This is a genomic window from Bremerella sp. P1 (genome assembly GCF_028748185.1).
Classification (GTDB): Bacteria; Planctomycetota; Planctomycetia; order Pirellulales; family Pirellulaceae; genus Bremerella.
Genome location: NZ_CP118164.1, coordinates 1,210,334 through 1,267,381, shown reverse-complemented (window position 1 = coordinate 1,267,381; position 57,048 = coordinate 1,210,334). Strand labels below are relative to the sequence as shown.

Here is a 57,048-nt window from a genome sequence, read left to right as displayed (position 1 = left end):
AGCCCATCGGAGAAGTCAAAATCAGAAATATCCATCAGAACCTCGGCAACTCAATAGTGAATGCTAGTAGATGGTTCCAATATAGCTAACAATTAGTCGGGTTCGTAGCGGATGTTACCGGGATGCTCGGCGAGTAGGGAGAGAGGCAAGTGCTAAGCTTAGAACAAAGAATCGAACTCATTGAACTTGAATCAATCCGCCAATTTGCCGGTAGTGTAGGCGTCTCGATGGAAGACTTTGCTACACAGGTCCTAGAAGAACACCGTCGTCAGGCGAAACGGCGACTGTCCGTTCTGGAAAGCACTGAAGGCATTCCGAAAGTCCTTAGGGATTGGGAGACTCAGCACTATCGTAGCGTAATTGAATCCGATAGCCTGCTTGATTGGACACGAAGCGGCACTGCCGGTAAACGAATCCTAATTGATAGTACGTTGAACGGATTCTTCACCGAACTAGGTGAGGATTATTGGAGCAGTATATTTGATCCGCCACCTGTCGAAGACGGGGAGCCGCCAACTACCGTAGTAGGCGGTCTTCTTGAACTTATTTCGAAAGTAAGATCCGTCAACCTATTTGAGAGGCAGATGAATGCTTTTTTCAGTCCGAGTCTAGGCATCTTAGGAGTGCCTGTCGTCTGTGTGTACCCGCAGTTAGAAAAGACCATCGATCTAGTTGCCAATCTTCTGTGCTACTGCTTCGTACAGTTAGAGGACTATGCTACAGAACCGGACAGGATTGAGGATAAACTAAAAAGGATTGCGCGGCGGGATGATATAAGATTCGTGACTCGTGAAGTTGTTAGATTGGCGCGTTGTGAGACGATAGGCGGCATTGTATACCCGACCTGTACCGCGTCAGGGGAAACTGCCGACTTTCGATCCCTACTTGAGTACCGCTTACTTGCTTTGGCGGCGATACAGTTCGTGTGGTTTCATGAATTTGGTCACGTGCTCTTGGGCCATACAGGGCAAGGTCCTTCTAAAGAGTTTGAACTGCAGGCTGATGCTTTTGCTCTAGCAGTCCTGATGTTTCAAAGTGGAGGCCTAGATGAAACTCGCCCGATTGTGGGCGTCACACTTTGTTTGCTGATCATTGCATTGACAGAAGACAGCATTACAGAGCAGGATTCTCACCCACCGGCGAGGTATCGCTTGAGACAACTTTTCAACGGGATGTCCGTGAGAAACCAATTCAAGGTGGAGTCGATGATTCGTGTTTGGAAACACCTTTTCAGGAATGCCTTAGAGCAGCGAGGAATGAATATCGATCAATTAATCCCTGACGAGGTTGCATGAGAAAGATATCTCAGTTCGCGTGCAATATTTGCGTCGGATTAGCAAGGCCAGCCATAGCTCAAATTTATCGATAGCTCTGGGCACACCTCCTACACCACGATCAGCCTCTTCAAGAAGAAGTAGTAATATCGAAGTCTCTTCGGCCGTATTTAATCCAAATTGGATTTCTATTTCACCATTTCTCATGTCCTTGGAGGGGTCACCAATGGAAGTTCAAAGCTTCACCTTTCTCTACTCGGAGTTAGTCTCTGATGAAACCAGCAACGAAGAATTAATTCTTGCCATACAGCAGGCAATCGACGACACGGAATAATTGCATGCAGCACAGGGCGCTGGTTTCTCCTGGTTTGTTTCTCAGCGCCCAATATCGAAGAGCCCAGGTGATGGAATGCCTGGGCTCTTTCTGTTTCTGAGGGGACGCTGTTCGTCCGTGTTGCCTAGCAAAGTACATCGAGCGAAGATTCCCGGCAAACATACCTAGAGAAGTGATCCCGCACGCAAGTTTTCCGGAGAGGTATGACTGATGAAAAAGGTAAAGGGTTTCCCTGTTGAAGTACCGCAAATCAAGCTTACTGAGAAAGACTGGGCCAAGCTCCTAAGTGGTGGCTACTTCCAGTTCGACTTTGATGAAGTGGGTGACAACCTGAAGTTCTTTCGCAGCAAAGTTTACAACCGTGCGGTTGCTGTAGGTATGACAGCATCAACACGCAAGTATCCCGATGGCGTTGACCTGCCCCCGCGAATGAAACCAGTCTTTAAGTGATAGTCTTCAAGGGTTCTTCCAGGGGAAGGTGCTGTAGCGTAGCGGAAGCACCTTCCCCTGGAAGAATTGCCTCCGGTGCCGGTGGGCGGTACCCCAGCGAACTGTGCGGGCGTACCGTGTTGTACTCGACTCGCCACCGTTCGATCAACACTTTTGCCTCCAGTAGCGTGTCGAAGATCTCTCGATCGAGTAGTTCATCTCGCAGCTTCCCGTTGAATGATTCGATGTAGCCATTCTCCCAGGGACTGCCTGGCTCGATGTACAAGGTGTTCACCTCGACTCGCTCTAACCAGTCACGGACCTTTGTAGCTGTGAACTCGGAGCCATTATCGCTCCGGATGAAGTCAGGCACGCCGCGTCGAACGAACAGGTCACTGAGGCGTTCCAAGACTTCCTCGCTGGTTAACTGACGGGCGACGTCGATCGCCAGGCACTCGCGTGTATATTCATCGATCAGCGTCAGCATCCGGAAGGCTCGGCCATCGTGCGTACGGTGATGTACGAAGTCATAGCTCCAGACCTCATCGCGACGACTTGGCCGCAGGCGAACACACGAACCATCGTTCAACCACAGGCGACGTCGTTTAGGCTGCCTTTGCGGTACTTTCAGCCCTTCACGACGCCATAGTCGCTCGATGCGTTTATGGTTCACCTGCCAACCTTTCCGTCGCAACATCTCGGTAATTCGCCGATAGCCGTAGCGACCGTACTGTTCGGCCAGCTCAATCATCTCCCGGACCAGGCGAGGTTCGTCATCGGGAATCCAGCGAGCACGGCGCTGCGTGGAACGCGGCTGCCCAAGCACGCGACAAGCCCGCCGTTCCGAGACTCGCGCGCGTCCCAAGGCGTCTCGCACGTGCTCGACGATTCGCCGTCGCTTGTCCGGGCTCAGAAGTTTCCCGAAGCGGCCTCCTTAAGGATCGCCTTGTCAAGCTCGGCATCCGCCAGGAGTCTCTTCAGTCGAGCGTTCTCTTTCTCCAGATCTTTTAACCGCTTGGCTTGGTCCGTACGAATGCCACCGTACTCCTTCCGCCAACGGTAGTACGTCTGCTCCGTGACGCCGATCGCCTTGCAGGCCTGGGCAATCGTCTTGTCCTGAGAAAGAAGCACCTCTGCTTCGCGGAGATGCTGGATAATCTGCTCCGGCGTGAATCGTCTTCTAGGCATTAGAAATCTCCCTTCAAATGGGCATTCACTCAGCAAATAACTAATTTACCGAATGGACGCGGTTGAAGGGGGCAGGTCAGAAGATTCACGCCCGAGCAGATCATTCAGCATCTCCGCGAAGCGGAGGTGCTTCTTTCGCAGGACAAGACAATTGCCCAGGCCTGCAAGGCCATCGGCGTCACAGAGCAGACGTACTACCGCTGGCGGAAGGAGTATGGTGGTGTTCGTACCGATCAGGCCAAGCGTTTGAAAGAGCTCGAGAAAGAGAACGCTCGCCTGAAGCGACTGCTGGCTGATGCCGAACTCGACAAGGCGATCCTGAAGGAGGCCGCTTCGGGAAACTTCTGAGCCCGGACAAGCGACGGCGATTCGTCGAGCACGTGCGAGATACCTTGGGACGCGAGCGAGTCTCAGAACGGAGGGCCTGCCGGGTGCTGGGACAGCCTCGTTCCACGCAGCGCCGTGTTCGCTGGGTTCCCGATGACGAGCCTCGCCTGGTCCGGGAGATGATTGAACTTGCTGAACAGTACGGCCGTTATGGCTATCGGCGAATTACCGAGATGCTACGACGGAAAGGTTGGCAGGTGAACCATAAACGCATTGAACGCCTGTGGCGTCGTGAAGGCCTGAAAGTGCCGAAAAGGCAGCCTAAACGACGTCGCCTGTGGCTTAATGATGGTTCGTGTGTTCGCTTGCGGCCGAGTCAACGCGATGAGGTCTGGAGCTATGACTTCGTGCATCACCGAACGCACGATGGTCGAGCCTTCCGGATGCTGACACTGATCGATGAATACACACGTGAGTGCCTGGCGATCGACGTGGCCCGACAACTAACCAGTGAGGACGTCTTGGAGCGGCTTAGTGACCTGTTTGTTCGCCGAGGCGTGCCGGACTTCATCCGGAGCGACAACGGCTCAGAGTTCACCGCCACAAAGGTGCGTGACTGGCTGGAACGAGTCGAGGTGAACACCTTGTACATTGAACCAGGCAGCCCGTGGGAGAATGGCTATATCGAATCCTTCAACGGGAAGTTACGCGATGAACTGCTCGATCGAGAGCTCTTAGACACGCTCCTGGAGGCAAAAGTGTTGATCGAACGATGGCGCGTCGAGTACAACACGGTACGCCCGCACAGTTCGCTGGGGTACCGTCCACCGGCACCGGAGGCAATTCTTCCAGGGGAAGCTGCTTCCGCTACGCTCCAGCACCTTCCCCTGGAAGAATCCTTGAAAACTACAACTTAAAGACTGGTTTCATTCGTGGGGGCAGGTCATGCCGAAAGTTTCTTGACGGCATGCACATGCTGAAGGTGATCGAGGAGCAGGTTCTCCCGTTTTTGCAGGCCAAGATCGACGAGCAGCTTAACGGTCAGGAGGAAGGCTAATGCAAAAGCGTTACGCAGAGATGTCCTATGTAGCTGACTGGATGGGTTGGGAGCACCTGACTTATCACAGCCCTCCAGGCAGTCTCCCTCTTCAGGAAGAGGCGTATTTCGTGATCGATGGTAATAAATTATTGCATTGCGATTCCTGCCGTCACGAGCAGGGCCGTTTTGATGTGGATTTCGGTGTCGCTTGTTATGTCTTGCTCTATGACGGCCTACTCATCCGATGCCTGTTTGATTCTCCGCATCACCAGAGCCAACCCCTGTCGTTCCAGCGTGTCATTACTGCTGCTCTGACTCGCAGCAATCTGCGACCGACAGATGATGTTTTGGAATCGCTTGGGTGCTGCTTAGGTGCTGAGGTTCGGACGTTTTGGTTTGACGATGAGCCTGTGTCCTACTTCCTGTACCGAGGGCATTATTTGCAGGTCCAACTAATCGATTCTGAACTCCACATTTTCCTCGGGGAATGGAAGGCTTTTCGGTTCGATACGGAGAAGCATTTCGGCACCATCAAACGCTACCTGGGCCAGCGTGCGCGTCGGCTGAAGGAGAAGGAGTATGTACGTGCCGATTAAGCGACGCTGTGAGCCTCCCCAGGATTTTCCTGACCGCGAAATCCTGATGGATTCTGAGCAGGTAGCTGCTGTGCTTGGTGTCTCGATCAAGACGGTTAGACGGATGCGTAAGGATGGGCGGCTCCCTCCGTTCAAGCGTATCGGTCGCCTGTACCGCTGGCGGAAGGCCGACATCCTCGACTACCTCGAATCCCTGTAAACCATAACCGCTTCGATCTCGATCCGAGCAGTTAACCAACCACCACAACCTTGCAACACACGGCAAAAACTGTACCTGTAAGGAACCAAACCCAATGGCTGATTTTCTCTGGATGGCACCCCGCAAGAACGAACTCCCCATCCCCGAAGGCTTCCCAAAAGGCAAACGCTTACTCGACACCAAAGGCGTCGCAGCTGTACTCGGCGTGTCGATCCGAGAAATCGACCGAATGATCGAACGAGGCCAGCTGCCCGTGCCGAAGAAGCTCGGAACACAACGACGCTGGCTCGAAAAGGACATCATTGCCTTCATCGACAAGCTCTAGATTCGCCATCCCAAAACTTGTTCTTGAGCCTCCTCAATGGTCCGCTGGTGTCGGACCATTTTTCATTTCTGAACGACAAGTAGACAGCGATGGCGACCGTCACGCTCTACCAACCAACCGTTACCAAAAGCGGCAAGAAGACCAAAAGCAAAACCTGGGTCATGAAGTGGAAACAGCCAAACGGCAAATACGCCTACGAAACCACAAAGACCCGCGATAAGTCCGTGGCAAATCAAATCCGCCGTGAGAAGGAACGACAACTCGCCCTGGCACCCTGGGGCATCAGCACAGCCAAGCCAACCCGCATCAAATGGTCGGAATTCAGCAAAGCGTTCCTCGACGGCAAGAAAGGCAGAACACGACCGCTAACCATAGCAGCCTATAAGCAGAGCCTCGACAACTTCCAGAAAGCCATGGGCGACCTTTGGCTTGACGAGGTGACCATCCCGGTCCTTCAGGGCTTCATCGGCAAGCGACTCGAATCTGTGGTACCCCCAACCGTCAACAAGGATCTTCGCTCGATCAGAACTGCCATCAACTGGGCCGTCGAGCAGAACCATCAGGTCGGAACCACGAAGTTCAAAGGGCTGATCGTCCGCGAAGACCTCAAGAATCCAACCGTCATCGATCCCAGTATCCGACAAGCGATGCTCGCAGCATTGGACAAGGACGATCTCGTCCTGAAGCAACGCAGCAAATCCTGGTGGCGGCTGTATCTCCTCCTGTTGGAAGAACTCGGAGCACGACGCTGCGAAATCATGGCTATCCCCTGGAAGAACTGGAACCGCAGAAAGCAGACCCTGACGATCCCAAGCGATGGTAGCGGCAACAAAGCACGACGAGAACGCGAACTCCCTGCTGTCGCCCTTCACGAATTGTTGGACAGCTGGTTCGTGGAATCCGGGAAACCTAAGGGATCAGAGCCGATCTTGCCTTGGACTGGGAAGGATATTCGTGCTTTTTATTTCGACTGGGACGCGATTGCTGATGCTGCGGGGATTCCAGTAGATCAGCGGCCAACTCCCCAGGAGTATCGTTCGACCTGCGGCACAGAGCTTGTTGCCGCTGGTGTGCCGACTGCGGAGGCGAGCCGTTACCTTGGCCACTCCACCTCGGTGACGACGGAGCGATACTATCTGAACGCGGCTCAGTCGCTGGCCGGTGCTGCGGAGAAGCGGCGAAAGTTTTTCGGTGAGGCGGAGGAGCCGAAGGCTGGCCAGGGCGAGTTGGCTGAGCGACTGGCCAAGGCGGAGGCTCTGAATGAGCGTCTTCTGGGGGTGCTTGAGAACCTTGGAGGCTCCACGAAGGAGGGGTAGGGGGTGTTGCTTTGGTTCGCACAGTGGTTTGCACAACCTCGTGCCGTTTGGTGGCGTTCCTTGGCGTCTCCTGGCGTTCTGGCTCGTGGGAGATCTGCGGAGCCTGGAAATGCGTAAAGCCCGTCAGGAAAGGCTTTTGGGCGTTTCTTGACGGGCTTTGACGTAGTGGCCGAGGCGGGGATCGAACCCGCACGAGGGTTACCCCTCGCAGGATTTTAAGTCCTGTGCGTCTGCCAGTTCCGCCACTCGGCCTAATGGGAGAGTAACCGCCGCCATGTTGGTTTTCTGGTAAAAAGTGAGAATTTATTGCTCACCTAGTAACCCAAACCGGTGGTGCGGTGCTATATTGCTGGGCGTTGGCAACGAGTCGCATTGTGACACCCCCGGCAGGGAATCACAAGTGGATTGATGCCAAACAGTTGGGCGGCACACACTTATCGATGTTCTGTGTCCCGCAGCCCATAGGTCTGGATTGACTTTTTGACCAAGATCGAAACGATTCTCGCGAAGTAGCATCAGAACTTCACGTATCGCTGATTAGGGATTCAAGAAAGTAATCTAGAACCATGAACTACCGACAGCCCAGCGTCGTAGAGACCATGATTTGGCTCATTGCCGCCGCTATTTCCGCATTTGTGGCAATAGGTGTGACCTTACTGATGGCAGCGGTAGGGGCGGTAATGCTACTGGCCAGGATGGCAAGTGAGGCGGCTCGATCGTTCTTCCAAGGCATTTTTGGCAGATCGACGATTCACAAACAACATTCCAAGGAACAAGGAGTTCGTCCGACAATCATTGAGGGTCAGGTTCTCAGCCGTAGCTAGTTTCATTGGCACATAAAGTGCACTAACGGCTGAATCTCGAAGTGAGGAAGTAGCTTTTTGGCAGACGCCAAGTGAACTTCTCAGGCAAACTTCGGGTCCTAAACACATTGGTAACTTGACCCTTGGGGATTGGCGAACGAGAGAGATGATCGCACCTCGACATTTTCATTTGGCGGGCACATCGGCTTCAGATCGACTCGATGTGGTGTTATCGCCGACGGGCAAAACGTTCGTCGACGGCAAGATGATCGCACTGACCGAGTTGCTCGCAAAGCTGTGTGGTAACGATCGTTGCGAGCAAACGCATGTGCGTATTTTTGCGGCATCTGCTTGCCGCTTTGATCATCTGGCCGACGTTTTTCGCCTGTGCAAACTGCACGGCATTGCCAATGTTGAGCTGGTTGCATAGAAGATTTTCTACTTTTTGCGGCAAAGATCTCGGCGGCAATCTGTCTATCGACTTGCCGCTGATGCTGCTTGCTTCTGAAGTGGTCGATTGACCGTACTTGCTGGCGCGACCTAAAATGAGACCCGACCTAAGAAACTCTATCGGGAATCGATCATGACCGGCGATTTGACGGGCGACCCTGTACGACTGGCAATTGCCATCTGCCCGCTGGCGGCCTATCTCGCGCTGATTGGCTTTATCAATTTGCGCAGGGGACCGTTCATCACTTCAGGTGGCCGAGATGCATTGGCCTTGTCGATTGGTCTAAGTGGTCTCGCGTTGATCGGACCGCTGGCTCTGATGATGCCAAGTTGGTCGATTAGCGTCTATGGTCCGTACGCCTGGCTGATGATGCTGACGCTTTATTTTCTGATGGTGGCCTTCTTCATATTGACGCGGCGACCACGGATCGTGGCTTATAACACAACGATTAAGCATCTGCGGCCCCTTTTGCGAGAAGTGGCGGATGGCCTTGATCCTTCTGCTCGCTGGGCAGGCGAATCGCTATTTCTGCCAACGCTCCAGTTGCATTTGATCATGGAAGAAGACTACGGGACGCGTAACGTCTTGATCAAATCGGTTGGCCCCCGGCAAGACTTCTCGGGCTGGCGTCAATTGGAATTGGCCCTGACTCAAGTCGTTCGCCGGCACGAAAAACTTTCGGTCAATCCCTACGGTATCTTCCTGGTCGTTGTGGGGATCTTCATGCTGGTCTCCGTATGTGTCCAGGTTTACCTGCACGGCGACTTTGTGGGCCAGTTCCTGCACGAGTTCTACTTAGACGTGTAGCTGCCAGTTAAACTTCCAACGGCTCGCCGAGTTCGTAGAGATATTCATACCGGTAGATGCCGGAATCGTGGCCGTCACTAAACACGATTTGGTATGCGTAGTGACCGACCGGATTCATGCCTTTGATGGTAAGGGGTGCCATCTCGGCTGGGCTCAAGATGGTCAGTTGGCTGGCCGGTTTCTCGGCTTCGTGCGATTTCTTCTCACGCGTCAGCGCGTCTGGGCTCGCTTCTCGCAATTCGCGTGGCTTGTAAACGCGGACGGTATCGTCACTCCAATCGATCCGCAGACGTCCATCAGGCAGCAAGGCAAGAGCAGTGGGTTGGGCTGTCATTCAGGCTACCCCTTTCGTGAATCGATAAAGCGGCGGCCTTTTCCTTCAAAGCGGGGCAAGGTGCCTGCTTCGACCAATTGAACTTCGACCTTCAGGCCGAGTCGCAGTTGCAACTCCTGAGCGATCCGCTCCGGCTCTTGTTTACGGTCTTCGACTTCCACGGAAATTGCGTCCATTTCGCCTCGCTTTACAGCCGTCAGGCGATACTCAATCACTTCGGGAAAGCCACGGAGGATCTGTTCGATCGAGGTCGGAAAGACATTCACGCCGCGGATGATCATCATGTCATCGGTGCGACCGAGCACGCCTCCTTCCAGCAGCACAAAATTGCAGCGGCCGGCGGTGTTCCAGCGTGGCTTCACAAGGTCGCCGGTGCGATAGCGGATCACTGGCGAACCGTTTCTACCCAGCGTAGTGATAATCAGTTCTGAAAGTTCCCCTTCGGCGGCCGCTGTCCCGGTATCGACCGAAATGAACTCCGGTAGGAAGTAAGCTTCGTTGACGTAGACGCCCGTTTGGTCGGCGTCAGAAAACCCCCATGGACCGACTTCCGTGGCACCGCTATGGTCGATTACCTTGGCATTCCAGGCGGACTGGATGCGATCGCGAATTTCCGGAATCGAACCACCCGGCTCGCCTGCGAGGATCAGGCATCGCACGCCGAGTTCGTCGAGGTGAATGTGATTTTGCTGAGCGACCTCTGCCATGTGCAGGGCATACGTCGGCGTGCAGAAGACGACGGTGGCACGGCTATGTTGAATCAGTTCCAGCCGGCTTGCTGTGCTCAGGCCACCGCTGGGAATCGCCAGACACCCCCGGTGGGTTGCCGCGTCAAAGGCACTCCAGAACCCGACGAAGGGGCCAAAGCTGAACGCAAAGAAGCAGCGGTCCGTACTGTTGACCTCGGCCACGTCGAGTACGTACTGCCAGGCCTCGATCCACCACTGCCAGTCGGTCTCGGTATCGAGCACCACCATCGGGCGTCCGCGTGTTCCGCTGGTACGATGAAAGCGGACGTACTGGTCGACGTCGTAGGTGCGATTATTGGCCAGATCTCCACTTTCGTGGCTACCGATCAACTCTTCTTTGAACGTGAAAGGTAGTTGGCTGAGCTCATCTAAGGATGTCAGAGGCAGCTTCACGTCCGCGAATTTCTCGGCGTAAAACTTATTCTGCGGGAGAATCTCGGCCAGCATCGCGTTCAGCTGTGACAACTGATACTCGGCCAGATGCTCAGGGCTGTGGCAACGATACGTTTCGCGCTGTTGGGGGGTAGTCGGTTCCATGGTTGAATCATAAAACGTCCGACATGCCGAGACCAGTCGGGTCGGCGAATGCCCGCTGCCCCTCCTAACGCAGTACGGGGGATTCCGATTAAGATGGAAGCTTTATCCCACCGCCCCATACCCAGCCGGAGAAGTACATGTCAGATGCCCAAGTTGAAACAGAAGGTCCGCAAGGCAATCGAGCGGCCCGGGGCATTGTGTTCCTGACGGTTTTCATCGACCTGTTGGGCTTCGGCATGGTTCTGCCTTTGCTGCCGATTTATGCCGATCAGTTCGTCGTGGATGAAGCTGGCTGGCTGATCGGTTTGCTGATGGCCAGTTTCTCGGCCATGCAGTTTATTTTCGCCCCACTATGGGGAAGGCTTTCCGACCGGATCGGTCGTCGCCCGGTGTTGATGATCGGTCTGCTGGGAAGTGTTGTCTTCTACTCGCTGTTCGGCGTAGCCACGATCATGCAGTCGCTGACGCTCTTGTTTGTGTCGCGAATTGGTGCTGGTATCGCTGGGGCGACTATCTCCACAGCTCAGGCCTATATTGCCGACACAACGACCTTAACCGAGCGTCCCAAGGGGATGGCGTTGATCGGGATGGCATTCGGTCTTGGTTTTACGTTCGGCCCACTCTTTGGCTATCTGGCCGTGCCCAGTGGCACAGGCGACCCAGGGCCGGCTCCAGGGTTTGCCGCGGCGGGACTTTCCCTGGCTGCGTTGCTGTTGGCCTATTTCAAGTTGCCTGAAAGCCTTTCGGTGAATAGCCCTTCGGCGGCGAAGCAGAATCTTTCGATGTCCGGTCTGCGTGATGCTCTTTCAATCCCGTCGATTGTGTTGCTGTTGGTCGCCTTGTTTGTCGTGGTGTTCTCGTTTGCGAATTTCGAGACAACGCTCTCGATGTTGCTTAAAGGTCGTAAAGGACAAGAGCAACCGTTCTCGTTTACTTTCGGCCAGGTTTGTTTGACTTATGCCTATATCGGTTTCACGTTGGCGCTGGTCCAAGGGGGAATCGTGCGTCGAGTGGCCGGCAAGATAAGCGAAGGGGTCTTGGCATCTTTCGGCTGTATCTTGATGACCGTTGGTATGCTGCTGATTCTGAAGGCCACACAAGATCAATCCGTTGGGCTTCTGATGGGCTCGCTGGCGATCGTCGTTGCCGGCTTTGGTTTCATGATGCCGTCACTCAACTCGTTCATTTCTCGTCGCAGCGATCCGGACAAGCAGGGCGGTATTCTGGGGATTGGTCAAAGTGTGAACTCTCTGGCCCGCATCATCGGCTCAGGCCTGGGGATTCCGCTGTTGAAGCTCAACATCATTGCCCCATTTGTGATCTCAGCGATCATCATGGGGATCGGCCTACTGCTGGTGATTGTCGCTTCGAGAAGTGGAAAAGACTTCGCATCGAGCGAAGCTTAGCGATCTTCGAGCCCTGAGATGCTGCCCAACGCACGATCAGGGTTCTCGAGAAACGCGGTCAATAAGATCTGCGCCGACAGCATATCGAGACGGGCCTTGCGGCGTTTCTTGGTAAGGCCTGCCTCTTGCAGCATGTCTTTGGCCATGCTCGTGGTGAAGCGTTCGTCGTAGAACGTTACCGGCACGTTGGTGGTCTCGTAGAGCCACTTGCCGAACTGGCGTGCTTCGAAAGACTTCTGGCTCTCGTCGCCGCTCATGTGAACCGGCAGCCCAACAACAAAGAGAACAATTCGCTCTAGTTCTGCCAGTTCCTTGAAATACTGGGCATCTTTCGAAGGGCTGCGGCGGTTATAGTTTTCCAAAGGGCTGCACAGCACCCGGTCGGGGTCGGTGATCGCGACGCCGATACGCACCGTGCCATAATCGACGGCTGCGATGCGCCCTTTTTCCGGAATCTCAGGGACTTGGCTGCTCATGATCGCGGGCCATTACAGAAGGTGCCGCAGTCCTCCCTCTTCCAGCTTTTTAACCACCTTGCGGATGTCTTCTTCCCGCGACTTATCCGCCACTAACGTTGCATCTGGCGTGTGGACAATAATCAATTCCTGCGTGCCCAGAGTGACGATCAAATGCCCCTCTTCTCCGCGAACGATACAACCGTTTGAGTCGATCGCAAGAACCTCGCCCAGGTGGGTGTTGCCACATTCGTCCTGCCCATGCAGCCGAGCCATGCTTTGCCAGTTGCCGACATCATCCCAGTTGAAGGGTGCCTCAACGACGACGATCTCTTCGTGGTGCTCCATCACGGCGTAGTCGATCGACTTGCCTTGGATGGCGCCGAATTCCTCGTCGAACACTGCGTCTTGCTGATCCGTTCCCCAAGCGTCCGCGATCTTTTCAAGATGAGCGAACATCTCTGGCTCGTTCTTCTTTAATGCGTCGAGAACGGTCTTGGCCTTCCAAATGAAGATCCCGGCGTTCCAGTAAAAATTACCAGAATCGAAGTACTCTTCGGCGACCTTGCCTTTGGGCTTTTCGCGGAAGCGAACCACTTCATAGGCTTTGATCGACGTCGATGGGAGCGGGGTACCGCGTTCGATGTAGCCGAACGTCTCGGCCGCGTAGGTTGGCGGAATACCAAACGTCACGATTCGCTCTGGCTGGGCATCGACCAGGGCGACGGCAGCTTCAATCGATTCGCGAAAGACCGACTCGGGCGAGATCACATGATCCGACGGCATGACCACCATCGTGCCGTCGGGATCGTTCTTCTGCACGAGCAGAGCTGCCAAGCCGATACACGGAGCCGTGTCTCTCTTGTGGGGTTCGCCCACGATCGAGTTTCTTGGCACCTTGGGAAGTTGCTCGGCGATCGGATCGACCAAGTGCTTCGCCGTGAAGATGTAAAGCTGCTCGCTCGGTACCAGGTCGCCCAAGCGATTGCAGGTTGCCTGGATCATGGAAGCTTCGCCGGTCATCCGCAGCAATTGCTTCGGCTGTTGATTTCGACTGGCAGGCCAGAAACGCGTGCCGGATCCTCCGGCCATAATGATCGCGTGTAACATGGTGCTCTCCTTAGTCGTTGATGTAGTCGGCCTTGGCCAGTTCTGGCTGGGATTCCAGCTTTTCCTTGAGTTGATCGGCATCGAGGGCGGTCAGCGGGCTGATCTCTATCTTACGGTCTTCAGCACACTCGACGCCACATTGCTTCAGCCATGAGCGGTGAACCGCACACAGCGCATCCTTGGCGGCTTGAGGTGTATCGGACGGAGCACCGTCGGCATTCTTTACCGGTGCGAATCGCAAAGCGGGATCGACTTCCACCACCATCGGGTTCTGGGCTTGGGGTAGTAGGTCGAAGATGAATCGCTCGAACTTAATGGCGTTCGGTGATTCTGGGGCGATGGTATCTCCGGCTGCGCTGACGTAAGGGACCTTCTTGATCGCTTTGTGCCATGGCAAGCTGCCTGCTTGGGTGGACATGCGCTGCAGGAACGATTTCTTCACACCGTGCACCGCGATGTTACCGGCCCAGTGCTTCAACGTTCCGTCTTCGATCGTTTCGGCGGCCTGCTCGGCAGGAAGCTCGCTATATTCGACCAGTTGCAGTTGTCCGTCGAGTTCGGCCAGGATGCCAAGCTTCTCTTCGGGCAGCTTCTTGGCAACAACCTGCGTTGACATTTCGCTGTCGGCCTGATGGTGCAAGCCGAGGAACTCTGGTTCGCACACGTCGGCGAGTGGGTTATCGACCTGGAAGTAATAGATCTGCTCGATGCCGCGCTGATTCATGTCTTCCAGGCAGCCGCTTTTAACCAGGGCAGCCAGCATCCCGCCGTGTCCATCAGGGCTGAGGGCTAATTGATCGGGCTCAGCGAGCAGCAGTTGATTGGTTTCCTTGTCAATCGCTGGCATGGTGCCCTGGCAGAAGATGTATAGGTCTTCCTTTGCCATGCCGAAGCGATCGTGCTTGTCGAGGAACTCAATCGTCTCATCGTGCGTGGCTGGGCTGGTCATCAAGTAGAGCGGGATGGCTTTGCCGTAGCGACGACTGCGAGCAACGATCTTTTCCAGGTGGATCTGAAAGAGCGTATTCCCAGTGACCGGACCAACGGGGAACATGCCTTTGGGGTGATCGAATCCTAGACGCGAGCCTTGGCCGCCGGCGACCAGTAGTGCGGCGACTTTTCCTTCTTTGAGAAGTTGCTCACCAACCTCGCGAGCCGCTGCGATTTTGCTCGGATCGTCTTGGTCTTTTAGACGGACGGCTTTGGGGGGCTGCAGCTTGGTGTAATCTCGAGGGCTTTCTTCTGACGTTTGTTCCCCTGCGATTTCAGCCAGCTCTTCTAAGTCGATTTGCTCGAGTTGAGCGGCCAGCTTCTGAGCGATTCCTGCTTCACAAACGGCAAGATATTGGGCCATTTCTGTTTGGCCGGCGTCGTTGAGTTGTTTCACAAGTTCCTGCTGCGACGACATCGTACTCTCCGATTTCACGTTAGTTTTCTAGCGTGGTTGTTGTGGCTGCACGTCATTATTGGAAACGTGCAAAGACTTACAAGCCAAGCAGGGCATTCACCGCGCCGAAACCGCCAAGGGAACGCATCTTCGGCGAAAATTCTTAAAAAATTCCCACATTGCACGTGCGAACTAGCAAATATGGCCACTCATCAAGCGAAGTGATAAAATCCCTGCCAACCCTGACACTTTGATTTGGGTGCTAATCGCACAATTCGAAGGACGCTTTCGTGTCACATTTTGAAGATGATCCATTTCGCTCTCCGCCGCCGACTCAAACGCCTGGATATCGTCCGCCATCAGGTGAGGCGAATACCGGCTTAATCATCGCGGTTGCGATCATTAATTATGTGTTCGGTGGACTTCAGGTTGGTTGTGGGGCCTGCTTGGCAATTTTCGGAGCGACGTTCACCCAGATGATGGGTGGAATTATCGAGCAAGATCAGCAGTTAACCGCAGAAGACGAAGCGGCGTTAGGGATCATGACCGCCGTGTTCATTGGCATGGGGGTCGTCTTCGCACTCACCGGACTACCGACGGTCCTGGCTGGCTACGGTGTGCAGTGCCAAAAAGAGTGGGGACGGATTCTGACCATCGTCCTGGCAGGCATCTCGGCGCTGATGGCGGTTTTGTTTCTGTTGGGACTGAATCCGCTGGGGCTGTTCTTCGCCGGCTACTCGATCTTCACGCTGATCGTGTTGCTGAACTCAGACAACGCCAGAGCGTTTAAGTGATGTCGAGCTTGTGCCGAAGAGCTTCGTGCTTAACAGGCTGCTCGGAGGCCTTCGTTGTCCGAAGTCGGGCAAGTCGCCATAAACTCGAACACTGGCGAGGCATCGACGGTCGGAGCTTCGCGGAGCTTTAAGTCAAAGCGAACGCCGCTGGTCAGTACCTGGCCAGGCTTAATTTGAACGTCCGGGCCTTCTAACTGATGGAGTTCCACCTGCGGCACGCTGGGCAGGGGAGGGCAGAAGCCGACATGCAGGTACACATGACGCTGCCCGCTGACGAACTTCGCGCGGACCAGGCCATGAATGTGTTCCTGGCCGTCCTCGGTGGCTCGGGTCAGTTGCTGAGTGACACCGGGCGGTAGATCGAACGACTCTTCTTCGATCGGTTCCTCGTTTGAAGCAGGGGCTTCTTCGGTTTCCATCGGAATGGACGCTGCAAGCGTTGGCGTGGCTGGTTGTGTTTGCGAACGATTCAGTGCTTCGCCGATCCGATCGCCAAAGATTGTTGTTACGAACAGAGAAAGGGTTGTCGCTTCCTGCGCCAGAACTGCAAACCAAAGTAGGAAGGTAGAGAACTCCGTCAGCGGGGCGAAGGTCACGGCTCGGGCAATCAGTATCGCCGAGACGAGCGGTAGGATGGCAATCACGCCGTGCAATCTGGGGCTCAACGCTTTGGGTGAAGCAGCCAGCCAGGCAGCACGAATCGAGGCGCACCAGGCAGCGGCCAACAAAGTGATCGCCAGCGAAGAACCAGCCGAAAGGACGTTGAATTCAACGAGCGAGAGGCGCACGCCACAAGCAATCACAGCCGCAGTCGCTAGCAGTCCGGTTCCTCCGACTGCCAGAGAGAGGCAAATTCCACGGAGTTCAGGCGAAACGGAAGGGCTTTGGCGATCCATGCCAACACATCCTGCAAGCGGGGCGCAAACAAAAGGGTTCCTGCCACGAAGTGTGACAGGAACCCTAAATTCTCGCAATGCGGATATGAACAGGGGCGAACTTACGCCGAAACGGTCACGCCGGCCAGCTTAGCCAGTTCTTCCGCTTTGTCGGTGGCTTCCCATGGGAATTCATCGCGACCGAAGTGACCACCTGCCGCGGTTGCGCGGAAGATCGGACGACGCAGGTCCAAGTAATCGATGATTCCGCCAGGGCTCAGCGGGAAGATTTCTTTAACGATCTCGGCGATCTTTTCATCGTCGACTTTGCCGGTGCCGAACGTGTCGATATGAACCGAAACAGGATCGGTCACGCCGATAGCGTAAGCCAACTGAACTTCGCAGCGATCGGCCAGGCCGGCGGCGACAATGTTCTTGGCAACGTAGCGGCCCATGTAAGCAGCACTACGGTCGACCTTGGTCGAGTCCTTGCCGCTGAATGCACCACCACCATGACGACCCCAGCCACCGTAGGTGTCGACGATGATCTTACGACCGGTCAGGCCGCAGTCACCCATCGGTCCACCGACGACAAACTTGCCGGTTGGGTTGATGTGGAAGATGATGTCGTCGTCGACGAACTCTTCCGGCAGAACCGGCTTGATCACTTCGTCGATGACAAACTTGCGGATCGTTTCGTTGTCGACCCCGTCAGCGTGCTGGGTCGAAACAACGACCGTGTGAATACCCACAGGACGATCGCCATCGAATTCAACGGTCACCTGGCTCTTGCTGTCGGGACGCAGCCAATTGACTTCACCGTTCTGGCGAGCTTCGGTCAATCGGTTGAGGATGCGGTGCGACAGAGCAACTGGCAGCGGCATCAGTTCCGGGGTGTGGTTACATGCGTAGCCAAACATCAGACCCTGGTCACCGGCACCGATTTCCTTGCCCTTGGCCGAGTCGTCGTTGACGCCTTGAGCGATATCTGGGCTTTGACGGTCCAAAGTCACCATGACGGCACACGTGTCGGCGTTGAAGCCCATGTCGTCATTGGTGTAACCGATGTCGCGAATCACCTGGCGAATCACGTCTTGGTAGTCGATCGTTGCCTTCGTGGTGATCTCACCAGCGACGATGGCAACGCCGGTGGTAACCATCGTTTCGCAGGCAACGCGGCTGTGAGGGTCTTGAGCGAGCAATGCGTCCAAGATGCCGTCCGAAATTTGGTCGGCCATCTTGTCGGGGTGACCCATGCTGACCGATTCGCTAGTGAACAAATACTTTCCAGAAGCCACCGATAGATTCTCCTGAGATACGATGCTGCGCTGGTGCGCGGGGAGGAATGGTTGCACCAACACATGGCCCCAGCCTGTTGGCGAATAGGGCATTATAGGGATAAGAGAAGAAGACGAACAACCGGGTAAATAAGCCGAAAATGACTTTACAAGGCGGAATTCTGTCGGTGCGGGTTCAGATTTGCGTGACGCATGGGGTTACAGTCCATCTCAGTGAACGTAACGTTATGCGGCTGTGCGGAATTTGACGATCTTGGGCGGATCCAAAAGAGGCTTCAGACCCTCGATCGTACGTGACGTGGCACCCTGTTGAGCCAAGACAACATCCTTGGCCCGCTCTCCCTGGTGTTGCCGCCAAGTAGTGTCGAGGGAAGCCTTTACGACGAACGTTGTGAGGCTTTCCCCGTCGCGAACAACCGTCAGGGCCTCGGCCGCTCGAAGGCGTTCGACCACGTCTTTGAAGTTCCACGTGTTGGGCCCCACGGCAACGGCGGCACCGTATGCAGACGGTTCGATCATGTTTTGTCCGCCACGATTACCCAAACTACCTCCCACGAATGCGATGTCTGCGGTTCCCCACCAGGCTGAAAGTTCGCCGACACTGTCAATCAACAGGATGTTGGAATCGCAAGGACTTCCCGCCGTGAGCTGACTACGGCGCTGAAAGGCTATGTTCTGAGCTTCGAGGTAGTGCGCGACTTCGTCGAAACGATGGGGGTGCCGTGGAACGAGCAACAGCTTCAGGGTCGGAACCTGCTGCTGGGCAGCATGGAAAGCTTCCAGGATGACCGGTTCCTCGCCATTTTGCGTACTGCCGGCCAGCCAGACGATGTCCTTTTCGGCCAGGCCTGCTAGTTGGCGGAAAGATTGGGTTTGTGCGTTCTGCCGATCAGGTGTGATCCCGTCAAACTTGATCGAGCCGGTCACTTCAACTTGGTCCGGGTTTGCTCCCAGATCGGTGAATCGGTCTGCGTAGGTCTGGTCTTGGGCGCCGATCCAGTCGAGTTTCTTCAGCAGAGGGGCTACGAGAAAACGAATGCGGGAGTAACCCCGATGACTCTTCTCGCTCAAACGGCCATTTACCACGGCAATCTTGGCGTCGTGGCGATCGGCAAATCGAATCAGGTTCGGCCACAACTCCAGTTCTGCCAGGAGTACCGCATCCGGTTGGATACGTTGGTAGGCACGGTTAACGGCCCACGAGAAATCAAGCGGCGCGTAGCTGACCGTATGCTGGGCGTACTTAGTCTTTGCTAGTTCGTGACCAGCCTTCGTCGTCGTCGTGATATGAAAGGTGATGCCAGGATAGGTTTGCTCAAGCTCTTGGATGAGAGGAGCAAGCAGATTGACCTCGCCTACGCTAACCGCGTGCAGCCAGAGATGCTGCGATGTTGTTTCGAGGCGGCGAGGTACACGTCCGAGGAACTTCTCCGCGAAGCCTTCGCGGTACTTTCCTTTGGTCACGGCGGCCCACAGCAAGAACGGACTGGCAGCAAGGACCAGGGCCAGATAGACGAAGTTGAGTAGCCAAGTGAACATGGGATCCGTCCCGGTGTTGCAACTAGCCAGCAGCATCCTCGCGCCCTGTGCAGCGCGAGGGGAACTTGCGAGTCTAGTTCGCTTGTTCCTGCTTCATGCAGCAGGCCTTGTACTTCTTGCCGCTGCCACACGGGCACGGATCGTTACGGCGGATCTTTTCGCCGACGTTACGAATCGGTGCGGTGACCTCAGTGTCTCCCTGCGTGTTGTTGATCGCCTCTTCCTGCTGACGAGCCATGTCGGTCATGCTCGAGGCGGAGTCGTGGCGAGCTTCTGATTCCTTCCAGGTCGAGCTCACGAACTCTTCGTTCAGGTTTTCGATCTTGTAAACCAGATCGGTCACGCGTTCGCCGACGCTGCGCCACATCTGATCGAAAAGTCGCATGCCTTCGCGTTTGAATTCGACTTTGGAGTCGACCTGGGCGTAACCGACAAAGCTGACCGCGCTACGGAGGTGGTCCATTGCCAGGAGGTGATCTTTCCAGGCATTATCGATCAATTCCAGCAGAACGCTGCGTTCCATCCGCATCATTTCCGGGCGGTAACGCTCGTAAACTTCACGGATCAGTCGTGCTTCTAACTGGGCTTTGTCGAACTGTTCCAACTCAGCTTCAGGGATTTCCGTTTCGATGTTTTGCTGGATCCAGGCATTAAGCGAACCCATCTGGCCATTGCCGCCGCTGATAACCGAAAGGGTCTGGGTTTCCTGGTTGTCCTCGTAAAGCTGCTCGACCTTTTCGTGAACGGCTTTCATCTTCTCGAGGGCAATCTTCTTATGCTTTTCGCTCAGCGGGACCAGCATCTGCTGAATCTCTTCCCGCTGCTTGCTCTTGAAGTCTTCTGGATTCAGCGGCGTTTCAAAGCGGTTGGCAGCCCATTCCAGAAGGCCCTCGCGGTTCAGGCGAGCGTGCCCGCCGCTCTTGTCGCTAAAGCGATACAGGCCAGTCAGGACCGGATATTCCGATTCCTTCTGATCGTAGACTTCGATCGCCTTTTCATGCACGAGGTCGATCGCGGCCTTCGCCGGTTTTTCCTGCAGCTTCTCGATGTCGATGTTGAAGCCGAACTTGTACTTGCACCAATGGTTCAGCGTGTTGAGACCAAAGTCTTTGTCGAGGAACTTCTCACCGTCACTTAGGTCAACCTTTTCGATCGACTCGCGAGCCTTGGTGATCAGGAACTCGTCGACCTGGTCGCGACCAACTTTACGCAGATCGCGATCATTCAGGTTCAACTTCCACATGCTGTTTGCGAAGCGGGCCATCGCGCCCCAGTTCCATTCGCTTTCGTCTTCGCTATCGGGCAGGTTCTCGTCGATCGAAGCCATGATGTTCGATGCGGCGGCTCGTTCGGCCATGTCTTTGGCGTACGTTTCAGCCGCAGGGAAATCCAGATTGCGAAGGTCGCGCGTGTTCAATTCGCACGACAGTTCGCTGCCTGCCCACTTGGCGAACGTTTCGATGCCGAAGTCCTTTTCCAGGAACATCTGCACGTGGTATTCGATCTGCTCGCGGACCATGTCCATGATCAGGTCACGGCTGTCGCCACCTTCCAGGATTTGCTGGCGGAAGCCGTAGACTCGCTTACGCTGCTCGTCCATCACCTCGTCGTATTCGAGCAGGTTCTTACGAGCCTCGAAGTTCTGTTCTTCACGTTTTTTCTGGGCACCTTCGATACGACGCATGATCATCTTGCTCTCGATCGCGTCGCCTGGCTGCGGCCGCATAGCGGCTGGCATTCGTTGAATGAAGTTGCGAGCCCAGTCGCCGAAGTAGATTCGCATCAGGTCGTCTTCCAAGGAAAGGAAGAACCGCGAGCTACCCGGGTCGCCTTGACGACCACAACGACCACGCAACTGAAGGTCGATACGGCGCGATTCGTGACGCTCGGTACCGATCACGTGCAGGCCGCCCAGATCCTTGACCTTCTTGCCCATCGCCTTCATCTGCTCGCGCTGTTCAATCTCGTTGACCAGCTGATCCCATTCGTCTTGTGGGACCTCCAGGCGTGTGGGGTATTTATGCTGAAGCTGAGCCCAGGCCATCGTTTCTGGGTTACCACCCATGATAATGTCGGTACCACGACCGGCCATGTTGGTGGCGATCGTTACAGCTCCGATACGACCTGCCTGCGCGACGATGTCGGCTTCGCGTTTGTGCTGCTTGGCATTGAGCAAATCGTGCTTGATGCCGCGTTTGTCGAGGAGCCGCGAAAGGCGTTCACTCTTTTCAATACTGACCGTACCGACCAGCACAGGGCGGCCTTTGTATTGAATGGCCTTGATCTTGCCGCGTTCGATCTTGGTGGGCTGCTTCTGACCCTTCGGATGAATCTCGATCGAGTCTTCGTTTTCCTTGAGGATGTCGCCCCACATTTCGTCGCCGTTCTTGAAGGTGACGACGTCCCATTTGATCGTGCGTTCGATTTCGTCAGCGACCGCTTCGTATTTCTCGTTTTCAGTCATGAAGATCACGTCGGTGTACGTGATACGCTGCATCTCCCGGTTGGTCGGAATCGCGATGACGTCCAACTGGTAGATCTTCCAAAGTTCGCCTGCTTCGGTCATGGCCGTACCGGTCATCCCCGACAGCTTATCGAACAGCTTGAAGAAGTTCTGCAGCGTGACTGTGGCCAAGGTCTGGGTCTCTTCTTTGATCTTGACCCCTTCCTTCGCTTCGACGGCCTGGTGCATACCGTCGCTCCACTGCCGGCCTTCCATCTTACGGCCGGTGTGAACATCGATGATCACAATCTTGCCGTCTTCCACCACGTAGTCGACGTCGAGCTGGTACAGGTAATGGGCACGCAGCGCGTTGTCGATCAGGTGCGGCCATTCCATGTTGCCCGAGGTGTAGAAGCTTTCGACGCCAGCCAGGCGTTCCGCGGCACGCACACCTTCTTCGGTCAGGTTGGTGGTTCGGTCTTTTTCGTTGACGACGAAATGCTCGTCTTTCTTGAGCGTACGAGCGATCTTGTCAGCATCGCCATACTTCTCTTTGCTCATGTTAGCCGGACCACTAATGATCAGCGGGGTCCGGGCTTCGTCGATCAGAATGTTGTCGACTTCGTCGATGATCGCGTAGTGCAAACGGCCTTGCGATTGTTGGTATTCCTTCGGGAAGCGACCATCGCCACGCGCGGCGGGGCGCATATTGTCGCGCAAGTAATCGAAGCCGAACTCGTTGTTCGTACCGTAGGTGATGTCGCAGCTGTAGGCCTGTTGACGATCGCGTACCGACATGTCGTTCTGGATCGCGTTCACGGTCAGGCCGAGTCCACGGTAGAGTGGGGCCATCCACTCCATGTCACGACGAGCGAGATAATCGTTCACCGTGATCACGTACACCCCTTTGCCCTCAAGGGCATTGAGGTATGCCGGCAGCGTGGCCACCAACGTTTTACCTTCACCAGTGACCATTTCGGCCACGTTGCCACGGTGCAGGACGATACCACCGATCAGCTGGACATCGTAATGCCGCATGCCGAGAAAGCGTTTGCCTGCTTCGCGGCCGACAGCGAAGGCCTCGACCAATATGTCATCCAGCGTTTCGCCGGAGGCAAGTCGTTGCTTGAAGAGACGGGTCTGGTCACGAAGTTCGTCATCGGACAATGCTTCGTACTTCGATTCCAGTTCGTTGATCGCATCAACGGTGCCCTGCAACTTCTTGATATATCGAGCGTTAGACGAACCGAACATCGATGTGATCAGTCGTTCAAAACCGCTCAAAAGACCGCCGAAAAAGAGGCTGATCTTTTCCCAAATCTGTTCCAGTTTCTCCATCGCTGAATATCACCTGGGGGTGGGGGCGTATCAAAAGCACTAGTTGAGGCGAAACAAGACCTTATTTGTAGACACCGCCACAACTTAAGCGTGCGCGCAAACCCTTCCCATATCGTAGATTATAGGGATTACTCAAAGGGGTCAACCGCGCTTGAGCACGCATGGATCGTCGGCTCCGCTATCATGGTATTCGATACCAGGACCGTTTCCCTTGCCCAGCTAGCGTAGATTCCGTGAAGATTCTCACGATGTGGTCACCCTTCTGCTAGCGAGGTCAGTCCATGTGGCGCCAAAGTTTACGACTTTGCCGGAGAGCCTTCGGTTAGAAGCGTTTTCCTGACAAGAGGTTACGCACAACCTTTCTCGGATCGGTCGGCGGGGTTGCATCGGCAGTCGCCATTTGCGATTCTCAGACCAGGAAAAAGCGAGCAGAAAGAGGAAGAATGAGCCAGTCTCCCGCGCCCAAGCCAGCAAAGAAGAATATCGTCACGCGGGACATTCGCGGGCGACTTCTCTTTCTAGGTACAGGTACCTCGATGGGGGTGCCTGTGGTGGGTTGTGGCTGCGATGTCTGCCAAAGCACCAATCCAAAGAATAAGCGAACACGGTGCAGCGTTATCTTCGGCTTGCCTGAGGGGAATCTGCTGATCGATACGCCGCCTGACTTGCGGACGCAGCTTCTCGCCACCGGGATTGGCATCATTCACGCCGTTGCCTTCACGCACAGTCATGCCGATCACCTGTTTGGCCTCGATGACATCCGGCTCTTTCAGTTCTATATCGGCCACGCTGTGCCTATCTACTGCGAGGCCAATGTCGACGCCAAGATCCGCAAGGTGTACGACTATGCCTTCAGCACCGAAGTGCAGACCCATGTTGGTTCGCGGCCGGCACTCGATATGAAAGAGATTGGGTTGAATCCTTTCGAGGTGCTCGGAGCGAAAGTCACGCCGATCCGCTTGCAGCATGGTCCCCGCTTTCAAGTCTTGGGCTTTCGCGTCGGAAACGTTGCTTACTGCACCGATGTGAATCACATTCCCGAAGAGAGTTGGGCGAAGCTTGAAGGCTTAGACGTACTGGTCCTGGACGCCTTGCGACCGGAACCTCATCCGACGCATTTCTCCATTGAAGAAGCGGTGGAGGTTGCTCAAAAGGTTGGTGCAAAAAAGACGTACTTCACGCACATTGCCTGTAAGCTCGAGCACGAGCGAACCAACGCGTGGCTGCCTGAGGGGATGGAACTGGCTTACGATGGGTTGGAATTGCCACTGACGTGAGTGCGACCCCATCGCACATTTCTGCAATGTCACTCTCTCGGAATAATCCAGCAAGAATCATGTTTCTCCATGCCCACGTGCGGATAATAGCTGGCCGCTTTCGGTGCCGCGAGAAGTAGCAGAATGGTATGTTTGCCAGCGACCTCGTGGGTCCGGGCAATCAGTTCACGACCGATGCCTTGTTTCTGAAAGGCCTGATCGACGGCTAGATCGGCCAGGTAGGTCGCGTGGGCGAAGTCGGTCATGCTGCGGGCTATCCCTACCAATTGGCCTGCGCTGCGGGCCGTGCAAAGGATATCTGCGTTGCGGACCATCTTGGTCAGCTTCTCGAGGTCGTCGACCGGACGACGCTCGGCCAGTTCCGAGCGGATCAATACTTCCCGGTATTCATCGACAGATAGATTCGGCTCGACTAGGTACTCGATCATTGGCGTGGTCAGCAGGGTGCCCAAAAAGAAAAACCGCTGGCAAGGACACATGTTCCTGCCAGCGGTTCATCATAATCTCTCTTAGAGCAACCGCCCAACGCGTCTACATCGTGGCCGTCTCTTCTGGCGACGTGCGGCCTGTCAGCCGAGGAACGAACATTCCCACGGTGCGTTGGTATTTGCGGTACTGATCTCCATAGACGTTGATCAGGTCTCGTTCTTCCACGATCGCAGCCAGACCCATGTAAACGGTCATGCCGACGGCAAACAGAAGGTGTCCAGCGGTCATGGTTGGCGTGAACCAAAATGCGGCCGCCCAAGCAACGTACAGCGGGTGTCGCACGAGGGCGTACAGCAGCGGAGTACGGAATGGGAGCGGCTGGTATTCCTTCTCGTTCAGGTGCAGCCAGGCTTGTCGCAGGCCGAACAGGTCGAAGTGGTTAATCATCAGGCTCACCACCGGCACCATCAGGAACCCAATCACGTAGAGTGCCCACATCGTGATTCGCAGCGCTGGCTGCTGGATGTCCCAGATGACCATGTCGATACCTTGCCAGCAGAACAGGACGATTCCCAGGACGATATTCGAGGCCCAAACATACGTGGCTCGCTCGATTGGCTCGGGGACAATCTTTGTCCACATCCGCTTAAATGCTGGCCGCGCCATGATCGAATGTTGGGCAGCGAAGAGCGAAATGAGGCCAATGTCGATAGCGATCGCAGCGGCCAGGGGAAGCTGCGAAGGGGTATCGACAGTGATCGGAACGATCATGCCGGCCAGGAAAGCCATGAAATACGTGACGATTGCCAAGAAGCCTAAATAGGCAGATACGGCGTACAGGAAGGAGATGATTCGCAGCATGATTGGGGTCTTTCTCTGTTTACTATGGGGCAGTTGATCGCTTAGGAACGTCGCTCATTTAGCGCCGTCACGTCATTATCGTGTTTCCCGCCCAGGTGTTGCGTTTACTTGTGGTACACTTTGGGTTGACTCGTGGTACACCTGGCGGGTCGGGGGAACGCATTTAGGGGAAATCTATGGTCAAAGCACCTACGCGCGAGCGACTGATCGAAGCTGCCAGCAGCCGGTTCTATCGAGACGGGTTTCGGAACGTCGGTATCGACCAGATTCTCTCCGACGTCGGAATCAGTAAAACCGCATTCTATAAGCACTTCGAGTCAAAAGACGACCTGCTCTTAGCTGCCCTCGATGGCAAAGGAGATTGGCTCGAAGGACTCTGTAAGCAAGTCGTCTGGGAGCGAGGCGGAGGGACGCCCGAAGGGCAATTGCGGGCCATTTTCGACTTGGTTGATATGTTTCTGGTGCAGGACGATTTTCATGGATGTTTTTTCGTGCGGGCCGCGATGGAGTTCCCGTTGCCCACCGAGCCGGTCTTTCAGGCGGCTGCGCGAAATAAGCATACGTTCGAAGAGTTCGTCGTCGTGCTGGCAAAGAATTGCCAGGTGAAAGATCCCGAAGAACTTGCACGCAAGCTTTGCCTGATCATCGAAGGGGCCTACATCACCAAGCACGTCACGCAGAACCCGCACACCATCGAACTGGCCAAGGAATTGGCCGACCTGGCAATCGACGACGCGCTGCGTCAGGTGCGTGAAGAAGCAGAAGACTCATCGGCGGACGACGCCTCTGCAGGAGCCGATTTGTAGGGCGGAAGCTCTGCCCCGGTCGTCTCGGCAACAGGCTCACTATCCGCGAAGACATCCTCCCAGAAATCCAGAGCCCGCTGTTCGTATTCTTCTGGCTTCACATGCCAACAGTTCGCGTGAGCGGCTCCGCGTACTTTCCAAAATCGCTTTGGTTCACCAGCGGCATCGTAAACTGTCTGCGAGGTATCAACTGGAAAGAGTTGATCCTCTTCGGCATCGATAATGTAGATCGGTCGTGGAGCGATGTTCTTAACGGCCGTATGAGGTTCGACCAGTCGCAACTTCGTTTCCAGGGACCAGTCGAGGAAGATTCTCACGATCTCTCCGACCAGAAACTTGGGGAGCCGTGTCATCTTGTTAGCAATGTGCGCCAGCATGATCGGCATCGAAACAAAAGGGCTTTCGGCCAGGACACCGCGAACTTGTTGATCTTTCGCCGCGGCCATGATTACGCAAGCCGCCCCGAGTGAAAGGCCGTGCAGTCCGATCTTATTCTCGGCAATCCCTGGCTGACGCTTTACCCAGTTGATTGCGTGAAGCACATCGCGCCATTCGAGGAACCCAAGCGTCGAGAAACCACCGTCGCTGTCGCCACGTCCGCGGTTGTCGTATACAAGCACGCTGTACCCGGCCCGGTATAGGTACGATACATGGGGCAACATCTCGATCGATGGTCCGTCAATGCCATGGACGACGATGATCGCCTTATCGGTTGCTCCCTGCCAGAATCGCCCGCGAAGTGTGGTTTGTTTTTCGCCTTCGAAATCGACTTTTACCGGATCTGGGATGGAGAAATTCTTGGGACGATACGGATCGAGAACTTCGCCAGCCTTGTAGGTTCCGCTAAGCATTTTCCGAACGAGAACGCGCAGCCCGAACACAAAGCCAATCAAAGCAATGAAAAGGAAGGGGAGCGTGTACCAGATTCCGTTCATCATCAGTCGTTGGCATTTTTTACTGGCGTGCGGCTTCCATCGGTTCGCTGCACTGGTTCAAAGACTTCGTCCGACTCGAACAACTCCTGAGGGGTCAGCATGCCAGGCTTCTTCTCGAGTACGCCGATGCCGTTGAATTCGGGTTGAGACTTCAAGCAGTAAGCACCCAGCGCACTGCAAAGCCATCGGCTGTCGTCTTCCACGAGCGAATCAGCGGCACGGTTCACTTCATCGGAGGTCATCCAGTTGATGATCCAACCGAAGAAGTTCTTTTGCAGCGCCAGGTTGGCGGTCGTGTGGTAGTCGAACTCGGTGCCCAGTTCCGCCTCAGCCGTTTCCGCAATCCGATCGGCCAGTTCTGGCGTCAGTCCCTTCGGTTTTCGGAAGATCACGTATCGATCATCTTTCGACCAATACTCTTCACTCAGCTTCGACCGAACGACGCCTTTGGGATAGGCTGCTTCCACGCACTCGTCTTCACCTGTCACCACAAATACGTGAGAAACGGTTATGTCCGAGACTTGTTTCCACTGCTCTACCTGGGCGATACCTTTGGAAAACCAGCTACCGGCGTGATTGAATCCAATCCAGCCTCGCTCGTAGTCTTTGCCATAAGTTGCCGGAGTCGTGTTGAAAATCTTGATGGAAGCCATGGTCCTATGCGAAAGTCAAAAAGGTTACGTGGTTGTTAACTGTCTGAGCTAGGCTGCTCGGCAACGGATAGTTCCGCTGTGCAGTGTGCACATCGCGTCGCGCGATAGGGAATTGTCGAAAGGCAGTAAGGGCACTTCTTATTCTCGGGATCACCCGGCTGTGGTTTGTCTCCGCCGAACGTGTCCTCGAGTTTCTTGTCCAGTTGATTGATCAAGCGGATGATCATGAACATGGCAAAAGCCACCAACATAAATGCAATGATGTTGTTGATGAACAGCCCGTAGTTGATCGTGGTAAGACCTGCCTCCTGAGCCTGAGCTAGGGTGGTGTAGGTCTTATCGGGATCGGGGGCGTTTAGCACGATGAACAAGTCGGAGAAGTCACTTTTCCCGAGCAGAAACCCGAGCGGAGGCATAATGATGTCGCTGACCAGCGACTTCGCTACCGAGGTGAAAGCGGCACCAACCGTAAAGCCAACGGCCATGTCGATCAGGTTGCCGCGAAGCGCAAACTTCTTGAAATCGCCAATCAAACCCATGATGCGCATTCCTATCTCAGCGTGTGGTTGTTGTGTGTTGCGAAGGTGCAACTCTCATGCCATTATGCGGCCAGATCTCGGTGTCTAGCAACAAGTTGGGGGATGCGTCCCCTCGCTGAAACCGCAAACTGCCTGAAGATTAGCGTTCAATTGTTGGCAAATAGACTTCGATCACCGTGACTGGCGGGCGAAGAGGATGGGCCTGTCGTGGCGTGGTCGATCAAGCAACCCCGAACAGTTTCCGAACGCTTGGTCGAACAAGCACCAGGATGGTGAATACACCCAGGGCCGTTCCCAGGGGAAAAGAAAAGCAGCTGATGACCGCCATCACCATGCAAAACGTGTGATTTTTATGTGCCTTGAGATAGCTGCCACTCAAGTAGAGACAGAATGCGATCACCCAAAACGTGATGATGATAAGCGTGCCGATCAGCATGAACATAATGCCCATCACCACGCCCAGCCCCCGGGCTTCCGGATCGCCCTCGACGCCAACGATACTGGCCACCAGGGCGATGAATCCGAACAGCACATGAAAGATGGGAAAGAGCCCTGCCAAGGCGGCAAGGCCTGCGAGAATCCAATGAAACGTGCCCAACAGGTCCAGATGGTATTCATCTTCGCTGCCGGGTGTCGTGGTTTCCGCCTCGGTAGACATCTAATGCATTTCCGTTTCCACGGTACCAATCCCGCCACGATAGTAGCTGAAGGTCACGCTGGGATGGTCGGCCAGTAGCGACATCGGAACGCTTGTGTCAGCGATGCCTTTGCTGATCATCAGCGCCGAGAGCCGCATGCCGAAGGGATTGTCGTGATGGCCAGGGTGCCAGATGGAAACCCGTTCGGCTTTCCAGGTTTCTTTCGGTCCGACGGTACATGCCCGGGTGGGAACCATCGGGACGTAGCCACCGCCGCTGGTGCGTGCGTTCTGAATGACGGTCATCGGATGAAGATCGGTCACGCGGGTCCCCAACTCTCGATACACCTCCGGCGGTGGCGGAGCATCGACATAGTCACCTTCGCGCTTGGGTGGATCGTTGAAGGCCCAATGTTTGACCTCGCCTTGTCCGCCTTGCATGACCAGGCAGCGGATGTCGTCGTACGACTTCGAGTATGCGTCCAGGTCGCCGGTGGGGAAGTGCAGGTTGGCGGTTGGCATCGAGTATTTCGGATCGATCCGGTCGAAGCACAGGTCTTTGTCGGCCTTAGCGAATGAAAGGGGGAACTCGACCGGCACGGGGTTGTCTTCCGCGTCGACCCATTCGTCCATGCCCCAGAAATGGGCGTCCAGCTTCTTCAGGTCGATCCCCAGTGCATTGACCATCCGGGCAACCAGGGGTAACTGCTCGGTAGGGCCGATCGGGCCACAGATACCGCATGGATTGTCGGGCGTGCTTTGCTGCCAGGCTTGGATGTATTCCAACGCTTCGGCGCAGTACAGCTCTTCCAGGGTATCGAAGATGCGGACTTCAAAACCGGGTCGAGAAAGCTGGAGCAGGTCTTCCGGGGTCAGCTTCGCGGCATCGGCCAAGAGCTCTTCGTCGAGGGTCGTGTAGTCCCACCACTGCGGTGCTACTTTGCTAATCGGTCGGGCCATTCTGACTTGTCCTTGCGTCTAGGAGGGAGTTTCGTGGTTCGTGCGCAATCAGGGGAGGAGTTGGGCGAGTAAATCTTCTTGGGGAAACGCGTGACCTAAGTGTTGGCGAAACGATTCCGCGTAGTTGGTTCCGATCAGTTGACCACGCTGGGCACTGTGCCGTTTCATCGCTTCCAGGTATTCGTCCATGCCGTGATGTGCCCGAAGCCATTCGCGCTGCGAAGCATGGCAGGCCAGCATTTCGGCTTTGCGCTCGATGACGTCACTTACGTCAATGGTAACCGTTGGCGTAACCGGCTCGCCAGTATATGGATTGAGACCTTCGATCGGGTCGGCGTAATACAAATGCGGAATATGGGTGCCAGGCGATAGAGGAATGCTGGAAGCATTGGGAATCGGAAAGCTGAACGACGCACTGCGGGCCAGCAGATGCGTTTGCTCGTGATCGAGCATGTAGTCTTCTCGCGGGTGCGTGATGACCAGTGTTGGGCAAAGCTGCCGAAACAGGTCGATCGCCTTGCGATTGGTGGACTTGTCGAAAATGACGTTCACATCCGGTTCAGCCAGCGTGTGATAGGTTCCACCGATCAGTTTGGCCGCGGCGATCCCTTCGTTCTTACGAATCGCGGCGATCTCTGGCCCAGGCAGTTTTTCGGAACCGCAATCGCCGGCGGCCGCCGTGGCAATGTGCACATCCCAGCCCAACTCGGCTAGGCGAATGAGTACGCCGCCACACAAAATTTCGGCATCATCTGGATGAGCCATGAAACACAGAACAACGTTCGTCGCGTCGCTCAAGGGATCGCTCCCGAATCAAGAGGGTGAATAGTTGTCAGGTAGGAGGGGCAGGGGAGGGTGCGTGGAAAGTTTACCAGATGAGTAGACGTTTGCCGAAGAAAAAATTCAGCATCTGTGAATTGGTGTTTCGCTAGATCTCGAACAGAAAATCGAGCGTTTTCCACCCTCCATGTGTCTTGTCGACGACACGGGGATCAAATTGCTGGACGAGCCCACAATAGTGGCAATTGGCAACGATGAATTCATGAATTTGCCAATCCATAAGACGTGTGATTCCTGCGCCTGTGGTCGCGATTCTTCTAACGTTCGCGCCATGAGAACGACAATTGGTGCAGCGATAGGTACGAGCAAGTTTGGCATCAAAGCTTTCCTTCCCTTTGTCGCCGATGTACCTAGGGGGGCGATTGCTCGGCGGAGCCGGAACTGGACGTATCCCATAGTTGCAATGGTCGCATCGAAAGCGTTTGTCAGCGTTGACCTTCTTGCAAGCAGGGCATTCCATACTTTGTCTTCCCATGACGTTCAAATTGTTAGCTTCGATGTTATTTATTCGCCAGCAGAGCCAAGATCTTAACGCAATTCGTCCTGTGCATTCCACAAAAAAAGGGCCTGCCGAGGCAGACCCTTTTCTGTTCGTTATCGATTCAATCGACCAGCGAACTTAGTTGTTCGAGGCGACCTTTTGTTGTTCCAGCAGACGAACGTAATCTTTGGTGATGTTGATCACTTCGTCGAAGTAGTAGTCGCGTTCGACGACTTCGTTGGGATCTTCATCCGTTTCGCCAACCAGGCTTTCGATTTCCTTTTCGCGTTCGCTCAGGGCTTCGTACTCGGCCATGAATTTCGCCTTGTTGAGATCGACCTGCTTCTTGTCTTTCTGTTGCAGGTAGGTCTCGATCATCTTGTTCAGCTTCGTGAAGCCTTCCGACGACTGGACACGCTGCCCGGACAGACGGTTGAGTTCCGCAACCAGTGGTGCCGCATTGGCATTGCTCACTGGGTAACGGGTCGTCTGGACGGTGTCGAACGGAACCGGGTAATCGAGGTCCCCTTCGGCGATGTCCATGTTGGCGGTCAGAGCCGGCAATGCGACGTCTGCTTCGACGCCCTTGAGTTGCGTGCTCTTACCACTTGGGCGATAGAACTTCTGCAGCGTGATCTTCAAAGCACCCAGCGACGGAGGATTGACCGGGTTGGCACCCATCAATTCTTCGCGACCCAGATCGAGCAGCGTTTGCACGGTGCCTTTGCCATGGGTTTGCTCGTCACCGACGACAATCCCGCGACCGTAGTCCTGGATTGCACCGGCGAGAATTTCACTGGCACTGGCGCTCATCTTGCTGGTGAGCACGACCAGGGGGCCGTCCCACAGCATGCCGCGGTTCATGTCCTCGTAAGGATGAACGTTGTTGTCAGCGTCCTTCACCTGAACGACTGGACCTTGATCGATGAACAGGCCGGTCAGGTCGATCGCTTCGGTCAAGCTACCACCGCCATTGCGACGCAGGTCGAGCACCACGGCTTCGACACCTTTCTGGCGGAAGTCCGCAAGAAGTCGAGCGACGTCGATCGTGCTTCGCTTGACATTTGGGTTACCGGAGCGAGCGGCTTCCATGTCCAAGTAGAACGATGGCAGGTCGATCCAGCCGATCTTCATCTTGTGGCCTTCGGCGGTCGTCTGCTCGACGATTTCGCCGCGGGCTTCGCTGTCTTTCAGTTCGACCTTGGCGCGGGTAATGTCGAAGATCTTCGTTTCGCCTTTACCCTTCTTCTTCACGCCCAGGCGGACGACCGTGTTGGCCTTGCCGCGGATCATGTCGACGACATCGTTCAGCTTCATATCGACTACGTCGACCATTTCGCCGTCGGTGCCTTGGCCAACACTGACGATGAAGTCGCCAGCTTCGATCTTTTCATCAGCATTCTTCTTGCCATGCTTATCGGCAGCACCACCAGGAATCACCTTGGAAACCTTGCAGAAGCCATCTTCCGACATCAGGGCAGCACCAATACCTTCCAGGTTCAAACGCATCTGAATATTGAAATTCTCGAGCGTGCCAGGAGACATGTAGGTGGTGTGTGGATCGTAGGCGGAAGTCACCGAAGTCAGGAAGACTTCCAGCAACTCGTCTTCGCTCGTCTGACCGATACGGCGAGCGTAGCTATGGTAACGCTTGCCGATACGTTCTTTAGCTTCTTCCAGGCTCTTGCCGTCGGCAAGCTGGGTCAGCAGATCGTACTTCAGGCGCTTACGCCAACGGTCGGTCGCTTCGGCGGCGTTGGCCGGATACTTGACCTTATCGCCGTCGGTGACAAAGACTTCGTCTTCTTCAAAGTTGAATTCGTGGTTGGCCAGCAAGTCGTCGACCGTCTGCACGCGTTCCAGCGTTCGCTGAATAAAACGTTCGAAGACCTTGTGAGCGAACTCGGTGTTGCCGCTGCGGACCTGGTCGTCCAGCAAATTGCGGTTGGCCGAGAATTCGGCGACATCGGCCTCGGTGAAGTACAGTTTGAGCGGATCCCAAAACTTCAGGAACTTGTCGAACGCTCGTTGCGAGATGGTATCGTCCAGCGGTGCGGTCGAAAGATGATCGCGAAGAAGGAGTCGCGAGACCATTCGCGAGATGTGTCGCTCGGGAAGATGACGATCTTGGCCAGCAAGCGGGCCTTGAGCAGGTGCGTCTTTAGGAAGCAAGGAAGCGACAACGAGGGTCGCGAAGGTAGCAGCGACAGTAAATAGGAAGAAAATGGGATGGCGCAAGTTAGTCCAATTCCCTCGAACGTTTGCCATGATGATTCCTTATCGCAAGATGTGTGCGTGAATATGTAGCGAATAGCAGATTTGGGGGCATGCAGGAAGGGCACGTGTAATCCTATCTAGGTCGGCAACTCGACTCAAGGCGAATGCCTTAACCCGAATAGATCAGCGAGCCTCTATCAGTACGTGGGCTAACCCACGAAAGTTGGTTCGCTTGCAAAGCAATTCCATCTTTTCCTGCTCGATTTTCGTGACCCGACTGGAAGATCCAAGCGGAAATTCCGTAAGATAAGACAAGTGCTGAATTTAACGCGGACCACCCAAGATGCTTGCCACGTAGAGAAACCCAGGGGGGATTTCGGCCGAACTAATGGCGATTTACAGCTACCTTAAAACCATATCAGGTAACGGTCCGGGGAAGAACTTTCCCTTAGACGACTCGCGCGATAACCTCATTGGTCGTGGTTTGGAGTGTGATGTAACGCTGACCGACCCCCTCTGTTCGCGGGTGCATGCCGCCATTTTTCTGCGGAACGGCAAATGGTTCGTGAAAGATCGTGAAAGCCGTAATGGCAGTTTTCTCGATGATCAGCCGATCGACGAGGCGGAATTGACCGACGGATGTCGCCTGAAGATCGGCGACACGGAATTCAGCTTCAATCACAGCGCTCAGCCTCCCACTTCGCACGATGAGCTGCCGCCGAGCATCACGCAGACGATCGTCCGCAACATGCCGGTCAATCCGCAAGATACGAACCTGATAGCACTTAAGGAGCTTAAGGACTACCAGCAAGCCCAGCGCTTGCTGCTTCTGCACCAGTTCGCGATCCGGCTGCTCGGCGAAGAAGACCCGAATACCATCATTCAAGTCACCTTGGAGATGGTGAAAGAGCAGACCAAAGCGGTTGTTGTCGGTTTTTTATGGCTTAGCGACGATGGACAGTTAAGGGCCAAGCGGGTTTACCCCGAAGACACCGAAGGCCCGGCTCCACTGAGCGAGGCCCTGACCGAGATCGTCACCCAGAAAGGGAATGCCGTCTGGATTGCCAACGAAGCACAAGGCGATACCAGCAAAAAACTGACGCACTTCGCCGATGCGATCTGTGTGCCGCTGATTCATAAGAAGAAGGCCTTCGGAGCCCTGCACCTGTACCGCAAGCAGGAACGCTTCTGGCATAACGAACTCGATTTTGCGATTTCGGTCGGTAATATCCTGACGATTGCGTTGCTACGGGCCTGGAAAGTGACCCAGTTGCAGGCCAGTTATCAGCAATTAGTCGACAAATCGGCTGCGTTCGACGAGCTGATCGGCGAAAGCCCCGCGATGGGTGAGTTGAAGCAAAAGATCACCCGAATCTCGAAGGCGGGCGGATGTGTCCTAGTTCGCGGGGAAAGTGGCAGCGGTAAAGAGCTTGTCGCCAGAGCCCTGCACAAGGCATCCAATCGAGCCGATCGCCCGATGCTCAGCGTCAACTGCGCGGCCCTGCCTGAGAATCTCATCGAGAGCCAGCTGTTTGGTCACAAGAAGGGGGCTTTTACCGGGGCCGACTCCGACCATATTGGCTTTTTCCAGCAAGCTGACACGGGAACTTTGTTTTTAGACGAAGTGGGCGAACTGACGCTCGATGGTCAGGCCAAGCTTCTCAGAATCTTGGAAGGGCATCCATTTCTTCCCTTAGGAGCCACTAAGGAAGTCAGCGTCGACGTTCGTGTGATTGCCGCGACCAACCGAGATTTGGCGGAATTCGTTCGTGAGAAACGATTTCGGGAAGATCTCTATTACCGATTGAGCGTTTTTGAGTTATACATTCCTCCCCTTCGAGATCGCGGGGACGACGTTGTGCTGCTGGCGGAACATTTCCTGGAGCACTTCCGGAAGACGCACGGACGACCGCTGCTTACCCTTTCGGACAGCGCCAAACAGAAGCTGGCTGACTACAACTGGCCAGGCAATGTTCGGCAGCTTCGAAACGTGATCGATAGCAGCGTCGTTTTGGCGGATGGCGAGGCGATACAACCGCATGATTTAGGCCTCAGAGACGCAGGTTTGAACGAGCCTGAGTCGTTAAGGTTTGACTTCTGGGAAAAGAAATTGATTGAAGAAGCTCTATCCAGAACTGGAGGGAGCATCCCAGAAGCCGTAAAATTATTGGGTACGAGCCGTGCGACGTTGTATCGCAAGATCGAAGAATACCAAATTCAGCGCTAGTAAGACGAAACGCATGGATGGCAGGGTAACCCCCTGGAGCTGAACGATGTTGGCCCGATCTCCTTATGTTCTGACCTCGGTGAGGCCTTTTAAGCCTCATCCATTGCTGAGGAATTCCCACGCGCAGACGATCCTCGGCGCTTACTGGTTTGGTCACAACCTTCCGTACACCGCCCGGCAGCATTTGGTTCTTTTCGAAGACGGCGACCAAATTGTCCTGCACGACGACTGCCCGAAAAGTTGGAAACCGGGCGATCGTACCGTTCTGCTGATTCACGGACTGGGTGGTTGTCATAGCAGCGGCTACCTCGTGCGAATTGCGCACAAGCTGAATTCGCTCGGCATTCGCTCGTTCCGCGTCGACCTGCGAGGTTGCGGAGCAGGGCATCACTTGGCCAAACGTCCCTTCCATGCCGGATGCAGTGACGACATCGCCCACTGCGTAGAAACGATCAGCGCCCTGTGTCTCGGTTCGCCGCTGACCTTGTGTGGCTTCAGCATGGGAGCCAACATCGTCCTGAAGCTATCCGGCGAGATGGGTAGCGGACGCATTGGCGGCGTCGACAGCGTGATGGCGGTCGCACCACCGATCGACTTGGCTTACTGCTGCCGGAATATGAACCGAGGTTTTAATCGCGTCTACGATTGGGACTTCTCGCGGCGTCTGGTGAACCTGGTTGAAGGTCGTCTGGCAAAGGACGAAAACTTCTACGATGGTTTTCGCTTCACCGAGAAGCCGGGCCGTATCATCGAGTTTGACTCGATCTTCACCGCACCCCAATGTGGCTTTGAGTCGGCGGAAGATTACTACGCCAAGGCAAGTTCGGCCCCAGTACTCAAGAACATCAAGATCCCCGGGCTCATTCTCACCGCCGATGACGACAGCGTCATCCCGGTCGAGATCTTCGACAAGCATCCGCGGTCGGGTAGTGTCGAATTAGAAGTCACCCGCGGCGGTGGCCACTTGGGTTTCATTACCTCCAAGAGCATCGTGCCTGATCGCCGCTGGATGGACCACCGCGTTGTGCAGTGGATCGCCAGCCTCGACTCGCGCAAGGCCACTTCTTAAGAAGAGATTTCTTCGGCACCTGAGTGAGATCTTCTGGCGCACCAAGGGCATTCGCTAAGCAGAAGTAGGCATCGGAAAGCAAAAAGGCCGACAGATAGAGAATCTGCCGGCCATTTGTTTGCGCTAATTGCGAGCAAATCTACTGCTGAGCCTTGTCGATGAATTCCTGGATCACATTCGACATGTCGAAAGACTGCCCTCCTTGAACAGGCGGATACTTGGCGAGCGTTTCCAGATGATGGTTCATCTGTTCGCCCATCGGAGCCAGCAACCACGAGACCTTTTGCATCAGATGACCGTAAGCATCCTTGTTGTCGAACGATTCAAATGGGTCCATGCGAATATTGAAGACCAGAGGCACAGTGCGAGGAATGACATTGGCGTAGTAGTCTTCCTTGGTTGAGAAGTGGAACTTCCAGGGGCCCATCCGGACAGCCGTAAGCTTGCTCTCGTAGTAGTGGAAGATCAGGTCTCGTGCCGACTTTTCGGATTCGCCGGTCCAGTACGGAATGTTATTCACGCCATCGATGTACTGCTTCTTCTCCTGAAGCAGCTTCTCGTGAACATCCTCGACGCCAGCGGCAGCGGCCAGGCTCGTAAACATATCCTGGTGTGCCTGGATACCGTTAAGTGTCTTGCCAGCTTCGACAACGCCAGGCCAGCGGAGCATGGAGATAACGCGAACGCCACCTTCATAGGTCGTCATTTTTTCACCGCGGAAAGGAGTCGTGGCTCCATGTGGCCAAGACGAATGCTCGGGACCGTTATCGGTGGAATACCAGACAATCGTGTTATCACTGAGCCCAGCTTCTTCCAGGAAGTCGAGCACAAGCCCGACGTCATGGTCGTGCTGAAGCATGCCGCTACCGTGGATATCGGCTTCCGAGGTATACTTCTCGGCAGCATAGCGCCACTCGTCATTCAACCGGGTGTACAAATGCATACGGGAAGTGTTCAGCCAGACAAAGAAAGGCTTGTCCGCTTTCTTTGCCTTCTCCATGAATGCGGTCGCTTTGGGGATGACTTCGCCTGCGTCGAAGTTCTTCATGCGTTCCTGAGTTAGCGGGCCGGTATCTTCGATGGTTTGCTTGCCAACTTTGCCGAACCGTGGATCGACGGTCTCATCATCTTCTTCTGTGGAGAACGAATGAATCACACCTCGCGTGCCAAATTTCTTTTCGTATTCTTCCAGGCTACCGGAGTACTCCTTTCCGAATCGCTGATAGTCCCGCTGCTCGGCTTCTTCCTGAGTATTCAAGTGATAGAGGTTGCCGTAAAACTCGTCGAATCCATGAACAGTCGGTAGGTGTTCGTTGCGATCGCCCAAGTGATTCTTGCCAAAGTGACCGGTCGCGTAGCCCGCTTCTTTGAGAACTTCAGCGAGACAAGGGGATGCGGCCTGAAGCCCTAGGACATCACCTGGCCGGCCAACGGTCGTCATTCCAGATCGAATGGGGTACTGTCCGGTGATAAATGCCGCTCGACCCGCCGTGCAACTTGGCTGGGCATAGTGATCAGTAAAGCGTAGACCTTCCTTGGCAATGCGGTCGATGTTGGGCGTGGTGTAGCCCATTGTCCCCATGCCATAGGCGCTGACGTTTTGCCAACCGATGTCATCTCCCCAAAGGACAAGGATATTCGGCGGCGAGTCATCTGCCAGCACAGGATTAGATAGACCTAATAAAACGATCGTTAACAGACTTAGCATGCGATAGAACGGGTGGAGACTCATAATCCTGGTTCCTCAAGTAGTTGGACAAGTGGGGTTTCCGCGGCTTACTGCCATTCTAGAACCGCAAAAATTCGAGTCGCAACGAAATAAACGGTTAAAAAACCTGAACATTTATCACCGTTCGTGGATGGATCTGTCGTGGAAATTGGCGGAAAAACCGATTACCATCGATGTCGAATGCTCCTTCCTGAAGTCCTGCCTTTTTCTATTCGGTAGATAATTATGTCGACAATTCGCCTAGTGCTCGCCGTTGTCTTGACGAGTGTCGTTGCATCTTCGGTGGTCGCCCAAGAGTGGACCCGTTTTCGCGGACCCAATGGAAATGGCATCGCGGCTGATGTGAACTTCCCGTCCGCACCGACTGAGGAAGATTTCAAGTGGAAGGTCGAACTGCCAGGTCTAGGGCACTCGTCTCCGACGATCTGGGGCAATCGTGTCTTTTTGATGAGTGCCGACCCTGATTCTGGGCTGCGGTATGTGTTGTGTCTCGACGCGAACACGGGCGAAGAAGTTTGGAAGGTTGCTTTTCCTGCTGCCGCCAGCCATCTGCACAGCAAGAGCAGCTACGCATCGTGCAGCCCTGCGGTAGACGATGTGCACATCTATGTTGCCTGGGCCGATGACGAACACACGCAGTTGGTCGCGTTGGATCACGACGGCGGCACGTCGTGGCGTGTCGACCTGGGGCCTTGGGTCAGCCAGCACGGCTTTGGGACTTCGCCGATGATCTTTGAAGACAAGGTGATCATCTCGCTGATGCAGTTGGGAGACGAACGCAAGCTGAAAGATCGTCCCGTTGGCAACAGCCGCCTGGTTGCGTTCGATCGGAAGACCGGTGAAAAGCTTTGGGAAACCAAACGCGACAGCGACGTTGCGGCCTACTCAGTTCCATGCGTGTATGAAATGAAAGATGGCAAGAAGGTTCTGATCGCCAACAGCAGTGCACACGGCATCGCCGCGCACGATCCAGAGACAGGCGAGCAGCTTTGGGCCGAACAGGTCTTCAATATGCGAAGTGTTTCGTCGCCCGTCATCGCAGGCGACTTGATTCTCGGTTCCAGCGGTTCAGGCGGCGGCGGTAACACCGTCAGCGCTGTCGATCCCAACGGTGGCGAGCCCAAACTGGCATGGCGACTTTCTCGTCAGGCCAGCTACGTGCCGACGCCGGTTACCTACGACGACAAAGTCTTCGTCTGGTACGACAAAGGCATTGTCAGCTGCCTGGATGCCAAGACCGGAAAAGTGCTTGGGCAGAAACGTGTTGGTGGCAACTACTATGGCTCACCTATTCGCGTTGGCAATCGCTTGTTCTGCATCTCGGAAGAAGGGAACCTGATGGTCGTCTCGGCCGATGAGAACCTGGAAGTTCTCGGTGATACCAGTCTGGGTGAAGGAAGTGAATCGACTCCTTCGGTTTCTGATGGTGTGATGTACCTGCGTACGTATTCGCACTTGTACGCACTTGGTGCGAAGTAGTGGAGCTTTGCTCGACGCAACACACATTGTCAGTCGCCGATGGACTAAGCGTTTGGCGGTAAGGAAGCAGCTTTGACGAGTGACTTCTCGAGTGACCCTCAGCCCGAAAACCCCTTCGCATCACCTCATTCGGAAATTACCGAAGCCCCGGTAATACCAAGCACGCGCACTGGGTTGGTGTGTGATGCCAGTTGCATGGATGCACTGAGGATGGGGTGGGAGTTGATGTCCCGTTGGTTCTGGGCGTTTCTGGGGTACTCGTTGGTTTGTGGGTTGATCCGCATTCCAGCAGACAACCTCGAGAACATCGTCACGCCAACTGATGACGAAACGGCGATAGGCTTGTGGGTATTCTCGCAGGCATATGACATCATCGTGGCCACGCCGCTTTCGATGGGGCTCTCTTGGGTCTTCCTGAAAGCAGCCCGGTACGAGCCATTCACATTGAGCGATATCTTCGGCGCGTTCTCTCGCAATTATTTGAATGCCATCGGAGCAGGCCTTTTGAAGGCCATCCTTATCTTGGTCGGTCTGCTGCTGTTAATCGTGCCTGGGCTCTATCTGCTGATAAAGCTCGCGTTTGTCGAGTACCTTATCGTCGATCGAAAGATGGGAATGATCGAAGCGATGAAGGAAAGCTGGCATATGACCGAAGGCCGCGAAGGGACACTGCTCGCGTTGATGGCGATGTCGGTTCTGATTTTTATCGGCGGCATGTTGCTGTGTATCGTCGGTGTGATCCCGGCGATCATCTGGCTCAGTTGTGCCTACGCGGTGCTTTACCACACCTATTGCCTGGTCGATCAGCCAAAGGAGCCTGAGCCACGACCTGACTCAGGCAATCCGTTTAGCATGTAGCTCGATGCGAAGTGTCGCGCCGTGGTTTTTTAGTAATCAGAATCGATTACTTGGCCATCATTGCGGATGAGTAGCTGAATCCAGGTCCCATCTGGCGAATCATCCCAATCACGAGTGCCAATCTCGATCGTCTCTGGAAGGAAGTGCACGCTGGCATCTGCAAACACAAACTGGGCTCCGCCCGGATGTCGGCTCGAGAAACCGGCGTCACACTTGCCGGTGCATTGGCCTGCATCTAAGTAGGCATTGATGATGTGCTCGTAGCGATTGCCGTACGAATGCAGCGACTGGCGACCGGCGAGATTGTTCTTGTTAGGTTGGGCCCAAACGGGGAGGCCGGCATCGCCTGGATTGGAGTGTCCTTCGTTTTCGCCCACCATGATCGTATGGCTTGTGCCGTCAGTCACGTCACGAAAGCTGACGTCGCTATTATCCCAGAACATGCCCCCTTTGTCGTTGTTCTGGTAGGCACCTCCCTTGCTGCATTGATAGTTCGACCGGCCGTGCCCGGCATCGCTACGTTCGGTCAGCGAAGACGAGGGACAAAGATACCCGCTGATGATGGCTCCGGCCTTGTCTTCGGTATTGGCGGAACGCGAGTTGCCAAAGTCGGGGGCAAGGTTCTCATGGATGTTACCTTGTTCCATGAACGGAAGGATCAGCGCGCCCCAACCGTGATATCGACTACTGCCTACTTGAATCCATGCCGATGGAAACGAGCCAAACGTGTCGTGATAGTTGTGCAGCGCCAGGCCAATCTGTTTCAGGTTGTTGCTGCACTGACTGCGACGGGCCGCTTCTCTCGCCTGTTGCACGGCCGGCAGCAAAAGGGCGATCAAAACTCCGATAATGGCAATCACCACTAACAGTTCGACTAAGGTAAAGCCGCGTTGTCGATTCATCGAAACCTCCTGGAAAATACGAATCAGATGATAGATAGAATTACGGCGAAAGATTTATCGCGAAATCAATGTGTGAACTATTTGCCGCTGGTCAAATCGAATTGAAATTCGTTTTTGCTGCCTTCTTGGACAACAGCATTCAGCGTCGACGAGCGGTTGTATCGCGGCGGAATCTTGACCTTCGGAATCCCTGGCTCGGGCTCAGGATTCGGTGAGATTTGCACCAGGTGTTTTCCGACTTGGGCACCTTGGATCTGCGACGTGTAACGCAGCGTGAACTTTCCCTCTTGATCGGTTTGTCCGCGGGAGGAAGTGCGTGACTCGCCTTCCAGCGGTGTGAATAGAACGAATAGCCCAGGGCAAGGTTGCCCATCGAGCGTAACAATTCCGGAGACCTGCTGAATGCCGGAATTCCCCGAGCAACCCACGATCGAAATCAATAAACTGAGCAGCGCGCACTGCCCCACAAAACGAATGAACATAAAGAACTTCCGCGCTAGACGATGGATAAGGCAATCGACGCTCTTAGGGGAAAGCGACGAAGATCATGTTGGGATGAGATGTTGCAGGGTTTCAGCGCGGTGAGAGATCTTATGACGCCGCTTTATTGTCATTTTGTTAGAAGAATCAATAAGTTTGTCAAAACATAAACGCCAGCAACAACTTACATGCAGAAATAAAACGGCGCAAAAAAAGCCACCTGCGTTTTGGCAGGTGGCTTTACTACGGAACGATCAGTTTGAATGGATGCGTGTTACGGAAGGGTAACGACTTCGCCCTGGTTCATCGTTCCCAGAGCCCGCCAGGTAGCGATGTCGACGGTTTCAGGGATGAAGCGAGTCGATCCATCCGACAGCGAAACCTGAACACCACCAGGGTGTTGGCTACGCGAGGAGAAGATCAGCGGATTCGAAGCATCGGAGATTCCCGTATAACCTTGGCAAGGCATGCCACGCTGGGGATTGTTTTTGCAGAAGCCACTATTGAGTGCATCCGGCGAAGTCGTATTCGGACCGTAGTGGGCCGTGACGCCTGAGCCAGGACCCCACCATGTCAGACCACGGAGGTCGGTGGCTTCCAGCCCTTGGCGAACTTCCATCAGCATCAACGTGTTGCTCGTTCCGTCAACGATGTCCCGAAAGCCGTACGTCTTGCAGGTACCGCCAGCGTTGTTCTCGTTGTGGAAAGGACCGGAAGCGAAGGTCACGCCGTTCAGAGGCGAAACTCGCGTCGACGAGGTATTACCCAGGTTCACCGCGTAGTTGTACTGCGGAATGCTGTTGTACCACTGCGATTCGGTATCGCTGGGGCAACTCATCAGGTCGATTCGCTTTTGGCAGACGTTGGACTGATTCGTGCCGGTGTTGTAGTTCTGGCTTTCGGTCCACTGTTCGTACATCGCGTTCTGTTCGATATACGGCAGAATTCCTTTGACCCAACCGTCGCCGGTCGTGTCGCCGATGTAGCCGATCGGCAGCGAGTTGTTCACGTCATGATAGTTGTGCATGGCCAGCCCCAACTGCTTGAGGTTGCCGCTGCATTCGATTCGGCGAGCTGCTTCACGGGCTTGTTGAACAGCCGGTAAGAGCAGGGCGATGAGAACGCCGATAATGGCGATCACCACCAACAGTTCGACCAAGGTAAAACCTCGGCGCGAGATCCAAGATTGAGTGCGCATTGCAATGTTCCTAGGGAATGAAGTGAAATAAAAAGTATCGACTGCACGCAGATCACCGGATTCCGGCCGCGTGCCAGTTTGCAGAAAGGCAGGTCCTTCGCTTGTTGCGATTGAGGTCTGCCTTCTTTAGGACGAAGGTTATTTGCCTTCGATCGGGAAGTCGAATTGATTGGGGCCGGCCTCAGTGACTTCCACGGTCACGTCGCTCTTGGTGTTGTACTTGGCCGGGATCAATTCTTTCTTCGGAGGGCCGGGGTTGTTCATTAGGTCTTCCGCCGAACGTTGTTCGGCATCCGGTGCGGTCGCATTGATAAACACACGGTATTTGCCCGGCTTCAGTCCCTTTTCGGCAGGAATCGTGTATTTGCCTTCGGTGATCGTCGAGCCACTGGCCGTCTGGCCGCCAACCGGCTCGAAGCGGATTGAACCCGATTGAATCGGGGCTCCATTCAAGGAGATTTCACCGGTAACGGCCTGGCGTCCATCGGTGTCCACCGAGGACTGGCAGCCGACCAGGGGAATGAACATCAGCAGGCCGAACATGGCCATCGGAAGCGATACGCGCGTACCGCGAAACGAACAAAAATCAGAGGGAGAGGGCATACTTAGAAGGTCCAAAGCATAGGGAATAAATAAGAACAATGCGTTCGCAGACGTTCCGATAATCTGTCGAACGGAAGTATCTAACCCACTGTTCGTGCTTGGGACTCGGTAATATTTCTAAAATACCGAAATTTTACTCACAGCAACGCGGCGATGACGCACGCCCTTCGCTTCGCCCCGAATTGCCAAAGCGAATTGAAGCAACTTACAGTCCACTATTGCCCAGGATATCAGCCAGATTACTCAGGATACGCGTCAGAGAAGGATAGCTGCTATCTTCCAGCTGCGAGTTTCCTTCGTTGATCGTTTCTCGCAGCGAAGGATGGGTCAGGGCCTCGGTGTCTTCGCGATGCAGTGCATCGTTAATCGATTCCATGACCCCTTCCAGACGTGATTTGGTATCGGCGTCCAGCTGGTCAACTTCGCGTAGTTCTCGCTGCAGTTCGACCAAGGTCTCCCGCAGTTCGGCCAGTTTGTCTTGCATGATAGCCTGATTCTTCGATGCTCAGTTTTCCATGTTCAGCCAGAGGCAATCCAGGGGAGATTGCCTCTGTTGAAAACTGAAAAATTCGATAGTAGTCCGAGTTATACGTCTTGCGACGAACTCTATTCTACTTCGACGTCTCGCGTGGAATCCAGCGGGTCTCGCCAGGAGCCAGGGCAGATTCGCCATTTTCAGAGATCACTGGCTTGGCACTCAGGCGTGACTGCACGATGTCCTGATTCTTGGTCGCTCCCGCCGCCGAAAGCATCTTGGCAATCGACTGCGACAACTCGGCTCCTGGAATCGCATAGGTGGCCACGCGGCCCGCGCGAGCGATATTCAATCCGACGACCTGTCCGTCCAAGTTGACAATCGGTCCGCCGCATTGCTCCGGCTGCAGATAGCTGTCGTGCTGGAAGACCGAAGGGAAGCCGCTACGACGCGTGCTCAGCTCGCCTCCGAGGTGATTCTGGAACTCATGACGGGCCTGGTTCGGACCAGCAACCCATTCGCCCAGAATGACGCTTAGCAGGACCTCTTTATCGGCCCGCTTGAGCTTCACGCGGAGCGAATCACCTGGCTCGAAGGTGCGAACGGTTTCGATCAAATGGTTGCCTGAATCGATCGCCAGATCATTGAGCGAAACGATAATGTCCTGAGCCAAAATGCCGGCGTTTGCCGCGGCACTCTTTTCGACCACCATGTCCACGGTCGCTGGGCCTGGTTCACGGGAAAGCATCACGCCGAGCATGGCGTTCTTCATGTCGACTTTGTGTGGATCGAGACCATACACGCCGATCGCGACCGGCTCTTCATCCAGACCGGCCGTGGCCAGCAAACTGCCCAGCGACAACTTACTGGTTTTGGCGATCTCCATTACCGGCAGGTTCTTGCCATCAATACGAACCAGTGCCAGGTCGTTTTCTTTGTCGATTGCAGCGACTTCGCTGGTCAGGTACTGATCGCCATTGGCCAGTTCCACGACCAGGGGAGCGTCATTGTTATACGTATTGACCAAGCTGGCCTTGGTGACGATCAAGCCGTTGGGGTCGACGATGCCTCCCATGGCAACGCGTTCGCCGCCACGCTTGAGTTCAACCGTCGCACGACGCGTGTTGCGTACGACCGAGTTGAACGCACCCAGGACTTCGCTACTGCTGCGCTGATGGACGCGTTTCATGAAACGCATCGCGATGCCGTCACTTTCAAAGACTTGACCGATGACCGGTGTCGGGGCAAGCATCGCCAACGACAAAGGAGCCATGATCAAAAGGGACAGCAATGAATTCAAACGAAACCGGGGCATGTGGTCACTCCGTTGTTTCGTCGAAAGCTGGTACGGTTTGCAGGCAAACACACAAGGTGCGCCTGCGCTAGTGATACACCAGGCAAGGTAAAGTGGCTGGTAGCCTGTCTCTTCCCAGGGTTACTCTAGTTCCGGTCCAACTCGCGACGATCTGCAAGTTCAACTTCAAGAGTAATTACGCTGCCCGAGCTGCGCCGTATCCGTACCTTAATGCGATCGCCCGGAGAATACTGATTTACCATCAGTTTCAAGTCATCGAAGGTTCCGATATTGCGATTGTTAAGTCGCAAGATTTCGTCCCCTTCTTCGATTCCCGCTTTTGCTGCCGGGGAACCTGGGGTGACGCGTGTGACAACGACTTCCTGTCGGTCAGATTCACAACGTACACCTAAATATGGTTGCGTTCCGCCCAGCCGTCCCCAGACTTCCGACTTCTTCAGGCGGTCGATGTCTTCGAGGTAGCGTGTGGAAGGAACGTGTAAGTTGGCCGTGATCCGGTTGCCGATTCGGCTGTTGATCCCAATCACGTTGCCTTGAATGTCTAACAAAGGACCACCACTGTCGCCGCCCACCAAGGTAGCGTCCGTAGCAATCACGTCACGGCTGGAAGCCAACACGCGGCCCAGTCGCAAAGCCGGCAGGCGATCTTTCACGATCCCGCCAGCATGTCCCATCACCAAAACCCATTCTCCTTCGCGAAGTCCACTCGACTTGCGAATCGGTAAGTAGTCGTACTTGCCAGGCGTGGTGATCTGAATCGCACCCGAGTCGATGCTGCGGTCCATACCCAGCGTCACACCCTTCACCCGCGTGCCGTCGTTCAAAATGATGGTCACATCGCGATTGGGGGCACCAATCACGTGGCCAGCGGTGAGGATCAGTCCGTCTTCGCTAACGATCACGCCAGAACCTTGCGCGGGCCCGACAATCACACCGACGGTTGCGGCGAGAGCTTTCTTACTGACCTGTTGAATCTGCTGTTCCATCGAACGCAGGTCGGCCACGTTATCCGGAGCGTCTCCGGTAAGAATCTCGGCGAAGTGTGCCGTGCGTTGAATCTGCGGGTTGGCCTTATCCTGTGCATTGGACAGTAGGGGCAAACACAAGATCAAACCGCATACGATCAGAAATTTTCGGAAGGATGCTGCCACGCTACCGGAAAGATAAGAGGAGGGGAGGATCCGTTGTTTCATGATGTGCCCTTTAGAATTTCAACTGACAACCTCAAATACGTAGGGGTCGTATCGGGGTTCGGTTTTATTCTAGGAATACGATCAAGAGTTTGTCACGTTCTTGGTCACTAGCACCGCAGGCGGGGCCAACCTGCGTAGGCGTTGCTGTCACCGCATTCCTACCACCATGTTAGTCAACCCCGAAGGACTTTGGTAGTCTCGCTTTGGAATTGTTAGAATTGTCAGAAACGCCAATCCCGTCAGAGTTTAGCGTTTGTTTCGTTTGGCTATTTTAGGAAGGAAAACCGTTGGAATCACGCTCGCGAATGATCATTGGATGTGGCTATGTCGGAATCCCATTGGCCGAAGCTTTTCATGCAGCCGGCGATTCGGTTTTCCCTACAACAAGGTCCCAGGAACGAGCCCGACAGTTTGAACAGCAGGGTTACCACCCGCAAATCGCCGACGTAACCAACACGGATACTTTGCGCAGTTTGCCAGATGCGGACACGGTCGTGTTCGCCGTTGGGTATGACGCCGACAGTGGGGCTTCCCGCGAGGATGTGTATGCCGAAGGTCTGAAAAACGTCCTCGATCACCTGCCAGAGTCGACCCGGAGGCTGGTCTTTGTCAGCACGACCGGCGTTTACGGCGACGCCGATGGTCAAACGGTCGACGAGGATACCCCCTGCGATCCGGCTCGCCCTGGCGGAAAAGCGTTTCTGAAAGCCGAACAGTACTTGCGCGACCATTCCGTCTGGTCCAGCCGAAGTGTCATTCTGCGGATGGCCGGGATCTATGGTCCCAAGCGCATCCCTCGCTCCGCTGACATCCAGGCCGGACGGCCAATTCCAGCCCCTGGCGGCGGTGCGTTGAACTTGATCCACGTCGACGACGCCGTCCAAGCCATTCGCCTGGCCGCCGATGCCGAGAGTTTTTCTCCTCTATATATTGTCAGCGACGGCACGCCAGTCGACCGCCGCGACTACTACAAAGAGGTAGCCCGGCTGCTGGGTGCCCCGGAACCAACCTTCGAAGAACCAGACCCCGATTCCCCAGCCGCCAAGAGGGCAGGCTCCGACCGGAAGATGAGCAACCAGCGATTGGTCACTGAGTTGGGCTTTCAGCCGAAGCACCCGAGCTACCGAGAAGGTCTGGCGGCGATTCTGGGTTCCTAGGTAGCTGCCAAAGTTGTTCGTGCAATTTCGCGCACAGCGGCTAGAATGAAATCTGCCTGCCCAGAACGTATGACCTCCCTGCCAAGGAACGCCTGCCGATGACTCGCACGACTGCGCTGCTGATCGTCCTTTTTCTCTCTTCCCTGAGCCAAGCTGCCGACAAGCCGCTGAACGTGTTGTTCATCATTTCGGACGACCTCACACCGACGGCGCTTTCGTGCTACGGGAATGATGTCAGCAAGACGCCCAACATCGATCGTTTGGCTGCCCAAGGAACACGATTCACCCACGCCTACTGCAATGCGACCTACTGCGGTCCGAGTCGTGCGTCGTTTCTTTCTGGCTATTACCCGCATGCGACCGGTGTGATGGGTTACGTGAGTCCTCGTCCGCAGATCGGTGACCGGGCCATGTGGCCGCAGCACTTTCGTAACAACGGTTACTACACGGCTCGCGTGAGCAAGATCTTTCACATGGGCGTCCCAGGCGGGATCGAAAGTGGCGGAGACGGCGCCGACGATCCGATCTGCTGGGTCGAACGTTTCAACAGCCCCGGCCCGGAATGGAAAGCGCCCGGCGATGGCGAAACGCTCGAAGGCAATCCCGATGGCAAGAAGCCTGTGGTAGGCGGCAATACGTTTGTCGTAGTCGAAGCAGACGGGGACGATGAAGTTCACAGCGACGGGAAGACCGCCGCGAAAGCGGTCGAGCTCATTGAGCAACACGCGAAGGCTGACAAGCCGTTCTTTCTGGCCGTGGGGTTTGTTCGCCCGCACGTTCCGTTTGTCGCGCCGCGTAAGTATGTCGAGCCTTACAAGCCGTACGCTAATCGCGAACTGCCTGAGAAAGTCCCCGGCGACTGGGATGACATTCCGCGCATGGGCATCAACTACAAGACCAGCAAGAACATGAAGATGGATATCCGCCGTCAGAAGAAAGCGGTTGGTGGGTACTACGGCGCGGTCGCGTTTCTCGACGCCCAGGTTGGCAAGGTGTTGGATGCCCTGGAAGCCAGCGGCGAGGCCGACAATACGATTGTTATCTTCACCAGCGATCATGGCTTTCACCTCGGTCAGCACGACTTCTGGGCAAAGGTGAGCCTGCACGAAGAGTCAGCCAGCGTTCCGCTGATCATCAAAGTGCCAGGGCAGAAGCCTGCCGTGTGCGACTCGCTAACGCAGCTATTGGACCTCTATCCCACCACCGCCGCGCTGTGCGGCCTGGAAGTCCCGGAGCGGCTACAAGGGAAAGACATCACGCCGATGCTCAACGATCCGAAGGCCAGCGTGCACGACGAGATCTTGAACGTCTCGCCCATGCAAAAAGGCTTCCTCCTGCGTACCGATCGCTGGGCGTTCATCCAATACAAGGAAGACGGCACCGGCGGCGTCGAGCTGTTCGATATGGAGAAAGATCCCAAGCAGTACACGAATCTGGCTGGCGATCCGAAGTATCAGGATGTGGTGAAGGAGTTTCAGGCGAAACTGGTAACGAAGCTGGCGGATTTGCGGACGAATGACTTGGACGACTAAGGGACGCTTAGTTCGTAGAAGAATACCTGGTGAGGCGGTCTCCTGAATCACTGAAGGTAAAGCGTATCTAGCCCTCCGCCGACGACTATTTGCCAGATCCACTGAGACATGGGCAGGACTAGTACGAGGATCAGCCCCAAGTAGTGATAGGCATCACGGCGGATTTTCGATTGGATATCGGTAGCGACGCCAGCGATAAGCGCGACGAGCGTCGCCAGATTGAAGATCATCACGAAGAACGCAATCACCATGAATGCAATGAGCATGGGCGAGTCGCCTATGTCGGGTGGATCACCACCCATTTCCGTATTAGCTGCAAAAATCTCACCCGAAATTAGGTTCACGAAGATCGTCTGCGATAGTTCCAACGCGTAAATGAGCACGCACAGCCAAGCGTACACTCTCCAGACAAGACGTTCTTTGGTGATCAGAGCGAAAGCAAGATAGACGGCCAGTGCGGCCAACGGCGCTGCAAAGGACCCGGCATAGATAAACCAAGTCGAAAGAAACGCGATCAATCGCCAATGCCCCGGCATAAGAGTCGCCCACTGTCGAAAACGCGCGGCGTGTGTTAACAACGCCAACGCCATACCATAGGCCAGGCCGAAGCATAGGTCGGGGATCAACCACGACAATCTGGTAAGGACCGTATAGTTCGTGTTCGTATAAGTTGGTATCGACGCCGCCAAGTTGACGACACTGCCCAAGATCAGGCAAATCCAAAACGTTCGGGGGCTAGGAGAGTTGGGATCGCTTTCCGAGGGCGTCTCGAGATTCACGGGTGACTGAAAGGGATTGGCAGGTGCCGTTGAATCGTGTACTACTTCAGTCACAGATCATTTTCTATAAGCAAGTATAAATGTTAGTCATCGATTCGTGCGACTAAGCCTAATGTATGCCAAGACTCATGCCAATCCAACGAAGTTATAAGAAGCTGGTGTTTTCCTATTCGCTTTTCCTTCGACCTTCTTGCCATCATTTGGTAGGTTGAGCTCATCAACTCTCTTCAAGCCAGAAGGTGCGTTATGCGTGCTCGTTGGACATGGTTCGTTCTGTTGGCGTTGGCCTTTCCGTGTGCCTGTTTCGCCTGCTTGTGGGATGAAGACACGCTCGAGATGGAGCGGCAGCAGTATCCCGAAGTTCACGAGCTGATCGCAGGGCACTTTGTGCGACATAGCGATGCCTATTACCAGTGGCGCATCGGCGATCGCACCACCAAGTCGGTCGATCAGCGAACTCCCGAGGACTACAACGACATCGCCGTTGCCTACGACAAATTGGGCGAGCACGAAAAGGCGATCGAAACGATTCGCGAAAAGATGGGGCGCTGGCCTGACGAAAACCTCTATGAGTCGGAGGCCAATCTCGGCACGTTCCTGATTCATTCGGGCAATTTCGACGAAGGCCTGGTGCACATTCAACGCGCGATCGAGATCAATCCAGAGGCCCACTTCGGCCGCGAGATTTATCAGCAGTTGTTGGTGCAGTATGTCATCGAGCGACGTGCCGTCGGGGCCAAACTGCCGCTAAACCCAGATCAAGAAGAAGTTGACTGGGGCGACCATAAGCCACGCGTTGCTGGCTTTGCCGCCTATGTGAAGGAAAAACGGGGCGACGATGCGAAGGATGGCGTCGATGCCGAATACGCCAGAGCCCTCAAAGGCGTGCTGGGCATGGTGCGGTTTGGCCATCACGATTCGCCCATCTTGATGGAAGCCGTCGGCGACTTGCTTTCCGCTTCGCAGCCAGCCAACTTGCTGGCCGCCCGGGCCTACCTGCGGGCCTCGTACGAGGTGGACGATCCAGCTACCCAAGAGGACTTCCGTTTGAAAGCCGCCAATGCGGTTGCCAGTCAAAAGCATCCCGCACCAGGTAAGACGATCAACGCGGTCGAAGCGGCCCTGAAAGACGAACTGGCCCAGGCCGATACGTTAGCCGCACAGATCGCCGCGGACGAAGCGAAGTGGATTGCCAACGGCGACCGCGTCGACGAGAAGTTCAGCGAGAAGTATTACGACAACCCACAGTTGGATATTGCACAATCTCAGGAGGAATCAAACCGCTTGGCGAGTATGCATTCTTCCGATACGGTTCTTGACCACAACACAAGTTCGCGAGAGCTCGGTCCACCGAGAGCAGCCTCGATCGATCTCGCCATCCTGGCAGTGATTGGCCTGGTCGTCTTTGGCGCTGTTATCCTCCTCATCTTCGTGAATATCAAAACGAAGCGTGCCTGGGTCGAGTTCATGTATGAAATGCAAAACCGGGATCGCAAATAGGGACTGTTCGTCCTGGGTGGCGTCGTCGTGTTTGCTGCGATCATGATGCGGCGTCCATCGGACCCGTTCGAGCAGTAACCTTTCTGAGTTTTAACCGACGATGCTTTCGCGTGTTTACGCGTAACCAAAACCTATTCCGAGAACAATCATCAGGAAGGTCAGCCCAGCCGGTCCGAAGATGCCGATCCAATGATATCGATCACGGCTTTTGGCTCGCGGCCGATCGAGCGCAAGTTCGCCGATTGCGAGAACAAAGATGGCGACGCCCAGTATAAAGCCTCCGAACGTGGACGCGATCAACAGGATGTGTGAGATCATTCCCAGCACCGCCAGTTGGTCGAGCATGGCAGCGGGAAATTGAAGGAGTACCACGACGCCGAAGGCCAGGATCGACCATGCCAAAGCTTTCCAGTAAAGCGGTTCAGCGGTCGTCAATGCGATCGGCGTTAGCAGCAACAGCACCAGCGTTTGGTTGATCGTCGTCTGGACAACATACCACATGCCAAACGATGTGAACCCGATTTCAATGTCTTCGCCGGTGCCCCACACATCCGACCCGAACTGGGCTGCCCGCGAGGCAACCATCAAAAGCAAAAACCAATGTCCCGGAGCGAGCAGCGAGACCTTCTTCTGAAGTAGCGAGTCGACGAAAATACCAACTCCGATGCCGGCAAGCATCCCTTTGCTCAATTCCAGAAAGGTCATGACCATCGTGGCCGGAGTAAGATCCATTCCCGAATGCAAAGCCAAGAAGCCAACGTATTCTGCCAGCAGCCCCAGAAGGACGCCGCAAAACAGAGGAACCGTACGAGGTCGAAAAGATTGATCCACGGTTTCGGCCAATTTCCCCGTTTCTGAGCGGGGAGTGGCGTAAGGATTCACCGCAGCCGCATCAGCCGATGAGCCCTCTTCGTTGGTTTCATTCATATTACAGGCGGCCTAAGGGGCGGTTGATTACCAAGTTGGCCCAAGGCTATTCCCTCGGCTGACTTATGTCAAACAGCCCCTTGCCACCACTGGCCCCCTAGTCGAAAATGAACCTCTTGTTCCAGGGCTTTCTCTGTTTGGGTAGGGAAAGCGTGTCCCTGGTTCGGCCCCTCACCCTAACCCTCTCCCCTCAGGGGCGAGGGGACAAGATTTGAGGTGGGGCCGCTATTTACTTCATTGTCCATTCGCTTGCGAGCATCAAAAAATGCCTAGCTGTGTTCTTGCTTACTCTGGTGGTCTCGATACGTCGGTCATTTTGGGATGGCTGCAAGACGAAGGTTACGATGTGCACGCTGTGTACGTCGATTTGGGCCAGCCCTGCGAGGATCGCGAGGCCATTCTGCAGAAGGCAAAGGACTGTGGCGCCGTGTCGTCCCGGATTGTCGACGGCCGTGAAGAGATGTGCCGTGACTTCGCTTTCCCGGTTCTGCAGTGGCAAGCCAAGTACGAATCGATCTACCTGCTGGGTACCTCGATCGCTCGCCCGCTGATCTCGAAGCTGTGTCTGCAAGTTGCCAAGGAAGTTGGTGCCGATGCCTATGCTCACGGTGCGACCGGTAAGGGTAACGATCAGTGCCGTTTCCAACTGGCCGCGGAAGCCTTGGATCCAACCGTGAAGGTGATCGCACCTTGGCGAATTGAAAAGTTCCGCAAGGCATTCCCAGGCCGAACCGAACTGATCGCTTACTGCAACGAAAAGAACATCCCAGTCAAAGCTTCGACCGCCAAGCCGTACAGCAGCGACGAGAACGTCCTGCACATCAGCTACGAAGCTGGCGAGCTGGAAGACTTGACTGTCAACGGTGTCGAACTGGTCGACTTCGGCATGACCGTCAGCCCGCAAGATGCTCCTGACAAGCCAGAGACCGTGACCATCAAGGTCGAAAAGGGCGTGCCAACCCACGTCAACGGCGAGAAGTGCACCGCGCTGGAAGTCGTGACCAAGCTGAATGAAATCGGCGGTCGTAACGGCGTCGGCCGCATCGACATGGTCGAGAACCGCTTCGTCGGCATGAAGAGCCGCGGTGTGTATGAAGCCCCTGGCATGACCATCCTGTACGACGCGCTACTGAACGTCGAACAGCTGACCCTGGACCGCGACCTGATTCACCTGCGTGACCAGCTGAAGCCGATCGTGGCCGAAGACGTCTACAACGGCTTCTGGTACAACGCCAAGCTCGACGCCCTGCTGGCCTTCATCGAAAACGCCATGCAGAAGTGCACCGGCGAAGTTACGCTGCAGCTCTACAAAGGCAACATCATCGTCGCCAGCCGCTCCAGCGAATTCAGCCTTTACGACGAAGGCATCGCCACCATGGAAGGGGGCGGCAGCTACAACCAGGACGACGCCGAAGGCTTCCTGCGAATCCAAGGTCTGCCGAGCCGAGTCCAAGGCCGAGTCACGCCTCGGGCTTACTAATCGCCTGGCGATTGAACATTGAAAATAAGTTCTCAAGGCAGCCGAGCGAATCGCTCGGCTGCCTTTTTTTATTCGCTCGGTAGTAGCTTGGCAGTTTATCGAAAAACGAGGCCTCGCCGGGCACTTTCGTATGAGATGCACTGACGATGGTTCTAAGCAGGTACTTACCAGCGGCAAACAATTAGTCGTTAGCCGCCAGGGAAAAAACGCCCAGACTGCCTCTTCGCCTAAGCTCTTAGCAGTTAGCAAGTTAACGATTGCTTGCGCTACGTGTTTCCTAATAGTCAATTTGTTTGAGATTATTAACTTGACTATCCCGCGAAACTACATAGATTGGCGGGTACACCCCCTTCATGAGATCTCGAAATCATTTCTGCCATTGTTTTTCTAGTTCTTGAAGGACCCTCCCTATGCGACGCTCTCATACGTCTGGCTTTACGCTGGTCGAGCTACTAGTTGTGATTGCCATTATTGGCGTCTTAATCGCCCTTCTGCTTCCCGCCGTTCAGCAGGCCCGCGAAGCGGCTCGGCGGATGTCGTGTTCCAACAATCTGAAACAGGTTGGCGTTGCGCTGCACAACTATCACGACACGTTTTTGGCCTTCCCTTTTGGAAGTCGGGTAGGCGTCAGCAGTTCGTTTGGGCCTTCCTTCTGGGGAGGCTTATTGCCTTTCATTGAGCAAGGGGCGTTGTATGACCAACTCAACTTTTCGGTTGCCCATTGCGGTTGGAGTGCGAACAGCGGTGTTTTGATCGGCGAGACGCCAGCGTCGATGGTGTGTCCATCCTTTCCGGGAGACGCCTCGGATGTGCCTACCAATGCATGGGATTCCGCTTCCACCTATATCGGCATTGCCGGCGCCGTGATCAACAACTCCAACTACACCGAAACGCGGACGGTCACCGGATTTGATTGCTGTTCCCACTCCGGAGGTCACAACAATGGCACCGCCGCTGCTGGCGGTATGTTGGTGGCAAACAAGAACATTCGCTTCCGTGATGCCACGGATGGGACCAGTAACACGCTGGTCATCAGTGAATTGGGAGGACGGATGTTTACTGCCAATTCAAGCTCGTTCGCTAATATTCCGGGGCCCAACGTGTTGATGACTGGCAGTGGTATTTCTCATGGCTGGTTGATGGGAACCAATGGAGGCGGCACGCCGACCGGGATCCGTACGTTCAACCTCACTACCATTCGCTACGCACCCAATACGAGGAACTTTGATCTGGATGGGATCAACGGCAACTATGGCCCAAATAACCCGCTGCTTTCGGAACATCCAGGCGGGGTGATGGGTGTGTTCTCGGACGGCCACGTCGAGTTCATTTCCGAGACGATCGACCTTGATGTTCTGAAATATCAAGCGACTCGAGACGATGGCCAGGTCATCGCGGGAAGTTAGAAATCGGCTCTCGTATTGAAACGTGCTGTTGGTCACCAGCAGCACTTGAGATTCCCGTAATAACTATCTCTCAGTGAGATCCAAGGAACAGCTATCGTGAAGCGTTTATTCTTTTTCATCATGCTATTAGCGGCTACAGTGGCCGGATGCCAAGAGGCCCAGACAGGTCTCAAAGGCGTGAAAGGAAATGTCACGCTCGACGGAGCTCCGGCTCCCGAAGGCGTCCAGGTTCGGTTCACAGAGGTTGGCGGCGACTACTCGTTCACCACGCGAACGTCCGCCGACGGGACCTACGAATACTTGCCGCCTGAGTTCGCTCCGCTCAAGCGAGGTAACTATCATGTCGCCGTTCTTCCACCGGGTGGCAAAACGGTGACCGACGAGACCGGCCTGTCGGTCGAAGAGAAGGTCAAAGGTGCCCCTACGAATTACGGCAAGTATTCCGTTCCGAGCAAGAGTGGAATTACCGCCGAGCTGGGTGACTCGGTCGTGAATCTCGATATCCAGGTCGAAACTTAAAAGTTCTTCGCCCAGGGCCGTATACCGCAACGCCACTGCCAATTTCGGCAGTGGCACTCGCCGTGACACTTCGCAGGTCACGCCGTTTCTCTCGCGTCTTTTCGACGCCCTGTAAAAAAGTTGCGCGCGCACTATCTTCCAAGACCATCAGGCTGGTATACCTAAGCCATGCCTGGGGACGTTCCCCGCAAGCCATCCTTTTCATCCGTGTGCCGCTGGCCTCTATCCAGTG

At 55.0% G+C, this 57,048-nt stretch carries 54 protein-coding genes and 1 tRNA gene (1 of these 55 running past the window's edge); 23 read left to right on the top strand and 32 right to left on the bottom strand.

Features of this window, described 5'->3' with window-relative positions; translation table 11 throughout:
- A protein-coding gene (locus PSR63_RS05360) for a hypothetical protein (RefSeq protein WP_274331385.1) crosses the window boundary here: on the bottom strand, positions 1-35 show its start. It extends 514 nt beyond the left edge of the window; only the first 35 of its 549 coding nucleotides appear in the window; its start codon is at positions 33-35; its stop codon lies off the left edge, out of view.
- Between the two features lie 114 nt (positions 36-149).
- On the opposite strand from PSR63_RS05360, the gene PSR63_RS05355 reads away from it, so the two are divergent.
- Both PSR63_RS05355 and PSR63_RS05350 read left to right on the top strand, forming a co-directional pair.
- Positions 150-1,295 (top strand): hypothetical protein, encoded by a 1,146-nt coding sequence (locus tag PSR63_RS05355; protein ID WP_274331383.1) that lies wholly within the window; start codon positions 150-152, stop codon positions 1,293-1,295.
- A gap of 523 nt (positions 1,296-1,818) precedes the next feature.
- Entirely contained in the window at positions 1,819-2,058 is a 240-nt protein-coding gene (locus PSR63_RS05350) for a hypothetical protein (RefSeq protein WP_274331382.1), read from the top strand.
- Here the strand turns inward: PSR63_RS05350 and PSR63_RS05345 are convergent.
- Positions 2,051-3,225 (bottom strand): IS3 family transposase gene (locus PSR63_RS05345; protein ID WP_274327723.1). Its coding sequence is split into 2 segments (ribosomal slippage): positions 2,051-2,961 and positions 2,961-3,225, totalling 1,176 coding nucleotides; the frame shifts between segments, so codons are not numbered across the junction. The genes PSR63_RS05350 and PSR63_RS05345 overlap by 8 nt on opposite strands.
- Positions 3,226-3,324: 99 nt before the next feature.
- Between PSR63_RS05345 and PSR63_RS05340 the strand changes: the two genes are divergently transcribed.
- The 5 genes from PSR63_RS05340 (at position 3,325) to PSR63_RS05320 (ending at position 7,027) form a co-directional block, all read left to right on the top strand.
- A protein-coding gene (locus tag PSR63_RS05340; RefSeq protein ID WP_274334292.1) for an IS3 family transposase occupies positions 3,325-4,469 on the top strand; the annotation gives its coding sequence in 2 pieces (ribosomal slippage) (positions 3,325-3,559 and positions 3,559-4,469; 1,146 coding nt in all).
- A 139-nt stretch (positions 4,470-4,608) separates the two neighbouring features.
- A complete protein-coding gene (locus tag PSR63_RS05335; RefSeq protein ID WP_274331380.1) occupies positions 4,609-5,187 on the top strand; it encodes a hypothetical protein in 579 nt (192 codons plus the stop codon).
- A complete protein-coding gene (locus PSR63_RS05330) occupies positions 5,171-5,386 on the top strand; it encodes a helix-turn-helix domain-containing protein (protein ID WP_274331378.1) in 216 nt (71 codons plus the stop codon). Before PSR63_RS05335 ends, PSR63_RS05330 begins: the two co-directional genes overlap by 17 nt.
- 94 nt (positions 5,387-5,480) lie before the next feature.
- The gene (locus PSR63_RS05325; RefSeq protein ID WP_274331376.1) at positions 5,481-5,711 is read left to right on the top strand and encodes a helix-turn-helix transcriptional regulator; all 231 of its coding nucleotides are present in this window, start codon (positions 5,481-5,483) and stop codon (positions 5,709-5,711) included.
- A gap of 89 nt (positions 5,712-5,800) precedes the next feature.
- On the top strand, positions 5,801-7,027 hold the full coding sequence (locus PSR63_RS05320; RefSeq protein WP_274331375.1) for a tyrosine-type recombinase/integrase: 1,227 nt from the start codon (positions 5,801-5,803) through the stop codon (positions 7,025-7,027).
- Between the two features lie 166 nt (positions 7,028-7,193).
- Here the strand turns inward: PSR63_RS05320 and PSR63_RS05315 are convergent.
- A tRNA-Leu gene (locus PSR63_RS05315) sits at positions 7,194-7,279 on the bottom strand.
- A 717-nt stretch (positions 7,280-7,996) separates the two neighbouring features.
- Here PSR63_RS05315 and PSR63_RS05310 point away from each other — a divergent pair.
- Both PSR63_RS05310 and PSR63_RS05305 read left to right on the top strand, forming a co-directional pair.
- Entirely contained in the window at positions 7,997-8,260 is a 264-nt protein-coding gene (locus PSR63_RS05310) for a hypothetical protein (RefSeq protein WP_274331373.1), read from the top strand.
- A gap of 153 nt (positions 8,261-8,413) precedes the next feature.
- Positions 8,414-9,088, top strand: a complete 675-nt coding sequence (locus PSR63_RS05305) for a hypothetical protein (RefSeq protein ID WP_274331371.1) — start codon at positions 8,414-8,416, stop codon at positions 9,086-9,088.
- Between the two features lie 7 nt (positions 9,089-9,095).
- Here PSR63_RS05305 and PSR63_RS05300 read toward each other — a convergent pair whose 3' ends face one another.
- On the bottom strand, positions 9,096-9,422 hold the full coding sequence (locus tag PSR63_RS05300; RefSeq protein WP_274331369.1) for a DUF971 domain-containing protein: 327 nt from the start codon (positions 9,420-9,422) through the stop codon (positions 9,096-9,098).
- A 5-nt stretch (positions 9,423-9,427) separates the two neighbouring features.
- On the bottom strand, positions 9,428-10,708 hold the full coding sequence (locus PSR63_RS05295; protein WP_274331368.1) for a phenylacetate--CoA ligase family protein: 1,281 nt from the start codon (positions 10,706-10,708) through the stop codon (positions 9,428-9,430).
- Between the two features lie 137 nt (positions 10,709-10,845).
- Here PSR63_RS05295 and PSR63_RS05290 point away from each other — a divergent pair, with 137 nt between their 5' ends.
- Positions 10,846-12,114: an MFS transporter gene (locus PSR63_RS05290; protein ID WP_274331367.1), complete on the top strand. Its 1,269-nt coding sequence runs from the start codon at positions 10,846-10,848 to the stop codon at positions 12,112-12,114.
- Here the strand turns inward: PSR63_RS05290 and ruvX are convergent.
- From ruvX to PSR63_RS05275, 3 genes are read right to left on the bottom strand one after another with little or no spacing between them, the layout of a single operon-like run.
- Entirely contained in the window at positions 12,111-12,590 is a 480-nt protein-coding gene (ruvX, locus tag PSR63_RS05285) for a Holliday junction resolvase RuvX (RefSeq protein ID WP_274331365.1), read from the bottom strand. The genes PSR63_RS05290 and ruvX overlap by 4 nt on opposite strands.
- A 12-nt stretch (positions 12,591-12,602) precedes the next feature.
- A complete protein-coding gene (locus PSR63_RS05280; protein WP_274331363.1) occupies positions 12,603-13,679 on the bottom strand; it encodes a mannose-1-phosphate guanylyltransferase in 1,077 nt (358 codons plus the stop codon).
- Between the two features lie 10 nt (positions 13,680-13,689).
- Positions 13,690-15,105 carry a UDPGP type 1 family protein gene (locus tag PSR63_RS05275; RefSeq protein ID WP_274331362.1) on the bottom strand — a complete coding sequence of 472 codons (1,416 nt, stop codon included), beginning with the start codon at positions 15,103-15,105 and terminating at the stop codon, positions 13,690-13,692.
- 251 nt (positions 15,106-15,356) lie between these two features.
- On the opposite strand from PSR63_RS05275, the gene PSR63_RS05270 reads away from it, so the two are divergent.
- Positions 15,357-15,860: a hypothetical protein gene (locus tag PSR63_RS05270; protein WP_274331361.1), complete on the top strand. Its 504-nt coding sequence runs from the start codon at positions 15,357-15,359 to the stop codon at positions 15,858-15,860.
- Between the two features lie 29 nt (positions 15,861-15,889).
- Here the strand turns inward: PSR63_RS05270 and PSR63_RS05265 are convergent, their stop codons facing one another.
- The 4 genes from PSR63_RS05265 to PSR63_RS05250 form a co-directional block, all read right to left on the bottom strand.
- Positions 15,890-16,756 carry a hypothetical protein gene (locus PSR63_RS05265; protein ID WP_274331359.1) on the bottom strand — a complete coding sequence of 289 codons (867 nt, stop codon included), beginning with the start codon at positions 16,754-16,756 and terminating at the stop codon, positions 15,890-15,892.
- 101 nt (positions 16,757-16,857) lie between these two features.
- Positions 16,858-17,991 (bottom strand): methionine adenosyltransferase, encoded by a 1,134-nt coding sequence (gene metK / locus PSR63_RS05260; protein ID WP_443111111.1) that lies wholly within the window; start codon positions 17,989-17,991, stop codon positions 16,858-16,860.
- 267 nt (positions 17,992-18,258) lie between these two features.
- A complete protein-coding gene (locus PSR63_RS05255; RefSeq protein WP_274331355.1) occupies positions 18,259-19,572 on the bottom strand; it encodes a 3-deoxy-D-manno-octulosonic acid transferase in 1,314 nt (437 codons plus the stop codon).
- A 73-nt stretch (positions 19,573-19,645) separates the two neighbouring features.
- Entirely contained in the window at positions 19,646-23,353 is a 3,708-nt protein-coding gene (locus PSR63_RS05250) for a preprotein translocase subunit SecA (RefSeq protein ID WP_274331353.1), read from the bottom strand.
- 443 nt (positions 23,354-23,796) lie between these two features.
- Between PSR63_RS05250 and PSR63_RS05245 the strand changes: the two genes are divergently transcribed.
- The gene (locus tag PSR63_RS05245; protein WP_274331352.1) at positions 23,797-24,630 is read left to right on the top strand and encodes an MBL fold metallo-hydrolase; all 834 of its coding nucleotides are present in this window, start codon (positions 23,797-23,799) and stop codon (positions 24,628-24,630) included.
- Positions 24,631-24,659: 29 nt separating this feature from the next.
- Here the strand turns inward: PSR63_RS05245 and PSR63_RS05240 are convergent, their stop codons facing one another.
- Both PSR63_RS05240 and mddA read right to left on the bottom strand, forming a co-directional pair.
- Positions 24,660-25,058: a GNAT family N-acetyltransferase gene (locus PSR63_RS05240; protein WP_274331350.1), complete on the bottom strand. Its 399-nt coding sequence runs from the start codon at positions 25,056-25,058 to the stop codon at positions 24,660-24,662.
- 103 nt (positions 25,059-25,161) lie between these two features.
- Entirely contained in the window at positions 25,162-25,920 is a 759-nt protein-coding gene (gene mddA / locus PSR63_RS05235) for a methanethiol S-methyltransferase (protein ID WP_274331348.1), read from the bottom strand.
- A 176-nt stretch (positions 25,921-26,096) separates the two neighbouring features.
- Here mddA and PSR63_RS05230 point away from each other — a divergent pair, with 176 nt between their 5' ends.
- Positions 26,097-26,726, top strand: coding sequence for a TetR/AcrR family transcriptional regulator (locus PSR63_RS05230; protein WP_274331346.1), 630 nt, complete (start codon positions 26,097-26,099; stop codon positions 26,724-26,726).
- Here the strand turns inward: PSR63_RS05230 and PSR63_RS05225 are convergent.
- The 8 genes from PSR63_RS05225 to PSR63_RS05195 all read right to left on the bottom strand — a co-directional run bounded on the left by PSR63_RS05225 (position 26,663) and on the right by PSR63_RS05195 (position 34,039).
- On the bottom strand, positions 26,663-27,664 hold the full coding sequence (locus PSR63_RS05225; protein WP_274331344.1) for an alpha/beta hydrolase: 1,002 nt from the start codon (positions 27,662-27,664) through the stop codon (positions 26,663-26,665). The two genes, PSR63_RS05230 and PSR63_RS05225, sit on opposite strands and share 64 nt — an antisense overlap.
- On the bottom strand, positions 27,664-28,314 hold the full coding sequence (locus PSR63_RS05220) for a hypothetical protein (RefSeq protein WP_274331343.1): 651 nt from the start codon (positions 28,312-28,314) through the stop codon (positions 27,664-27,666). The genes PSR63_RS05225 and PSR63_RS05220 overlap by 1 nt, the downstream gene beginning before the upstream one ends.
- 35 nt (positions 28,315-28,349) lie before the next feature.
- Complete coding sequence (gene mscL, locus PSR63_RS05215; RefSeq protein ID WP_274331342.1) at positions 28,350-28,853, bottom strand: large conductance mechanosensitive channel protein MscL; 504 nt, start codon at positions 28,851-28,853, stop codon at positions 28,350-28,352.
- 220 nt (positions 28,854-29,073) lie between these two features.
- Complete coding sequence (locus PSR63_RS05210) at positions 29,074-29,511, bottom strand: hypothetical protein (RefSeq protein WP_274331340.1); 438 nt, start codon at positions 29,509-29,511, stop codon at positions 29,074-29,076.
- Positions 29,512-30,450, bottom strand: coding sequence for a glucosamine-6-phosphate isomerase (locus PSR63_RS05205; RefSeq protein WP_274331338.1), 939 nt, complete (start codon positions 30,448-30,450; stop codon positions 29,512-29,514).
- Between the two features lie 48 nt (positions 30,451-30,498).
- Positions 30,499-31,248: a PIG-L deacetylase family protein gene (locus PSR63_RS05200; protein ID WP_338000664.1), complete on the bottom strand. Its 750-nt coding sequence runs from the start codon at positions 31,246-31,248 to the stop codon at positions 30,499-30,501.
- A 130-nt stretch (positions 31,249-31,378) separates the two neighbouring features.
- Entirely contained in the window at positions 31,379-31,750 is a 372-nt protein-coding gene (locus PSR63_RS28180) for a zinc ribbon domain-containing protein (RefSeq protein ID WP_443111081.1), read from the bottom strand.
- Between the two features lie 159 nt (positions 31,751-31,909).
- Positions 31,910-34,039 (bottom strand): carboxy terminal-processing peptidase, encoded by a 2,130-nt coding sequence (locus PSR63_RS05195; protein WP_274331336.1) that lies wholly within the window; start codon positions 34,037-34,039, stop codon positions 31,910-31,912.
- Positions 34,040-34,376: 337 nt separating this feature from the next.
- Between PSR63_RS05195 and PSR63_RS05190 the strand changes: the two genes are divergently transcribed.
- On the top strand, positions 34,377-36,215 hold the full coding sequence (locus PSR63_RS05190; RefSeq protein WP_274331334.1) for a sigma 54-interacting transcriptional regulator: 1,839 nt from the start codon (positions 34,377-34,379) through the stop codon (positions 36,213-36,215).
- Between the two features lie 46 nt (positions 36,216-36,261).
- Positions 36,262-37,284 carry a YheT family hydrolase gene (locus tag PSR63_RS05185; RefSeq protein WP_274331332.1) on the top strand — a complete coding sequence of 341 codons (1,023 nt, stop codon included), beginning with the start codon at positions 36,262-36,264 and terminating at the stop codon, positions 37,282-37,284.
- A gap of 139 nt (positions 37,285-37,423) precedes the next feature.
- On the opposite strand, the gene PSR63_RS05180 is transcribed toward PSR63_RS05185, so the two are convergent.
- Positions 37,424-39,016, bottom strand: coding sequence for an arylsulfatase (locus PSR63_RS05180; protein WP_274331331.1), 1,593 nt, complete (start codon positions 39,014-39,016; stop codon positions 37,424-37,426).
- 222 nt (positions 39,017-39,238) lie between these two features.
- Between PSR63_RS05180 and PSR63_RS05175 the strand changes: the two genes are divergently transcribed.
- The gene (locus tag PSR63_RS05175) at positions 39,239-40,492 is read left to right on the top strand and encodes a PQQ-binding-like beta-propeller repeat protein (RefSeq protein WP_274331330.1); all 1,254 of its coding nucleotides are present in this window, start codon (positions 39,239-39,241) and stop codon (positions 40,490-40,492) included.
- A gap of 225 nt (positions 40,493-40,717) precedes the next feature.
- A complete protein-coding gene (locus PSR63_RS05170) occupies positions 40,718-41,350 on the top strand; it encodes a hypothetical protein (protein ID WP_274331329.1) in 633 nt (210 codons plus the stop codon).
- 29 nt (positions 41,351-41,379) lie between these two features.
- On the opposite strand, the gene PSR63_RS05165 is transcribed toward PSR63_RS05170, so the two are convergent.
- The 7 genes from PSR63_RS05165 to PSR63_RS05135 form a co-directional block, all read right to left on the bottom strand.
- Positions 41,380-42,252 (bottom strand): DUF1559 domain-containing protein, encoded by an 873-nt coding sequence (locus PSR63_RS05165; RefSeq protein WP_274331328.1) that lies wholly within the window; start codon positions 42,250-42,252, stop codon positions 41,380-41,382.
- A 77-nt stretch (positions 42,253-42,329) separates the two neighbouring features.
- Positions 42,330-42,734 carry a hypothetical protein gene (locus PSR63_RS05160; protein ID WP_274331327.1) on the bottom strand — a complete coding sequence of 135 codons (405 nt, stop codon included), beginning with the start codon at positions 42,732-42,734 and terminating at the stop codon, positions 42,330-42,332.
- A 272-nt stretch (positions 42,735-43,006) separates the two neighbouring features.
- The gene (locus tag PSR63_RS05155) at positions 43,007-43,930 is read right to left on the bottom strand and encodes a DUF1559 domain-containing protein (protein ID WP_274331326.1); all 924 of its coding nucleotides are present in this window, start codon (positions 43,928-43,930) and stop codon (positions 43,007-43,009) included.
- Between the two features lie 138 nt (positions 43,931-44,068).
- Positions 44,069-44,533: a hypothetical protein gene (locus tag PSR63_RS05150; RefSeq protein WP_274331325.1), complete on the bottom strand. Its 465-nt coding sequence runs from the start codon at positions 44,531-44,533 to the stop codon at positions 44,069-44,071.
- A gap of 205 nt (positions 44,534-44,738) precedes the next feature.
- Positions 44,739-45,017 carry a DUF4404 family protein gene (locus PSR63_RS05145; protein ID WP_274331323.1) on the bottom strand — a complete coding sequence of 93 codons (279 nt, stop codon included), beginning with the start codon at positions 45,015-45,017 and terminating at the stop codon, positions 44,739-44,741.
- A 127-nt stretch (positions 45,018-45,144) separates the two neighbouring features.
- Entirely contained in the window at positions 45,145-46,323 is a 1,179-nt protein-coding gene (locus PSR63_RS05140) for a trypsin-like peptidase domain-containing protein (RefSeq protein ID WP_274331321.1), read from the bottom strand.
- A 125-nt stretch (positions 46,324-46,448) separates the two neighbouring features.
- Entirely contained in the window at positions 46,449-47,516 is a 1,068-nt protein-coding gene (locus tag PSR63_RS05135) for a S1C family serine protease (RefSeq protein WP_274331318.1), read from the bottom strand.
- Positions 47,517-47,803: 287 nt separating this feature from the next.
- On the opposite strand from PSR63_RS05135, the gene PSR63_RS05130 reads away from it, so the two are divergent.
- Both PSR63_RS05130 and PSR63_RS05125 read left to right on the top strand, forming a co-directional pair.
- On the top strand, positions 47,804-48,673 hold the full coding sequence (locus PSR63_RS05130; protein WP_274331316.1) for an SDR family oxidoreductase: 870 nt from the start codon (positions 47,804-47,806) through the stop codon (positions 48,671-48,673).
- Positions 48,674-48,771: 98 nt separating this feature from the next.
- Positions 48,772-50,205 carry a sulfatase gene (locus PSR63_RS05125; protein ID WP_274331314.1) on the top strand — a complete coding sequence of 478 codons (1,434 nt, stop codon included), beginning with the start codon at positions 48,772-48,774 and terminating at the stop codon, positions 50,203-50,205.
- 47 nt (positions 50,206-50,252) lie between these two features.
- Here the strand turns inward: PSR63_RS05125 and PSR63_RS05120 are convergent, their stop codons facing one another.
- Entirely contained in the window at positions 50,253-51,038 is a 786-nt protein-coding gene (locus PSR63_RS05120; RefSeq protein WP_274331313.1) for a hypothetical protein, read from the bottom strand.
- 192 nt (positions 51,039-51,230) lie between these two features.
- Here PSR63_RS05120 and PSR63_RS05115 point away from each other — a divergent pair, with 192 nt between their 5' ends.
- The gene (locus tag PSR63_RS05115) at positions 51,231-52,484 is read left to right on the top strand and encodes a hypothetical protein (protein WP_274331311.1); all 1,254 of its coding nucleotides are present in this window, start codon (positions 51,231-51,233) and stop codon (positions 52,482-52,484) included.
- Between the two features lie 114 nt (positions 52,485-52,598).
- On the opposite strand, the gene PSR63_RS05110 is transcribed toward PSR63_RS05115, so the two are convergent.
- Positions 52,599-53,411 carry a hypothetical protein gene (locus PSR63_RS05110; RefSeq protein ID WP_274331310.1) on the bottom strand — a complete coding sequence of 271 codons (813 nt, stop codon included), beginning with the start codon at positions 53,409-53,411 and terminating at the stop codon, positions 52,599-52,601.
- A 265-nt stretch (positions 53,412-53,676) separates the two neighbouring features.
- Between PSR63_RS05110 and PSR63_RS05105 the strand changes: the two genes are divergently transcribed.
- The 3 genes from PSR63_RS05105 (at position 53,677) to PSR63_RS05095 (ending at position 56,816) form a co-directional block, all read left to right on the top strand.
- Positions 53,677-54,891, top strand: a complete 1,215-nt coding sequence (locus PSR63_RS05105; protein ID WP_274331308.1) for an argininosuccinate synthase — start codon at positions 53,677-53,679, stop codon at positions 54,889-54,891.
- A gap of 410 nt (positions 54,892-55,301) precedes the next feature.
- Positions 55,302-56,297 (top strand): DUF1559 family PulG-like putative transporter, encoded by a 996-nt coding sequence (locus tag PSR63_RS05100; RefSeq protein WP_274331306.1) that lies wholly within the window; start codon positions 55,302-55,304, stop codon positions 56,295-56,297.
- Positions 56,298-56,393: 96 nt separating this feature from the next.
- Complete coding sequence (locus tag PSR63_RS05095) at positions 56,394-56,816, top strand: carboxypeptidase-like regulatory domain-containing protein (RefSeq protein WP_274331304.1); 423 nt, start codon at positions 56,394-56,396, stop codon at positions 56,814-56,816.
- Positions 56,817-57,048: the final 232 nt, after the last annotated feature.

Excerpts from the sequence above, each read along its gene's own strand:
- PSR63_RS05350 (WP_274331382.1), top strand. The coding sequence starts at position 1,819 with ATGAAAAAGGTAAAGGGTTTCCCTGTTGAAGTACCGCAAATCAAGCTT.
- PSR63_RS05295 (WP_274331368.1), bottom strand. The coding sequence starts at position 10,708 with ATGGAACCGACTACCCCCCAACAGCGCGAAACGTATCGTTGCCACAGC.
- PSR63_RS05205 (WP_274331338.1), bottom strand. The coding sequence starts at position 30,450 with ATGGCCCGACCGATTAGCAAAGTAGCACCGCAGTGGTGGGACTACACG.
- PSR63_RS05190 (WP_274331334.1), top strand. The coding sequence starts at position 34,377 with ATGGCGATTTACAGCTACCTTAAAACCATATCAGGTAACGGTCCGGGG.
- PSR63_RS05300 (WP_274331369.1), bottom strand. The coding sequence starts at position 9,422 with ATGACAGCCCAACCCACTGCTCTTGCCTTGCTGCCTGATGGACGTCTG.
- ruvX (WP_274331365.1), bottom strand. The coding sequence starts at position 12,590 with ATGAGCAGCCAAGTCCCTGAGATTCCGGAAAAAGGGCGCATCGCAGCC.
- PSR63_RS05175 (WP_274331330.1), top strand. The coding sequence starts at position 39,239 with ATGTCGACAATTCGCCTAGTGCTCGCCGTTGTCTTGACGAGTGTCGTT.
- PSR63_RS05100 (WP_274331306.1), top strand. The coding sequence starts at position 55,302 with ATGCGACGCTCTCATACGTCTGGCTTTACGCTGGTCGAGCTACTAGTT.
- PSR63_RS05160 (WP_274331327.1), bottom strand. The coding sequence starts at position 42,734 with ATGTTCATTCGTTTTGTGGGGCAGTGCGCGCTGCTCAGTTTATTGATT.
- PSR63_RS05140 (WP_274331321.1), bottom strand. The coding sequence starts at position 46,323 with ATGCCCCGGTTTCGTTTGAATTCATTGCTGTCCCTTTTGATCATGGCT.
- PSR63_RS05305 (WP_274331371.1), top strand. The coding sequence starts at position 8,414 with ATGACCGGCGATTTGACGGGCGACCCTGTACGACTGGCAATTGCCATC.
- PSR63_RS28180 (WP_443111081.1), bottom strand. The coding sequence starts at position 31,750 with ATGGAATGCCCTGCTTGCAAGAAGGTCAACGCTGACAAACGCTTTCGA.
- PSR63_RS05155 (WP_274331326.1), bottom strand. The coding sequence starts at position 43,930 with ATGCGCACTCAATCTTGGATCTCGCGCCGAGGTTTTACCTTGGTCGAA.
- mscL (WP_274331342.1), bottom strand. The coding sequence starts at position 28,853 with ATGGGTTTGATTGGCGATTTCAAGAAGTTTGCGCTTCGCGGCAACCTG.
- PSR63_RS05165 (WP_274331328.1), bottom strand. The coding sequence starts at position 42,252 with ATGAATCGACAACGCGGCTTTACCTTAGTCGAACTGTTAGTGGTGATT.
- PSR63_RS05290 (WP_274331367.1), top strand. The coding sequence starts at position 10,846 with ATGTCAGATGCCCAAGTTGAAACAGAAGGTCCGCAAGGCAATCGAGCG.
- PSR63_RS05180 (WP_274331331.1), bottom strand. The coding sequence starts at position 39,016 with ATGAGTCTCCACCCGTTCTATCGCATGCTAAGTCTGTTAACGATCGTT.
- PSR63_RS05150 (WP_274331325.1), bottom strand. The coding sequence starts at position 44,533 with ATGCCCTCTCCCTCTGATTTTTGTTCGTTTCGCGGTACGCGCGTATCG.
- PSR63_RS05310 (WP_274331373.1), top strand. The coding sequence starts at position 7,997 with ATGATCGCACCTCGACATTTTCATTTGGCGGGCACATCGGCTTCAGAT.
- metK (WP_443111111.1), bottom strand. The coding sequence starts at position 17,991 with ATGGGTCACCCCGACAAGATGGCCGACCAAATTTCGGACGGCATCTTG.
- PSR63_RS05255 (WP_274331355.1), bottom strand. The coding sequence starts at position 19,572 with ATGTTCACTTGGCTACTCAACTTCGTCTATCTGGCCCTGGTCCTTGCT.
- PSR63_RS05225 (WP_274331344.1), bottom strand. The coding sequence starts at position 27,664 with ATGATGAACGGAATCTGGTACACGCTCCCCTTCCTTTTCATTGCTTTG.
- PSR63_RS05330 (WP_274331378.1), top strand. The coding sequence starts at position 5,171 with ATGTACGTGCCGATTAAGCGACGCTGTGAGCCTCCCCAGGATTTTCCT.
- PSR63_RS05245 (WP_274331352.1), top strand. The coding sequence starts at position 23,797 with ATGAGCCAGTCTCCCGCGCCCAAGCCAGCAAAGAAGAATATCGTCACG.
- PSR63_RS05115 (WP_274331311.1), top strand. The coding sequence starts at position 51,231 with ATGCGTGCTCGTTGGACATGGTTCGTTCTGTTGGCGTTGGCCTTTCCG.
- PSR63_RS05335 (WP_274331380.1), top strand. The coding sequence starts at position 4,609 with ATGCAAAAGCGTTACGCAGAGATGTCCTATGTAGCTGACTGGATGGGT.
- PSR63_RS05320 (WP_274331375.1), top strand. The coding sequence starts at position 5,801 with ATGGCGACCGTCACGCTCTACCAACCAACCGTTACCAAAAGCGGCAAG.
- PSR63_RS05105 (WP_274331308.1), top strand. The coding sequence starts at position 53,677 with ATGCCTAGCTGTGTTCTTGCTTACTCTGGTGGTCTCGATACGTCGGTC.
- PSR63_RS05135 (WP_274331318.1), bottom strand. The coding sequence starts at position 47,516 with ATGAAACAACGGATCCTCCCCTCCTCTTATCTTTCCGGTAGCGTGGCA.
- PSR63_RS05125 (WP_274331314.1), top strand. The coding sequence starts at position 48,772 with ATGACTCGCACGACTGCGCTGCTGATCGTCCTTTTTCTCTCTTCCCTG.
- PSR63_RS05185 (WP_274331332.1), top strand. The coding sequence starts at position 36,262 with ATGTTGGCCCGATCTCCTTATGTTCTGACCTCGGTGAGGCCTTTTAAG.
- PSR63_RS05250 (WP_274331353.1), bottom strand. The coding sequence starts at position 23,353 with ATGGAGAAACTGGAACAGATTTGGGAAAAGATCAGCCTCTTTTTCGGC.
- PSR63_RS05265 (WP_274331359.1), bottom strand. The coding sequence starts at position 16,756 with ATGGATCGCCAAAGCCCTTCCGTTTCGCCTGAACTCCGTGGAATTTGC.
- PSR63_RS05280 (WP_274331363.1), bottom strand. The coding sequence starts at position 13,679 with ATGTTACACGCGATCATTATGGCCGGAGGATCCGGCACGCGTTTCTGG.
- PSR63_RS05325 (WP_274331376.1), top strand. The coding sequence starts at position 5,481 with ATGGCTGATTTTCTCTGGATGGCACCCCGCAAGAACGAACTCCCCATC.
- PSR63_RS05110 (WP_274331310.1), bottom strand. The coding sequence starts at position 53,411 with ATGAATGAAACCAACGAAGAGGGCTCATCGGCTGATGCGGCTGCGGTG.
- PSR63_RS05220 (WP_274331343.1), bottom strand. The coding sequence starts at position 28,314 with ATGGCTTCCATCAAGATTTTCAACACGACTCCGGCAACTTATGGCAAA.
- PSR63_RS05145 (WP_274331323.1), bottom strand. The coding sequence starts at position 45,017 with ATGCAAGACAAACTGGCCGAACTGCGGGAGACCTTGGTCGAACTGCAG.
- PSR63_RS05170 (WP_274331329.1), top strand. The coding sequence starts at position 40,718 with ATGTCCCGTTGGTTCTGGGCGTTTCTGGGGTACTCGTTGGTTTGTGGG.
- PSR63_RS05195 (WP_274331336.1), bottom strand. The coding sequence starts at position 34,039 with ATGGCAAACGTTCGAGGGAATTGGACTAACTTGCGCCATCCCATTTTC.
- PSR63_RS05230 (WP_274331346.1), top strand. The coding sequence starts at position 26,097 with ATGGTCAAAGCACCTACGCGCGAGCGACTGATCGAAGCTGCCAGCAGC.
- PSR63_RS05240 (WP_274331350.1), bottom strand. The coding sequence starts at position 25,058 with ATGATCGAGTACCTAGTCGAGCCGAATCTATCTGTCGATGAATACCGG.
- PSR63_RS05210 (WP_274331340.1), bottom strand. The coding sequence starts at position 29,511 with ATGTCTACCGAGGCGGAAACCACGACACCCGGCAGCGAAGATGAATAC.
- mddA (WP_274331348.1), bottom strand. The coding sequence starts at position 25,920 with ATGCTGCGAATCATCTCCTTCCTGTACGCCGTATCTGCCTATTTAGGC.